Annotated in this window: 49 protein-coding genes and 1 pseudogene (1 of these 50 only partly in view); 24 read left to right on the forward strand and 26 right to left on the reverse strand. The window is 72.7% G+C overall.

Translation table 11 applies throughout. From position 1 onward, the window contains the following. Positions 1-81, reverse strand: partial view of a coiled-coil domain-containing protein gene (locus tag ABT297_RS15415; protein ID WP_350549223.1) — the 5' end (the start) only. 951 nt of this gene lie to the left of the window's left edge; the window shows 81 of its 1,032 coding nt (coding positions 1-81); its start codon is at positions 79-81; its stop codon lies beyond the left edge, outside the window. Between the two features lie 78 nt (positions 82-159). After that, positions 160-1,572 carry a condensation domain-containing protein gene (locus tag ABT297_RS15420; RefSeq protein WP_350549225.1) on the reverse strand — a complete coding sequence of 471 codons (1,413 nt, stop codon included), beginning with the start codon at positions 1,570-1,572 and terminating at the stop codon, positions 160-162. 462 nt (positions 1,573-2,034) lie between these two features. Here ABT297_RS15420 and ABT297_RS15425 point away from each other — a divergent pair, with 462 nt between their 5' ends. After that, positions 2,035-2,250 (forward strand): ferredoxin, encoded by a 216-nt coding sequence (locus tag ABT297_RS15425; RefSeq protein WP_350549227.1) that lies wholly within the window; start codon positions 2,035-2,037, stop codon positions 2,248-2,250. Positions 2,251-2,278: 28 nt separating this feature from the next. On the opposite strand, the gene meaB is transcribed toward ABT297_RS15425, so the two are convergent. From meaB to dnaE, 5 genes are all read right to left on the reverse strand, one after another. Next, entirely contained in the window at positions 2,279-3,229 is a 951-nt protein-coding gene (gene meaB / locus ABT297_RS15430; protein ID WP_350549229.1) for a methylmalonyl Co-A mutase-associated GTPase MeaB, read from the reverse strand. Between the two features lie 17 nt (positions 3,230-3,246). Beyond that, positions 3,247-5,505, reverse strand: a complete 2,259-nt coding sequence (scpA, locus tag ABT297_RS15435) for a methylmalonyl-CoA mutase (protein WP_502885572.1) — start codon at positions 5,503-5,505, stop codon at positions 3,247-3,249. Continuing rightward, the gene (locus ABT297_RS15440) at positions 5,391-7,103 is read right to left on the reverse strand and encodes a methylmalonyl-CoA mutase subunit beta (protein WP_350549234.1); all 1,713 of its coding nucleotides are present in this window, start codon (positions 7,101-7,103) and stop codon (positions 5,391-5,393) included. Before ABT297_RS15440 ends, scpA begins: the two co-directional genes overlap by 115 nt. Before the next feature lie 135 nt (positions 7,104-7,238). Further along, positions 7,239-8,606 carry a hypothetical protein gene (locus ABT297_RS15445; protein ID WP_350549236.1) on the reverse strand — a complete coding sequence of 456 codons (1,368 nt, stop codon included), beginning with the start codon at positions 8,604-8,606 and terminating at the stop codon, positions 7,239-7,241. Between the two features lie 35 nt (positions 8,607-8,641). Then, complete coding sequence (gene dnaE, locus ABT297_RS15450) at positions 8,642-12,178, reverse strand: DNA polymerase III subunit alpha (RefSeq protein ID WP_350549237.1); 3,537 nt, start codon at positions 12,176-12,178, stop codon at positions 8,642-8,644. Positions 12,179-12,563: 385 nt separating this feature from the next. On the opposite strand from dnaE, the gene ABT297_RS15455 reads away from it, so the two are divergent. The 7 genes from ABT297_RS15455 (at position 12,564) to ABT297_RS15485 (ending at position 20,256) form a co-directional block, all read left to right on the forward strand. Beyond that, complete coding sequence (locus tag ABT297_RS15455; RefSeq protein WP_350549238.1) at positions 12,564-12,929, forward strand: MmcQ/YjbR family DNA-binding protein; 366 nt, start codon at positions 12,564-12,566, stop codon at positions 12,927-12,929. A 712-nt stretch (positions 12,930-13,641) separates the two neighbouring features. Next, a complete protein-coding gene (locus ABT297_RS15460) occupies positions 13,642-15,354 on the forward strand; it encodes an AfsR/SARP family transcriptional regulator (RefSeq protein WP_350549240.1) in 1,713 nt (570 codons plus the stop codon). Between the two features lie 463 nt (positions 15,355-15,817). Further along, a complete protein-coding gene (locus tag ABT297_RS15465) occupies positions 15,818-16,570 on the forward strand; it encodes an NUDIX hydrolase (RefSeq protein WP_350549242.1) in 753 nt (250 codons plus the stop codon). Then, positions 16,567-17,520, forward strand: coding sequence for a serine/threonine protein kinase (locus ABT297_RS15470; RefSeq protein ID WP_350549244.1), 954 nt, complete (start codon positions 16,567-16,569; stop codon positions 17,518-17,520). The genes ABT297_RS15465 and ABT297_RS15470 overlap by 4 nt, the downstream gene beginning before the upstream one ends. 14 nt (positions 17,521-17,534) lie before the next feature. After that, the gene (locus ABT297_RS15475) at positions 17,535-18,509 is read left to right on the forward strand and encodes a hypothetical protein (protein ID WP_350549246.1); all 975 of its coding nucleotides are present in this window, start codon (positions 17,535-17,537) and stop codon (positions 18,507-18,509) included. A gap of 75 nt (positions 18,510-18,584) precedes the next feature. Continuing rightward, on the forward strand, positions 18,585-19,766 hold the full coding sequence (locus ABT297_RS15480) for an adenylosuccinate synthetase (protein WP_350549248.1): 1,182 nt from the start codon (positions 18,585-18,587) through the stop codon (positions 19,764-19,766). A gap of 58 nt (positions 19,767-19,824) precedes the next feature. Continuing rightward, a complete protein-coding gene (locus tag ABT297_RS15485) occupies positions 19,825-20,256 on the forward strand; it encodes a hypothetical protein (protein ID WP_350549250.1) in 432 nt (143 codons plus the stop codon). A 30-nt stretch (positions 20,257-20,286) separates the two neighbouring features. Here ABT297_RS15485 and ABT297_RS15490 read toward each other — a convergent pair whose 3' ends face one another. After that, positions 20,287-22,044 carry a DEAD/DEAH box helicase gene (locus ABT297_RS15490; protein WP_502885573.1) on the reverse strand — a complete coding sequence of 586 codons (1,758 nt, stop codon included), beginning with the start codon at positions 22,042-22,044 and terminating at the stop codon, positions 20,287-20,289. A gap of 70 nt (positions 22,045-22,114) precedes the next feature. Here ABT297_RS15490 and ABT297_RS15495 point away from each other — a divergent pair, with 70 nt between their 5' ends. Further along, the gene (locus tag ABT297_RS15495; protein ID WP_350549254.1) at positions 22,115-22,573 is read left to right on the forward strand and encodes a hypothetical protein; all 459 of its coding nucleotides are present in this window, start codon (positions 22,115-22,117) and stop codon (positions 22,571-22,573) included. Here ABT297_RS15495 and ABT297_RS15500 read toward each other — a convergent pair. Further along, a complete protein-coding gene (locus ABT297_RS15500; RefSeq protein ID WP_350549256.1) occupies positions 22,557-23,099 on the reverse strand; it encodes an RNA 2'-phosphotransferase in 543 nt (180 codons plus the stop codon). The two genes, ABT297_RS15495 and ABT297_RS15500, sit on opposite strands and share 17 nt — an antisense overlap. 36 nt (positions 23,100-23,135) lie before the next feature. Continuing rightward, on the reverse strand, positions 23,136-24,578 hold the full coding sequence (locus ABT297_RS15505) for a bifunctional 3-(3-hydroxy-phenyl)propionate/3-hydroxycinnamic acid hydroxylase (RefSeq protein WP_350549258.1): 1,443 nt from the start codon (positions 24,576-24,578) through the stop codon (positions 23,136-23,138). 157 nt (positions 24,579-24,735) lie between these two features. On the opposite strand from ABT297_RS15505, the gene ABT297_RS15510 reads away from it, so the two are divergent. Beyond that, complete coding sequence (locus ABT297_RS15510; RefSeq protein ID WP_350549260.1) at positions 24,736-25,230, forward strand: YciE/YciF ferroxidase family protein; 495 nt, start codon at positions 24,736-24,738, stop codon at positions 25,228-25,230. 58 nt (positions 25,231-25,288) lie between these two features. On the opposite strand, the gene ABT297_RS15515 is transcribed toward ABT297_RS15510, so the two are convergent. From ABT297_RS15515 to ABT297_RS15535, 5 genes are all read right to left on the reverse strand, one after another. Further along, entirely contained in the window at positions 25,289-26,062 is a 774-nt protein-coding gene (locus ABT297_RS15515) for a putative protein N(5)-glutamine methyltransferase (RefSeq protein WP_350549262.1), read from the reverse strand. Continuing rightward, positions 26,059-26,700, reverse strand: a complete 642-nt coding sequence (locus ABT297_RS15520; protein ID WP_350549264.1) for a LuxR C-terminal-related transcriptional regulator — start codon at positions 26,698-26,700, stop codon at positions 26,059-26,061. The genes ABT297_RS15515 and ABT297_RS15520 overlap by 4 nt, the downstream gene beginning before the upstream one ends. Then, positions 26,652-27,941 (reverse strand): sensor histidine kinase, encoded by a 1,290-nt coding sequence (locus ABT297_RS15525; protein ID WP_350549266.1) that lies wholly within the window; start codon positions 27,939-27,941, stop codon positions 26,652-26,654. The genes ABT297_RS15520 and ABT297_RS15525 overlap by 49 nt, the downstream gene beginning before the upstream one ends. 87 nt (positions 27,942-28,028) lie before the next feature. Beyond that, a complete protein-coding gene (locus ABT297_RS15530) occupies positions 28,029-28,643 on the reverse strand; it encodes a pyridoxamine 5'-phosphate oxidase family protein (RefSeq protein WP_350549268.1) in 615 nt (204 codons plus the stop codon). A gap of 29 nt (positions 28,644-28,672) precedes the next feature. Then, positions 28,673-29,467, reverse strand: coding sequence for a hypothetical protein (locus ABT297_RS15535; RefSeq protein WP_350549270.1), 795 nt, complete (start codon positions 29,465-29,467; stop codon positions 28,673-28,675). 221 nt (positions 29,468-29,688) lie between these two features. Between ABT297_RS15535 and ABT297_RS15540 the strand changes: the two genes are divergently transcribed. Then, positions 29,689-30,315: an isochorismatase family protein gene (locus ABT297_RS15540; protein ID WP_350549272.1), complete on the forward strand. Its 627-nt coding sequence runs from the start codon at positions 29,689-29,691 to the stop codon at positions 30,313-30,315. Between the two features lie 18 nt (positions 30,316-30,333). Here ABT297_RS15540 and ABT297_RS15545 read toward each other — a convergent pair whose 3' ends face one another. From ABT297_RS15545 to ABT297_RS15560, 4 genes are read right to left on the reverse strand one after another with little or no spacing between them, the layout of a single operon-like run. Then, the gene (locus tag ABT297_RS15545; RefSeq protein WP_350549274.1) at positions 30,334-31,341 is read right to left on the reverse strand and encodes a TIGR03842 family LLM class F420-dependent oxidoreductase; all 1,008 of its coding nucleotides are present in this window, start codon (positions 31,339-31,341) and stop codon (positions 30,334-30,336) included. A 4-nt stretch (positions 31,342-31,345) separates the two neighbouring features. Beyond that, entirely contained in the window at positions 31,346-32,830 is a 1,485-nt protein-coding gene (locus ABT297_RS15550; RefSeq protein WP_350549276.1) for a CoA-acylating methylmalonate-semialdehyde dehydrogenase, read from the reverse strand. Between the two features lie 18 nt (positions 32,831-32,848). Continuing rightward, entirely contained in the window at positions 32,849-34,252 is a 1,404-nt protein-coding gene (gene hydA / locus ABT297_RS15555) for a dihydropyrimidinase (RefSeq protein WP_350549321.1), read from the reverse strand. Positions 34,253-34,254: 2 nt separating this feature from the next. After that, a complete protein-coding gene (locus ABT297_RS15560; protein WP_350549278.1) occupies positions 34,255-35,091 on the reverse strand; it encodes a nitrilase-related carbon-nitrogen hydrolase in 837 nt (278 codons plus the stop codon). Positions 35,092-35,354: 263 nt separating this feature from the next. Here ABT297_RS15560 and ABT297_RS15565 point away from each other — a divergent pair, with 263 nt between their 5' ends. The 3 genes from ABT297_RS15565 to ABT297_RS15575 all read left to right on the forward strand — a co-directional run bounded on the left by ABT297_RS15565 (position 35,355) and on the right by ABT297_RS15575 (position 36,935). Then, positions 35,355-35,702: a hypothetical protein gene (locus ABT297_RS15565; protein WP_350549280.1), complete on the forward strand. Its 348-nt coding sequence runs from the start codon at positions 35,355-35,357 to the stop codon at positions 35,700-35,702. Between the two features lie 145 nt (positions 35,703-35,847). Continuing rightward, positions 35,848-36,597 (forward strand): SGNH/GDSL hydrolase family protein, encoded by a 750-nt coding sequence (locus tag ABT297_RS15570; RefSeq protein WP_350549282.1) that lies wholly within the window; start codon positions 35,848-35,850, stop codon positions 36,595-36,597. A gap of 74 nt (positions 36,598-36,671) precedes the next feature. Further along, a complete protein-coding gene (locus tag ABT297_RS15575) occupies positions 36,672-36,935 on the forward strand; it encodes a hypothetical protein (RefSeq protein WP_350549284.1) in 264 nt (87 codons plus the stop codon). A gap of 505 nt (positions 36,936-37,440) precedes the next feature. On the opposite strand, the gene ABT297_RS15580 is transcribed toward ABT297_RS15575, so the two are convergent. Next, positions 37,441-38,547: an acetate/propionate family kinase gene (locus ABT297_RS15580; protein WP_350549286.1), complete on the reverse strand. Its 1,107-nt coding sequence runs from the start codon at positions 38,545-38,547 to the stop codon at positions 37,441-37,443. Positions 38,548-38,565: 18 nt separating this feature from the next. On the opposite strand from ABT297_RS15580, the gene pta reads away from it, so the two are divergent. Continuing rightward, positions 38,566-40,605, forward strand: coding sequence for a phosphate acetyltransferase (gene pta, locus ABT297_RS15585; protein WP_350549288.1), 2,040 nt, complete (start codon positions 38,566-38,568; stop codon positions 40,603-40,605). 36 nt (positions 40,606-40,641) lie between these two features. Further along, the gene (locus ABT297_RS15590; protein WP_350549290.1) at positions 40,642-40,995 is read left to right on the forward strand and encodes a VOC family protein; all 354 of its coding nucleotides are present in this window, start codon (positions 40,642-40,644) and stop codon (positions 40,993-40,995) included. Positions 40,996-41,081: 86 nt separating this feature from the next. Here ABT297_RS15590 and ABT297_RS15595 read toward each other — a convergent pair whose 3' ends face one another. Further along, complete coding sequence (locus ABT297_RS15595) at positions 41,082-41,813, reverse strand: M23 family metallopeptidase (RefSeq protein WP_350549292.1); 732 nt, start codon at positions 41,811-41,813, stop codon at positions 41,082-41,084. 238 nt (positions 41,814-42,051) lie between these two features. Further along, entirely contained in the window at positions 42,052-43,356 is a 1,305-nt protein-coding gene (locus ABT297_RS15600) for a DUF6597 domain-containing transcriptional factor (protein WP_350549294.1), read from the reverse strand. A gap of 63 nt (positions 43,357-43,419) precedes the next feature. Between ABT297_RS15600 and ABT297_RS15605 the strand changes: the two genes are divergently transcribed. Beyond that, on the forward strand, positions 43,420-43,986 hold the full coding sequence (locus ABT297_RS15605) for a TIGR03086 family metal-binding protein (protein WP_350549296.1): 567 nt from the start codon (positions 43,420-43,422) through the stop codon (positions 43,984-43,986). 6 nt (positions 43,987-43,992) lie between these two features. Here the strand turns inward: ABT297_RS15605 and ABT297_RS15610 are convergent, their stop codons facing one another. Then, entirely contained in the window at positions 43,993-44,535 is a 543-nt protein-coding gene (locus tag ABT297_RS15610) for a MarR family winged helix-turn-helix transcriptional regulator (RefSeq protein WP_350549298.1), read from the reverse strand. Between the two features lie 96 nt (positions 44,536-44,631). Between ABT297_RS15610 and ABT297_RS15615 the strand changes: the two genes are divergently transcribed. After that, positions 44,632-45,273, forward strand: a complete 642-nt coding sequence (locus ABT297_RS15615; RefSeq protein WP_350549300.1) for an FMN-dependent NADH-azoreductase — start codon at positions 44,632-44,634, stop codon at positions 45,271-45,273. Positions 45,274-45,905: 632 nt separating this feature from the next. Here the strand turns inward: ABT297_RS15615 and ABT297_RS15620 are convergent. Next, positions 45,906-46,307, reverse strand: a complete 402-nt coding sequence (locus tag ABT297_RS15620) for a MerR family transcriptional regulator (protein ID WP_350549302.1) — start codon at positions 46,305-46,307, stop codon at positions 45,906-45,908. Between the two features lie 38 nt (positions 46,308-46,345). On the opposite strand from ABT297_RS15620, the gene ABT297_RS15625 reads away from it, so the two are divergent. Both ABT297_RS15625 and ABT297_RS15630 read left to right on the forward strand, forming a co-directional pair. Continuing rightward, positions 46,346-47,014, forward strand: coding sequence for a sporulation protein (locus ABT297_RS15625; RefSeq protein ID WP_350549304.1), 669 nt, complete (start codon positions 46,346-46,348; stop codon positions 47,012-47,014). 100 nt (positions 47,015-47,114) lie between these two features. Then, positions 47,115-47,816: a bifunctional nuclease domain-containing protein gene (locus ABT297_RS15630; RefSeq protein ID WP_350549306.1), complete on the forward strand. Its 702-nt coding sequence runs from the start codon at positions 47,115-47,117 to the stop codon at positions 47,814-47,816. 22 nt (positions 47,817-47,838) lie between these two features. Here the strand turns inward: ABT297_RS15630 and ABT297_RS15635 are convergent, their stop codons facing one another. Next, entirely contained in the window at positions 47,839-49,329 is a 1,491-nt protein-coding gene (locus ABT297_RS15635) for an SDR family NAD(P)-dependent oxidoreductase (protein ID WP_350549308.1), read from the reverse strand. A 487-nt stretch (positions 49,330-49,816) separates the two neighbouring features. Further along, positions 49,817-50,971: an MFS transporter gene (locus tag ABT297_RS15640; RefSeq protein ID WP_350549310.1), complete on the reverse strand. Its 1,155-nt coding sequence runs from the start codon at positions 50,969-50,971 to the stop codon at positions 49,817-49,819. Positions 50,972-51,051: 80 nt separating this feature from the next. Between ABT297_RS15640 and ABT297_RS15645 the strand changes: the two genes are divergently transcribed. The 4 genes and pseudogenes from ABT297_RS15645 to ABT297_RS15660 form a co-directional block, all read left to right on the forward strand. Then, complete coding sequence (locus ABT297_RS15645) at positions 51,052-51,204, forward strand: hypothetical protein (RefSeq protein ID WP_350549313.1); 153 nt, start codon at positions 51,052-51,054, stop codon at positions 51,202-51,204. Positions 51,205-51,307: 103 nt separating this feature from the next. After that, positions 51,308-51,553: a hypothetical protein gene (locus tag ABT297_RS15650; protein WP_350549315.1), complete on the forward strand. Its 246-nt coding sequence runs from the start codon at positions 51,308-51,310 to the stop codon at positions 51,551-51,553. A gap of 87 nt (positions 51,554-51,640) precedes the next feature. Continuing rightward, positions 51,641-52,336: an alpha/beta fold hydrolase gene (locus ABT297_RS15655; protein ID WP_350549317.1), complete on the forward strand. Its 696-nt coding sequence runs from the start codon at positions 51,641-51,643 to the stop codon at positions 52,334-52,336. A gap of 134 nt (positions 52,337-52,470) precedes the next feature. Next, positions 52,471-52,664: pseudogene (locus ABT297_RS15660) on the forward strand (hypothetical protein); the annotation flags it as partial.

Below are 52,664 nucleotides of genomic sequence, written 5' to 3' on the forward strand. Positions count from 1 at the left end.
GGGCGCGGCGATGGCCGCGGCGGGGGTCAGCAGGATCGCCAGGGCGCAGATGACGGCCAGGATCCACGGTGTTCTCCACATACTGCCCGGCCCATCGGCCGCCGCCCGGGCGAGTTGACGAATTCGGGGCGGGGAGCGCCGTCAGCCGCGAGCGGCGGGTCAGCGGACCGAGGCGTGGAGCGCGGCCGTCGTCGCCGTCTCGTCGACCGCGGAGCGCACGATCAGGCGCTCCAGGTCCGACAGGAAGCCCAGCGGCCCACGCCGGCCGAAGAAGCCGTGCTCCACGCACAGCATCAGCTCGGCCGTCTCGCCCAGGTCCATCAGGAACATGAAGAAGTTCGCGTGCTTGGGCAGGCGGTCGATGACCGGGGAGCGCAGCTTCGTGGCCGGGAGCAGGTCGGCCACCCGTTCGGCGAGCTCATCCTGCGGCACCTGGGCCGGCGGCTCGGCGTCCAGCAGGGCATACCGCGTGTCGTTGAAGTAGCAGTAGCCGTCCGGCACGATGCCCCGCCGCTCGGCGACATCGGCGATCAGCGCGTCGAGGGCGCGCGGGTCGTATTCGCAGTGGGCGTACGCCGAGAGCGCCGCGTCGGCCGAGCGCCGCAGGAAACCGTCGACCGTCTCGGTGTCCAGCCGCGCCCGGGCGCAGTCGAGGCGGAAGAGGGCGTTGGAGTTGAAGGCGCCGACCAGGCCGCGGCTGGCCGCTCGGAAGCGGGTCGACACGATCATGCGCAGGGCGGCCTCGTCCTCGCCGGTATACGCGGCCAGCTGCAGGGTCGTGGCGCCCAGCAGCACCGTCGCGGATGGCACGCCGTGGCGGGCGGCCAGGGAGTTGGCGGCCAGGGCGAGCGCCGGGGACTGGATGAGGCCCCAGTCGAGGTTGGGCGTGCCGTCGCCGACCCGCACGATCATGCTCGCCGGCAGGCTCTCCAGGTGGCGGGCCCAGAACGCGAGGGCCTTCGCCTCGCGGCGCCCGCCGATCGCGGAGCGCTCGTACTCGACCCGCTCGAGCGGCTGCTGGCCGGGCTCGACCGTGACGGGCGGGTCGGCGAGCAGGTTCGCCAGGTCGCCGCGGACGATGTTGAAGCTCCAGCCGTCGACGGCCATGTGGCTCGCGGCGAGCAGCACCAGCAGGGGCTCGCCGGAGCGCACCAGCACCGCGGCGCGCAGCGGCAGGTCGGCGCCGATGTCGAACCACGGGCGGCGTAAGGCCTCGCCGAGGTCGGCCGCGGCCTCCTCCAGGCCGACGTCGCCGAGGTCGTCGAGCTCGTGGACCCGCAGCGCGATCTCGCCGGCGGCGGCGACGCGCTGGATCGGGCCGTCGGGCGTGTCGAGATACAGCGTGTGCAGCGAGTCGTGCCGCTCCACCAGAAGCCGCAGGGCGTCGAGCACCGCGGGCAGGTCGCGGCCGGGCGGGACCGGGCAGCTCACGAGCAGGTTGAGCGTGGTGTCCTCCGGCGGCAGCCAGCGGAACACGTCCCAGATCGCCAGCTGCGCCCAGATCAGCGGCCCCTCGCTGGCGCGGCCGGTGCGGTCGGTGCGGAACGCGATCGTGTTCGGGTGTCTGTCCACGACACTCACCGACCCTCTGGATCATCACCTGACGTGGAAGGACCCTCAGGTTACGACCGCGATACGAAACTTTCAATGATCTATTCGAGAACCACTCACGATCAGTACGAATCTTGCTGCAATCAGGCTCATCGCCCAAAAATATGCAATATCGTGGATAAGAGTGACCGTCAATTGGCGCTTGGCATCGCGAGAAGCCGAGTTCGGGCGGCGCAGGTCCGTGCCTGCGATCCGCGTCGCCCGACCATCATGTTCGCCGTGATTACGGAGTAAAAATGCACAAAAAGCAGCACGTTCGCTCCGTGATCACGGAGAACCCCGTGCACTGTGGGCGTCGGACGCATGACCACTGAGACTTTGCTCGGCGGACTGCCGCTGCCAGCCAAGTGACGGTCGCTCTAAGTCGCGGCGCGGAACGCCCGACTTATCTGGGGTGCGACAGAGTTCGATAAGTTGTACGGCATGTGGCGGATCACCGTAAACCACACGTGCATCGGCTCGGGGAGCTGCGTCGGCGTCGCGCCCGGACGGTTCGAGCTCGACGAGGCCGAGGGGCGATCACACCCCGTCACGCCGGACGTCGAGCCCGACGAGGCCGTGCTCGACGCGGTCGCATCGTGTCCGATGGAGGCGATCTCGGTGGTCGACCTGGAGACCGGCGAGACGGTCGAAGCCTAGGGTCTGGACCGGTCCGGGACGGGTCGACCTAGAACCCGCCGCGATAGGCGACCAGCAGGGCCTCCGCGGCCTGCACCGGGGTCAGCGTGCCGTCGAGCACCTGCCGCTCGACGCGCGGCGCCAGGTCGCGGACCGCGGGGCTGGTGCGCAGGCCGTCGAGCAGCGCGTCGCGGGTCATCGACCAGACCCAGCCGAGCTGCTGGCGCTCGCGCCTGGTCCGCAGGGCACCTGAGGCCTCGAGGGTGTCGTGGTGGCGGGTCAGCTGCGCCCACAGGTCGGGCAGGCCGGCGCCGGTGAGGCCGCTGCACGTGACGACCGGGGGCTGCCAGGTCTCGCGGCCCGTGCGCAGCAGGCGCAGCGCCCCGGCAAGCTCGCGGGCGGCGGAGCGGGCGTCGGCCTCGTGCGGGCCGTCGGCCTTGTTGACCGCGATGACGTCGGCGAGCTCCAGCACGCCCTTCTTGATGCCCTGCAGCTGGTCGCCGGTGCGCGCCAGGGCCAGCAGCAGGAACGTGTCCACCATGTCGGCGACCGCGGTCTCGGACTGGCCCACGCCGACGGTCTCCACGAGCACCACGTCGTAGCCGGCCGCCTCGACCACGACCATCGCCTCGCGGGTCGCCCGGGCGACGCCGCCCAGCGTGCCGGACGTCGGCGACGGGCGCACGAACGCGGCCGGGTCGGCGGCCAGGCGGGTCATGCGCGTCTTGTCGCCGAGGATGCTGCCCCCGGTCCGGGTCGAGGACGGGTCGACGGCGAGCACGGCGACGCGGTGCCCCTCGCCGGTGAGCAGGGTGCCGAGGGCGTCGATGAACGTGGACTTGCCGACGCCCGGCACGCCGGTGACGCCCACGCGCCGGGCCCGGCCGGCGTGCGGGGCGAGCGCGCCGAGGAGCTCCTGGGCGCGCTCGCGGTGGTCGGCGCGGGTGGACTCGACGAGCGTGATCGCGCGGGCGATCCAGGCGCGTGAACCGCCCAGCACGCCCTCGACGAGGTCGCTCAGTGCTGCAACCGGGATCGCAGCACCTCCAGCAGGTCCAGGGCGGCGGCGGCGATGACGGTGCCGGGGCCGAAGATCGCGGCGGCGCCGGCCGCGCGCAGCTCGTCGTGGTCCTGCGGCGGGATGACGCCGCCGACCACGACGAGGATGTCGTCGCGGCCGAGCTCCGCCAGCTCCGCCCGCAGCGCCGGCACCAGGGTCAGGTGCCCGGCGGCGAGCGAGTTGACCCCGACGATGTGCACGTCGGCCTCGACCGCCTGGCGGGCCACCTCGCCCGGCGTGGAGAACAGCGGGCCCACGTCGACGTCGAAGCCGAGGTCGGCGAAGGCGGTCGCGATCACCTTCTGGCCGCGGTCGTGGCCGTCCTGGCCCATCTTCGCCACCAGGATCCGCGGGCGGCGCCCCTCGGCCTCGGCGAACGCGTCGGTCGCGGCACGCACCCCTTCGACAAGCTCGTTGCCGGCAGCCTCGTCGCGGTACACGCCCGAGATGGTACGGATCTGCGCGGTGTGCCGCCCGAAGACCTTCTCCAGCGCGTCGGAGATCTCCCCGACGGAGGCCTGCGCGCGGGCCGCGGCCACCGACAGCGCAAGCAGGTTGCCGTCGCCGGCCGCGCCCGCGGTGAGCGCTTCGAGCGCCGCGTCGCAGGCGGCCTGGTCGCGCTCGGCCCGCAGCCGCTGGAGCCGGGCGATCTGCGAGGCGCGGACGGCGGAGTTGTCGACCTTGAGGACCTCGATCGGCTCGTCGGCGTCGGCGCGGTACTTGTTGACGCCGATGACCGGCTGGCGGCCCGAGTCGATGCGGGCCTGGGTGCGCGCCGCCGCCTCCTCGATGCGCAGCTTCGGGATGCCCTCGCCGATCGCGCGGGCCATGCCGCCGGCCCGCTCGACCTCCTCGATGTGCGCCCACGCCCGCTGGGCGAGGTCGTGGGTGAGCCGCTCGACGTACGCGCTGCCGCCCCACGGGTCGATCACCCGCGTGGTGCCGGACTCCTGCTGCAGCAGCAGCTGGGTGTTGCGCGCGATGCGGGCCGAGAAGTCGGTCGGCAGGGCGAGGGCCTCGTCCAGCGCGTTGGTGTGCAGCGACTGGGTGTGCCCCTGCGTCGCCGCCATCGCCTCGACGCAGGTGCGCACCACGTTGTTGAACACGTCCTGGGCGGTCAGCGACCAGCCGGAGGTCTGGCAGTGCGTGCGCAGGCTCAGCGACTTCGGGTTCTTCGCCCCGAACTCGCGGACCAGCCGCGACCACAGCAGCCGGCCGGCGCGCAGCTTCGCGACCTCCATGAAGAAGTTCATGCCGATGGCCCAGAAGAACGACAGGCGCGGCGCGAACGTGTCCACGTCGAGGCCGGCGGCGCGCCCGGCGCGCAGGTACTCCACGCCGTCGGCGAGCGTGTACGCCAGCTCCAGATCGGCGGTCGCCCCGGCCTCCTGGATGTGGTAGCCGGAGATCGAGATGGAGTTGAACTTCGGCATGTGGCTCGAGGTGTACCCGAAGATGTCGCCGATGATCCGCATCGAGGGCTCGGGCGGGTAGATGTAGGTGTTGCGGACCATGAACTCCTTGAGGATGTCGTTCTGGATGGTCCCGGAGAGCTGCTCCGGCGCCACCCCCTGCTCCTCGGCGGCCACGATGTACAGCGCCAGCACCGGCAGGACGGCGCCGTTCATCGTCATCGACACGCTCATGCGGTCCAGCGGGATGCCCTCGAACAGCCGGCGCATGTCCAGGATCGAGTCGATCGCGACGCCGGCCATGCCCACGTCGCCGGCCACGCGCGGGTGGTCGGAGTCGTAGCCGCGGTGGGTGGCCAGGTCGAAGGCGACCGACAGGCCCTTCTGCCCGCCGGCCAGGTTGCGGCGGTAGAACGCGTTGGACTCCTCGGCGGTGGAGAAGCCGGCGTACTGCCGGACCGTCCACGGCTGCGTGGTGTACATCGTCGGGTAGGGGCCGCGGACGTACGGCGGGATCCCCGGAAGCCCGTGCAGGAAGTCCACGCCGGCGAGGTCGTCGGCGCCGTAGAAGCCCTTGACGTCGATGCCCTCGGGCGTGTGCCAGACCTCGGCGGCGCCGTCCGGCCCGCCGATCGGGACGCCGGTCTCCACCCGCGGGGTGCCGAGGGCCACCTCGGAGAAGTCGGGGATCACGGCGCCACTCCCAGGTCTCGGTGCGTCTGCTGGAGCACGGCGAGCGCGTCGCAGCCGGTGTAGAGGTACGCGTCGACGCCGTCGAACCCGGCGGGCTTCCCGGCCAGCCACACCTTCCGCACGCCCTCGTCCTTCAGCCGCCGCGCGGTTTCGGCGGCCTCCTCAGCGTACGAGCGGTCGGAGCCGCAGATGCAGGCCACCGACGACGGGGCGTCGGTCAGGCGCACGCCGCCGGCCGCGAACAGGTTGCCGGCGAAGGACACGCGGGCGGAGTGCGCGGCCGGCGAGCCGAGCGCCACCAGGCGCACCGACGGGGGGGCCGCCGCGGCGTCGGCGGCGTCGCGCAGCCGTTCGAAGCCCTCGGAGTGCCAGATCCTGGGTAGACCTCCGGAGGGTGGCGGCGGTGCCGGGGCGCGGACCGGGCGGCGCTCGGCGAGATCCGGAAACTCCGACACTCCGGTGATCGGCTGCCGCCGGTGCGCGATGTCCTCCGCGCGCCGCTGCCGGGTCGCCTCGATCCGGTCGGCGACCATCCCGCCGCGCAGCGCCGCGGCCATCCCACCGGCCCGCTCGACCTCGGTGAACACGTCCCACGCGGCGTGCGCGAGGGCGTCGGTGAGCGACTCCACGTACCAGGACCCGCCGGCCGGGTCGAGCACCCGGGCCACCGCGGACTCCTCGATGAGCAGCGACTGGGTGTTGCGCGCGATCCGCCGGGAGAACCCGTCGGGCAGGCCGAGCCGCGCGTCGAAGGGCTGCACGGTGACCGCGTCGGCGCCGCCCACCCCGGCGGCGAAGCACGCGACGGTGGTGCGCAGGAGATTCCCCCACGGGTCGCGGGCCGTCATCATCGGGTCGCCGGTCACCGCGTGCTGGCGCTGGGCGCCCAGGTGCGGCACGTCGCAGACCTGCGCGACCCGGGACCAGACGCGCCGGGCGGCGCGCAGCTTCGCGATGGTGGCGAACTGGTCGGCGGTCGCCGCGAAGCGGAACTCCAACTGCTTGAGCGCCATGCCGGCGCTGAGCCCGGCGGCGACCAGTTCGCGCAGGTACGCCACGCCGGTCGCGGTGGCGTAGCCGAGCTCCTCGGCGTCGCTGCCGCCGGCGTCGTGATACACCGTGGCATCGACGGTGGCCACCGCGACGGGCGAGATCTTCGACAGGACCGCGAGCACGGACATTTCGGCGGTCGCGCCGGTCCGCGCCGACCAGCCCAGCGGGTCGGCGCCCAGGTTGCCCGACTTGTCCTCGCCGGGCAGCGCCAGGAACGCGCGCGCCGACTCCACCGTGTCCGCGCCGTTGTCCAGCACCACCGCGGCCAGGTCCAGATACACCCCGTCGAGCGCCTCGGCCAGGTCGCCGGGCGCGATCCCGGCCAGCCACAGCGAGGTCGCCCCGTTCTCGAGGTCGTCGAGGACCGCCGCTCGGGTCGCCTTCGGGTCCGGGTTGGCGTGGCGCTGCCGCACATCCCACGGCCGGGCCGCGTCGCCACCGCCGCGCACGTAGGGCACCTGCCCCGGCTGCCCGGGCGGCGGGGCCTGGTCCTCGGCGGTGTACAGCGGGGCGATGCGCAGCCCGTCGTAGGTCTCGGTCGACAGCAGATCGCCGACCGCCTCCGGCGGGGTGTCCTCGCCGGCCAGCCCGGACTTGCGCAGCACGCCCAGCGCGAGCCGCCGCCACTGCTCTAGATCTTGCACGAGGGCGCCCATGCACGGATGTTATTGGTGTGTGTCGGGTGAGCGACCACGCTTGTGACAACCTCCACCAGTCGAATATCCCACCGGTCACCCCCGGATCGGGAGCCGGAATCCGGTGATGTGGGGTCAGAGACCGACCATGTGGGGTCAGAGGGAGTACCAGGGCGTGCGGATGCGGTAGAAGACGAACTCGTGGGTCGTCGCGCAGGCCAGGTAGGTGTGGCTCCACGTGCAGGCGTCCGGGCGCGCGTCGATCGTGCCGAGCTCACGGGCCGTGCCGCGGGACGCGTCGACGCCGGCCCAGGGGTACTCCCCGGACGGTGGCACGGCCGGCAGGAGCAGATAGCTGCCCTCGTCCAGGCGGGCGGCGCGCTTGCCCGGCCAGCTGCGCACGGTCCGGCCGTCGGCGGCGAGCAGGCTCTCGGTGACCCCGATCGCCTGGGTCGCGGTGCGCAGCATGACGCGGTCGCCGACCGGCACGGCCATCGACGGTCGCTCGGCCACAATGCGGAACGCCACCTCGCCGGTCTCGGTGTTGAGCTCCGTCAGGTGGTGCTCCTCGCCGACGCAGACCCGCCGCTCGCCGCAGGCGCTCACGAACAACGGCCGGGCCTGCGCGTCGGGTGATGTCCAGGTCCACTGTGGCCGGCTCAGGCGCGTGCGGTCGTAGGCACGCACCTGGAAGCCGGCGGCGTGGCCCGCGACGAAGATCTGGTCCTCGTAGGCGTACACCAGGTCGCCGGGCTCGGTCAGGCCGGAGCCGGACCCGATGGCGCGGCCGTTGGCCAGGCCGACGACCTCGAGGCCGCGGCCGGGGGTGGCCCGCACGATGCGCGGGTCGACGGTCAGCGCCTCGTTGATCGGCTCGCCGCCGATCGAGGTCGGCACCTGCTGGCCGCTCCAGTTGTCGGTCGGCCACCAGCTGCCGGCGCCGTCCGGCTGGTCGAACGCCACCGTCCGGCGCCCGGTGCCGACATCGGTCACGACCAGGCGGTGGTCGGTCGCGGAGTACCGGACGAAGTACTTGCCGATGAGCATCCATCGGTCGCCGGCGCTCACGTCGAAGGTCGTGAACGGGAGGCCGTTGTTGGCGTTGAGCAGGGTCACCCGCCGGTTGCCACCCGCGTCGGGCAGGCCGGTGACCTGCACCATGCCGCGGGCGGCGCGGAAGGTGTCGACGCTGGTGAGCTTGCTGTTGCGCCACACGACGGTGGAGGGTTTGCCGGCATCGACGGCGCGCAGCTCGTACTGGCCCCCGCCGGTGGGATGGCCGAGGAAGGCGCGGCCGCCGTCGAGGAAGGCGCGCGCCCCCTCGGTGCCGGCGGGCAGCCCGACGCCGCCGATCCGCTCGAAGCGCTCGAAGCCGTAGGGGCGCTGGCTCACGCGGTACACCACGGAGAAGACCACGAGCACGGCGGTCAGCGCGGCGACCGCGGCGGCCGACCACCGCGCACGTCGCGATAGCCAGAGCGATCGACGCGGGCGCAGGCCGGCGGCGAGGGCGTGCGTATGCACCCGCCGACACTACCTCGTGATCGTCCCGGCCGCCGTCACGAGAAGCTGTTCGGGCCCAGCAGCGCCTTCAGGTCGCCCTTCAGCGCGGTGGTCGGGTTGACGTGGTAGGGGCCCAGGCGCAGCAGCGTGATCCGCGAGCCGTGGCTGAGCTTCACGTGTACCTCGGCCTTGCCCGGGTGGTTGATCAGGATCTCCTTGAGTCGGTCGACCAGCGGCGGCGTGCAGCGGGTGGCCGGTAGCGACAGCACGACCGGGCGGTTCTCCTCGGCGGCGGACACGTCCGGCATCGACAGGTCCATCGCCATGAGCCGCGGCGTCTCGTCGCGCCGGTCGACGCGGCCCTTCACCACCACGATCGCGTCCTCGGCGATGTACTGCCCGACGAGCTCGTAGGTGTTGGGGAAGAACAGCGCCTCGACCGCGCCGCCGAGGTCCTCCAGGGTCGCCGACGCCCAGGGCTTGCCCTGCTTGGTGATGCGCCGCTGGACGCCGGTGAGCATGCCGGCGAGGGTGACAACGGCGCCGTCGGCCACCGCCCCCTCCTCCGACAGGCTGCTGATGGCGGTGTCGGCGGCCTTGGCCAGCACCGGCTCGAGGCCGAACAGCGGGTGGTCGGACACATACAGGCCCAGCATCTCCCGCTCGAACGCGAGCAGCTCGCGCTTGTCCCACTCGATCTGCGGGATCGCGACGGTCATCGTCGCGCCGCCGGAGCCGGACTCGTCCGCGCCGAACGCGTCGCCGAACAGGTCGAACTGCCCGATGGCCTCGTTCTTCTTGATGTCGGCGTAGTTGTCGATCGCGTCGGCGTGGATGGCCAGCAGACCGCGGCGCGGGTGGCCCAGCGAGTCGAACGCGCCGGCCTTGATCAGCGACTCCATCGTCTTCTTGTTGCAGGCGACGGCGTCGACCTTGGACAGGAAGTCGTCGAAGTCCTTGTACGGCCCGGCCTGCGTCTGCCGGCACCGCACGATCGCGTCGACGACGTTGTGGCCGACGTTGCGCACGGCGGCGAGGCCGAAGCGGATGTCGGTGCCGACCGGCGTGAACGGGCCGGCGGACTCGTTGACGTCGGGCGGCAGCACGTCGATGCCCATGCGGCGGCACTCCGCCAGATACATGGCCATCTTGTCCTTGTCGTCGCCGACGCTGGTCAGCAGGGCCGCCATGTACTCGGCCGGGAAGTTGGCCTTGAGATACGCCGTCCAGTACGACACCAGCCCATAGCCGGCCGTGTGCGCCTTGTTGAAGGCGTAGTCGGCGAACGGCACGAGCACGTCCCACAGCTTCTGGATCGCCTCGTCGCTGTAGCCGTTCTCGCGCATGCCGTCGCGGAACGGCACGAACTCCTTCTCCAGGACCTCTTTCTTCTTCTTGCCCATGGCGCGGCGCAGCAGGTCGGCCTGGCCGAGCGTGTATCCGGCCAGCTTCTGCGCGGCGCGCTGGACCTGCTCCTGGTAGACGATCAGGCCATACGTCGGGCCGAGGATCTCCTTGAGCGGCTCCTCCAGCTCCGGGTGGATCGGGGTCATCTCCTGCTGCCCGTTCTTGCGCAGCGCGTAGTTGGTGTGCGAGTTCGCACCCATCGGGCCGGGCCGGTACAGCGCCAGCACGGCGGAGATGTCCTCGAAATTGTCGGGCTTCATGAGCCGCAGCAGCGAGCGCATCGGCCCGCCGTCGAGCTGGAACACGCCGAGCGTGTCGCCGCGGGCCAACAGCTCATACGCCGCCTTGTCGTCCAGCTCCAGCGAGAGCAGGTCGAGATCGATCCCCCGGCGCTTGATGTTCTTGACGGCGTCGTCGATGATCGTCAGGTTTCGCAGGCCGAGGAAGTCCATCTTCAGCAGGCCGAGCGTCTCGCAGGTCGGGTAGTCGAACTGCGTGATGATCGCCCCGTCGGCGTCGCGGCGCATCAGCGGCACGTGCTCGATCAGCGGCTCCGCGGACATGATCACGCCGGCGGCGTGCACGCCCGTCTGGCGGATCAGCCCCTCCAGGCCCTTCGCGGTGTCGACGACCTTCTTGACGTCGGGGTCGCTGTCATACAGCGCCCGGAACTCGACCGCCTCGGAGTAGCGCGGGTGGTTGGCGTCGAAGATCCCCGACAGCGGGATGTCCTTGCCCATCACCGCCGGCGGCATCGCCTTGGTGATCTTGTCGCCGACCGCGAACGGATAGCCCAGCACCCGCGCCGAGTCCTTGATCGCGGCCTTGGCCTTGATCGTGCCGAAGGTGGCGATCTGCGCGACCCTGTCCTCGCCCCACTTCTCGGTGACGTAGCGGATGACGTCGCCGCGCCGGCGCTCGTCGAAGTCGATGTCGATGTCGGGCATCGAGACGCGGTCGGGGTTGAGGAACCGCTCGAAGATCAGGCCGTGCGGCAGCGGGTCGAGGTCGGTGATGCCCATCGCGTAGGCGACCAGGCTGCCGGCGGCCGAGCCACGACCGGGCCCGACGGCGATGCCCTCGTTCTTGGCCCACAGGATGAAGTCCGAGACCACCAGGAAGTATGCCGGGAAGCCCATCTTCACGATCATGTCGGCCTCGTAGTCGGCCTGGCGCTGGTGCTCCTCGTCGACGCCGTTCGGGAAGCGCCGGGCCATGCCGCGGGCGACCTCCGCGCGGAAGAACGACTCCTCCGTCTCGCCCTCCGGCACCGGGAAGCGCGGCATCAGGTTGCGGAACTCGAACATCCCGTCGACGTCGACCTTCTCCGCCACCAGCAGCGTGTTGCGGCAGCCCTCCTGCCAGATGTCGGACGAGTCCACGGCGCGCATCTCGTCGGCCGACTTGAGGTAGTAGCCCGACCCGCCGAACCGGAACCGGTTGGGGTCGTTGATGTTGGCCGCGGTCTGCACGCACAGCAGCACGTCGTGCGCCTCGGCCTGGGCCTGGTGCGTGTAGTGCGAGTCGTTGGTGACCACCGGCGGGATGCCGAGCCGCTTGGAGATCTCGGTGAGCCCCTCGCGGACCCGCCGCTCGATGTCCAGGCCGTGGTCCATGACCTCGAGGAAGTAGTTGTCCTTGCCGAAGATCTCCTGGTATTTCGCGGCGGCCTTCAGCGCCTCGTCGAACTGGTCCAGCCGCAGCCGGGTCTGCACCTCGCCCGACGGGCAGCCGGTCGTGGCCATCAGCCCCTCGGCGTGCTCGGCGATGATCTCGGCGTCCATCCGGGGCCACTTCACGAAGTGCCCCTCGATCGACGCCCGCGAGTTCAGCCGGAACAGGTTGTGCAGCCCGGTCCTGTTGCGCGCCCAGATCGTCTTGTGCGTGTAGCCACCCGAACCGGAGACGTCGTCGTTCTTCTGGTCCGGCCGCCCCCAGCGGATGCGCTGCTTGGTCAGCCGCGACTCGGGCGCCACATATGCCTCGACGCCGAGGATCGGGGTGACGCCCGCCGCCTTGGCCTGCTTGTAGAAGTCATACGCACCGTGCATGTTGCCGTGGTCGGTGATCGCCACGGCGGGCATGCCGAGCCGGTTGGCCTCGGCGAACATCTCCTTGAGGCGGGCCGCCCCGTCGAGCATGGAGTACTCGGTGTGCACGTGGAGATGCACGAACGAGTCGGCCATGCTCAACCCCCTGGGGCTCGGTCTGACGGGTCCGGCGGATCAGCCTAGTCACGGATCGGGCGCGACACACCGACCGACACCGTCGTGTGCGCCGGATCCCTCACGCGTCCACCGTACAAACGACATTTCGGACACCACGGCCTTGCGCAGCGCACCGCAACGGTGACCGCGCGTCGCCCGTTCGCCACGCGGCGGGTGTGACGAACTCGCCCCCGCGGGGGTGTACCGACGGGCGACACCATAACGACGCTCACCGCCAATTTTCGGCATCGGCCGCTCCGACCTGCGGCGATGCCGATCGGGGCCGGGGATGATCAGAAAAGTTGTCAAAAGGGGAAAATCGGATCCCAGGAAAAGTGTCGTACCGTCCTGTTACACCAGAGTCATGGGATTGCGGACCGCACGCGGGGTGAGCGTCGACGAGGCGCTCCGGATGGTTCTCATGCTGCCCGAGGTCGACCAGCGCCAGCACGGCAACCACATCGGCTTCCGGGTGCGGGACAAGGGGTTCGCCTACCTGTGCGCACACGACTGGACCATGCTCGTCAAGGCGACCCGGGAGGACCAGGCCGCGCTGGTCGAGGACGACCCGAGGGCGTACAAGAAGGCACACACCTCCGGGCGCATCGGATGGGTGCAGGTGCGGCTGCGCAAGGCGCACGAGGACGAGCTCGCCGATCTGATCCTGGAGGCGTGGCGGATGACGGCGCCGAGGCTGATCGTGGCGAGGGCCGAGCTGCCCTTGTGCTGACCCCGGCCGACCGGGCCGGGCGGAGCGAGCCAGGCCAGACAGGGCGGGGCGAGCCAGGCCGGGCGGAGCGAGCCAGGCCGGGCGGAGCGATCAGCGCGTCGCGGAGAGGATGGTGGTGACGAGGCCGGCGGCGAGGGCGGCCACCAGCACCACGGCCAGGGCGAGGCGCCAGGCGAGGCGGGCGGCGTGGGCCGTGGTCGTCTTCATCAGCGCAGCCTCGCACGGCCGCCTGACGCCGGGCTGTGGCCCACCTGAAGCGGGGGACGGCCGCCGCCGGACATTGCCCGACCGCCGTCCAGCTGAGACGCATCACAGGGACGGCCGGCCGGCTGACGCTGCCAGGATGGCCGCCTGACACGGACCTCAGAGGACGGCCACCCGACCGACACTGCCCTACTGCCGTCCAGCAGAGACGCACCGCAGGAACAGCCGGCCGGCTGACGCTTCCAGGGTGGCCGACTGACGCGGACCTCGGGGGCCGTCGCGCTCCAGGCGGTCCACGACCCAGGTCGCGCAGCTGGTGGACAGTCCGGTCTGCTCGGGCCGACCGAATCGATCACCGGCACCGCGCCGGCCTGGCCGACGTCCCGGACAGAGCGCGGCCACGGGAAGCCGGCCCCGGTAGGCGGCCGACGGTGCTGGGCTGCGGGCCGGCTGAAGTACACGGCGAGGACGGCTCAGGAAACCGAGGCGGCTGCCGATCGCGGCGGGCGTGGACGTTCGGGTGCTCGGGCGCATCGAGATCATCGATCCCGCGGACGCGGGCGGGCGGCGGCTGACCGGGGACGACCTGCCGCGGCGGGCCCGCCAGGTGCTCGGCGTGCTCGCGGCGCACCACGACCGGGTGCGGTCCAAGGATGCCCTGGCCGACGCGGTGTGGGGCGAGGACCTCCCCGGCAACCACGCCGCGGCGCTGGAGCACTACGTGTCGATGCTGCGCCGCACGCTGCAGCCGGGCGTGCCGACGGGGCGCTCGTTCATCGTGACGCGCTCCGGCGGGTACGTGTTCGCCACCGACCGCGCCCGCCTCGACCTCGCCGACCTGCGCGCCGCGGCCCGCATCGCCGACGCCGACCCGGGCCGGGCCGACGTGCGCGAGCAGATCGTGCGGCTGGTGCGCGACCTGCCGTTCGCCGAGGACGAGTACGCCGACTGGGCCGCCCCCGCTCGGGCTGAGGTCAAGGCGGTGCTGGTCGGGGCGCTGCTGGACCTGGCCGCGCGGGCCGGCGGCGAGGACCCGGCCCGCGCGCGGCGGCTCGCCCGTGAGGCGATCGACCTCGAGCCGTACACCGAACGCGGCTACCGCGCCGCCATGCGCGCCGCGGCGGCGCAGGGCCGGGCCGAGGAGGTCATCCGCTGGTACGACGGGTGCCGCCGCGCCCTCGCCGACGGGCTCGGCGTCGGGCCGGCCGCGGAGACGACCGCGCTGCGGGACCGGCTGCTGTCGGGACTGGAGAGCGGACCGCCGGCGTTCGAGCGCCGCAAGGCCGTGCGCCCGGAGCCCGCCGGGGACGCCGTGGCCGAAGACCTCCCGGCGCCGGAAGCGGGCGGGTTCGCCGGGCGGCGGGCCGAGCTGGGTGCGCTCGCCGACGGCCCCGGTGTCGTACACGTGGTCGGTCCGGCCGGCGCCGGCAAGTCCGCGCTGCTCGGGCGCCTGCGCGAGCTGCGACCCGACCGCGTAGGCCTCGGCCGCGGCCCCGGCCCGGGCGGGGCGCTGCGGCTGGGCTGGCTACGCACGGCGCTGCACCAGCTCGGCGCCCCCGCCGACGCGACGCTGGACGCCGCCATGGCCGAGCGCAGGCACCTGCTGCCCGCGGAGCTGGACGGGATCGTGGAGGGTCTGCGGTACCACGGGAGCGAACACCCGACCGTCGTCATCGACGACGCCGAGCACCTCGACGCCGACTCCGTCGCCGAGCTGCGCTGGCTGCGGGAGCGGGGGCCGCGCGTCATCGTGTCGTACCGGTACCCGTCCGCGATCGCCGGACGCCCGCTCGGCGCCCTCGACGCGGACCTCGTGCTGCGGCTGGCCCCGCTGACCGGCGCGGATCTCGACCCGGCGCTGCTGGAGGCGAGCGGCGGCATCCCGGCGCTGGTCGCGGCGGCCCGTGACCTGGGCCCCGGCCTCGCCGTGGAGGTGGCGATGCACCTGGCCCGGCAGCGTACGCGCTGGATGCCGCCCGCCGCCTGGGAGGTCCTGCGGCTGACGGCGGCGCTGGGCTCGCTGCGGGTGGAACAGCTGGCCGTGGCCGGCGGCCTGGAGCTGGACGACGTGCTCGGCGCCGTCGACCGGCTGGTGCACGCGCACCTGCTGGCGGAGGGGCCGGGCGGCCACGTGCGGCACCGCAGCGACCTGGTTCGCGCCGCGGTGGCGGCCCAGGTCTCGGCGGCGCGCGGCCACCACCTGCGCACCCGCCTCGCCTGAGCTTTCAGCAACCCCGCCCCGCTGCCCGACCTCGCAAAGGCCGACCGGCACAACGTTGCCGCCGATCGTGCGGCGGCCGCCGGCCGAACACTCGGTTCGCGATGATCACGGAGTGTTCTCGTACAGGCGTGTACGAAAACACTCCGTGATCATGAGCGTCCCCACCGGCTGTCGCGCGCAAGCCCGCCACGGCCTATACGGTCCAGCATGATCACGGACAGAAAGCGTAGCGATCCGCTACCAGAACTCTCCGTAATCACGCAGAACCCCGCCCCCGCGGCCGCCGAGCGCATGACGATCGCACCAAATCGGATTTATGACCTGACAGGGTATAAATCCGATATGTCTGGCGCGCCAGCGCCGGACATATCGGAGAGACCGAAAGAGTGTTGCGCCGCGGTCGGGCAGGCCTTATGTTGTTCTCAGATCGAGAAGTACTCAAACTGAGAAGGACTTCCGGGCCATGACCAACGACGACGCCGACTTCCTCGCTGGCTACGATCCCCGCGCCTACCCGCCGGTCGCCGTCACCGTCGACGTCGTCGCGTTCACGATTCGCGACGGGGTGCTGCACGTGCTGCTCGTCCGCCGCGCCTGCCCGCCCATGAAGGACATGTGGGCGCTGCCCGGTGGGTTCGTCGGCGAGTGGGAGGACCTGCCCACCGCCGCGGCCCGCGAGCTGGCCGAGGAGACGGGCGTCGCCACCGCCAACCGCCGGCTGCACCTGGAGCAGCTGGGGACGTATGGTGCGCCGGACCGGGACCCGCGCATGCGCGTGTTCTCGGTCGCGTACCTGGCCTTCGCGCCGCACCTGCCCGACCCGGTGTCGGGCAGCGACGCTCGCGAGGCCGCCTGGGTGCCGATGGCCGACCGGCCGGCCGCGCTGGCCTTCGACCACGCCACGGTCCTGACCGACGGGCTCGAGCGGGCCCGCTCGAAGCTGGAGTACTCACCGCTGGCCACGAAGTTCGTCGGCGAGGAGTTCACGATCGCCGAGCTGCGGGCCGTGTACGAGACGGTCTGGGGCGAACCGCTGCACGCCGGCAACTTCCACCGCAAGGTCCTGTCCGTGCCGGGGTTCGTGGAGAGCACCGGGGCCACGACCGAACGGGGCGGCGCGCGGGGCGGGCCGCGGGCCAAGCTCTACCGCGCCGGCGACGCCCAGCTGCTGCACCCCGCGCTGCTCATGCCGAGCCGGGAGGAGACCTTGCGATGAACACCGACGAGGCCATCGCCCTGGTCGAGACGGCCACCGCGGAGGAGCTCTTCGGCGGCGCCGACGCCCACCGGCGCTACCGCGGCCTGGCCCGCCTGGTCCACCCGGACGCCGCCGGGCCGCGGGGCACCAAGGCGTTCGCGCGCCTGGCCGAGCTGTGGCGCAACCGCGGTACGATCCGCAGCGAGCGCGGCGTGTACTCCACGGCGACCCTCGAGCACCGCGGCGACCTGGCCAACCTCTACCGCGTGCCGGAGGGCCACCTCAAGCTGGTCCGCGATCCGGCGTGCAACGACCTGATGGCGCGGGAGGCCACCGCGCTGCGCCGCCTGGCGGAGCACGGCGACCCGAGGTATCTGCCGTACGTGCCGCGGCTGATCGAGTCCTTCCGCCACAAGTCCGAGACGTCCGACCGGCCGCGGCGGGGCAACGTCATCGGGGTGTCCGCGAGCCGGCTGCACAGCCTCGCCGAGGTGGCCGAGCGGCGGCCGCACGGCCTCGACCCGCGGGACGCGGCGTGGATGTGGCGCCGGCTGCTCGTCGCGCTCGGCCTCGCGCACCGCGCGGGCGTCGTGCACGGCGCGGTACTGCCGGAGCACGTCCTCATCGAGCCCGACGACCACGGCGTGGTGCTCGTCGACTGGTGCTACAGCGCGAGCGCCCCGGGCGAGCGCATCTCCGCCATCGTCCCCCGCTACCGCGACCACTACCCCGCCGAGGTCCTCAACCGCGGCGCCCCCGGCCCGTACACCGACCTGGCCATGGCCGCCCGGCTGATGGCCGACCTGATGGGCGAGCGCGCACCGAAGACGCTGCGCCACTTCGCCGACGGCTGCCGGCTCGCCTCGCCGCGGCAGCGGCCCGACGACGCGTGGCGGCTGCTCGCCGAGCTCGACGAGCTGCTGCACCGGCTGTACGGCCCCCGCAAGTTCCGACCGTTCGCACTCTGACGAGGGAGAATCCCATGGGCAGTGGACACTGGTCGACCGACGTCTACGACGCCGCCGACCGCTACCGTCGCGCCACCGGCACGAGCGCTTTCGCCTACAGCGACTCCGGCGCCCGCCGCGTGCACAAGGCCCTCGACCCGAAGGGCGTCGCCACCCGGGAGAGCCGCGACTCCGCCGAGCACCCGGACTCCGTGGCCATCGCCGTGCTCTTCGACGTGACCGGCTCGATGCGCTCGGTGCCACGCGTGCTGCAGCAGAAACTGCCGCAGCTGCTCGGCCTGCTGCTGCGCAAGGGATACGTGAAGGACCCGCAGATCCTGTTCGGCGCGATCGGCGACGCCACGTGCGACCGCGTGCCGCTGCAGATCGGCCAGTTCGAGTCGGACAACCGGCTCGACGAGGACCTGGGCCGGTTCGTGCTCGAGGGCGGCGGTGGCGGGCAGTTGACCGAGTCCTACGAGCTCGCGATGTACTTCATGGCCCGGCACACCAGCATCGACTGCTACGAGAAGCGGGGCCGGCGCGGGTACCTGTTCATCATCGGCGACGAGCAGGCGTACCCGCGGGTCAAGCCAGCCGAGGTCGAGAAGGTCGTCGGCGACCGGCTGAGCGAGCCGATCGCCCTGCGCGCGATCGTCGACGAGGTGCGCCGCACCTACGACACGTACTACATCCTGCCGGCCGGCTCGTCGTACGCGGGCAACACGGCGATCCTCGACTTCTGGCGCGACCTGCTCGGCCAGAACGTCATCGCGCTCGACGACCTCGACGCGGTGTGCGAGACGATCGCCCTGACCGTCGGGCTCGGCGAGGACAGCATCGACCTCGACGAGGGCCTCGCGGACCTGCGCGAGGTCGGCTCGGGCGCGGCGGACTCGGTCGGCAAGGCCCTGGCCCGCGTGGGCCGCGCCGGCGGCGGCCGCGCACCGGTCGCGACCGGCTCCACCCCGGCGGACCTGACCGGCCCAGTAACGCTGGAACGCCTGTAATCCCCCCATCATCGTGGGTGCCGCCGAGGGGGCGGCACCCACAGCGTCGCCACCCATCACCAGGAGCGTGCGGGCATGCACATCATCGTCGTCGATCTCGGGTTCGGCGACTGCGGCAAGGGGACCGTGGTCGACCACCTGTGCGCGACCCGCGAGGTACACACCGTCGTGCGGTTCAACGGCGGCGCCCAGGCGGCACACACCGTCGTGCTCGCCGACGGCCGCAAGCACACGTTCGCGCAGTTCGGCGCGGGCTCGCTGCGGCCCGGCGTGCGCACCCACCTGTCGCGGTTCATGGTCGTCGACCCGCTCGCGCTGGTCACCGAGGCGGAACACCTCGTCGCGCTGGGTGCGCGCGACGTCTGGCGGCGGCTGAGCGTCGACCGCGCGGCGCTCATCTCCACGCCGTACCACCGCGCGGCCAACCGGGCCAAGGAGCTCGCGCGCGGCGCGGACCGGCACGGCTCGTGCGGCATGGGCGTCGGCGAGACGATGGCGTACGCGCTCGCGCACCCCGGCGACGCGCCGCGCGCCGGGGACTGCGCCGAGCCCGCGGTCCTGCGCCGCAAGCTCGCCCTGCTGCGTGAGCGGCTGGGGGGCGGCGGGCCGCCGGTGGAGGCGTGCCTGCCCGCCTACGAGGGGTTCGCGGCGACGGCGCCGCTGGTGGACGGCTTCCGCGCCGAGGGGCCCTGCGTGTTCGAGGGGGCACAGGGTGTACTGCTGGACGAGTGGCACGGCTTCCACCCGTACACGACGTGGAGCACCACCACCTTCGCCAACGCCGAGGCGCTGCTGGACGGCGCGCCCGCGTTCCGGCTCGGCGTGCTGCGGACCGTGACCACCCGCCACGGCGCCGGCCCGCTGCCGACCGAGGACCCGGGGCTGGGGATCAGCGATCCGAACAACCCGGCCAACGACTGGCAGGGCCCGTTCCGGGTCGGGCACTTCGACGCGCCGCTGCACCGGTACGCGCTGGAGGTCTGCGGCGGCGTCGACGGCCTGGCGCTGACCCACCTGGACCTGCCGGTCCGGCGGATCTGCCGCTCCTACCGCCGCGACCCGCTGCGCGCCGGCGAGCCCGGCGACCTCGCCCGGCAGGAGGCGATGACCCGCGCCCTGGCCGGCGTCGAGCCTCGGTACGCGCTGGTGACCGACTGGGTACGCACCGTCGAGGACGAACTCGGCGCCGGCGTCGTGCTCGAGTCGTGGGGCCCGACGTCGGAGGACAAGAAGCCGTCCGGCCCGCTGACGGCCTGAGGTCGCACCTCAGTCGCACCACACCGCGACCTCAGGCCGCCGTGCGACGCTGCGGCGCATGGGGCTGGCTCGCGAGATCATCCGGGCGATCACAGTGGCGGCGGCGGCCGGGGTCGCGGCCGGCGGGGCGCTCGGCCTCCTCGCGCCCTCGTTCGCCACGGCCGGCCCGGCGGCACGCCCGGCACCGCCGCCGGCCCAGGCGCCCCGTCCGGTCGTCGTCACCGGCCTCGACCTGCTCGCCGGCGACCGGCTCGAGGTCACGCTGCGCTTCACCAACACCGGCCCGGCCGTGCGGCACCTCGATCCGGCCGCGATCACCGTCACCGCCGACGGCGCCGCGCTGCCGGCCCTGCCGTCCGCTCGCGCCGCCGTCGTCGACCTGCGCCCGGGCGCGACGGCGGAGGAGACCGTCGCGTTCGCCGCCCCGCCCGCCGGCGCGAGCCTGACGCTCACCCTCCCGGGCGGCGAGCGCCTGCCGCTGGAGACCTGAGACCCGGGCCGGACTCGGGCTCAGACCGGCTCAGACCGGGCGCTGGCGCTCGCGGCGGACCACCGGGCGGCGGCCCTTCAGCGTGGTGCGCCGCAGCGTGTCGATGACCTCGTCGACGGCGCCGTCGGGGACCTCGACCAGCGAGAAGCGGTCGGTGATCTCGATCGCGCCGATGTCCCGGCCGCTCAGGCTCGACTCGCCGGTGATCGCGCCGACCAGGTCCTGGGGCCGGATGCCGGCGCTGCGGCCGGCGCCCACGAACAGCCTGGTCATGCCGCCCGTGGGGGCGCGTCGGCCGCCGGCGTCGCGGCCGCGGCCCCGCCCGTCCGTGTCGCGCACGCTCACCCGTCGGCCGGGGCGGTCCTCACGGTCGCGGGGCTGCCGGACCGGTACCTCCGGAATCTCCTCCTGATCGCCCTCGCCGATGCCCGCCGACTCGTGCGCCAGCTTGATGGCGGCGAGCGCGATCTCGATCGGGTCGAACTCCTCGGAGAGGGAGTCCACGACCACCCGGAACCGCTCGAGGTCGATGTCGGCGATGAGGCTCTCCTGCAGCGCGGCGCGGGTCAGCTCGAGGCGCCGGACGCGCAGGTCGGCGACCGACGGCACCTTCTCGATCCCGATGCGCTGCTTGGTGACCCGCTCGATGGTCTTGAGCATCCGGTGCTCGCGCGGCTCGGCGAGGGTGATCGCCACGCCCTCCCGGCCGGCGCGGCCGACGCGACCGATGCGGTGCACGTACGACTCGGGCGCCGACGGGACGTCGTAGTTCACCACGTGCGTCAGGTGCTCGACGTCGAGCCCGCGGGCCGCGACGTCGGTGGCGATGAGCAGGTCGGCGGTGCCGTTGCGCAGCCGCGCCATCACCCGGTCGCGCTGCTCCTGGCCCATGCCGCCGTGCAGGGCCTCCGCGCGGTAGCCGCGCCCGTTGAGCGTCTCGGTCAGCGAGTCGACCTCGTCGCGGGTGCGGCAGAACACGATCGCGGCGCCGGGCGACTCGACGTCGAGCACGCGGCCGAGCGCGGCCGGCTTGTGCGCCCGCTGTACCACGTAGGCGACCTGGCGCACCAGCGGCGCCTCGCCCGCGGGCGTCGGCTCGCGCCCGATCTGGATGCGCACCGGGTCGCTGAGGTGGCTGCGTGCGAGCCCGTCGATGCGCGGCGGCATCGTCGCCGAGAACAGCACCGTCTGGCGCTCCTTCGGCGTCTCCTGCAGGATCGCCTCAATGTCCTCGGCGAAGCCCATGTCGAGCATCTCGTCGGCCTCGTCGAGCACGACGACGCGCAGGTCGTTCAGGCGCAGCGTGCCGCGGCCGAGGTGGTCCAGCGCCCGGCCCGGCGTGGCGACCACGACGTCGACGCCGAACTCGAGCGAGCGCAGCTGCCGCCCGATGGGCTGGCCGCCGTAGATGGGCAGGACGCGGACGCCCAGGTCCCGGCCGTATCGGTGAATGGCCTCCGAGACCTGCACCGCGAGCTCGCGGGTCGGCACCAGGACCAGCGCCGACGGGTTCTCGGCGCCGGGGCCCGGCAGGCGCTGCAGCAGCGGCAACGCGAAGGCGGCCGTCTTGCCGGTGCCAGTCGCGGCCTGCCCGAGCAGGTCGCGGCCGGCGAGCATCGGCGGGATGGCCTCGCGCTGGATCGGGGTGGGCTCCTCGTATCCGAGGCCGGTCAGCGCCTTCAGCAGCTCGTCCCGCAGCCCGAGCTCGGCGAAGCCGGTGACGTCGTATTCGTTGGTGCTCTCGGTCACGGGTGGCTCCCTAACTCGGCATGGCGGCCCTTCTAGCATCCCAAACGCTCGGACCCGGCCTGGTGGCGCGGTCGCCGTCTGTGATGTCTGACCGGATAGTGTCTGAACGGTGGCGGACAATTCGCGGCCCGAAGCCTCGGGCGAGCAGTGGCGCGAGCGGCGGGCCCGCGCGGTCGCGCACCACGGCGCGGAGCTCGAACGCCGCCGCGAGGCCGAGGCCGCCCAGGCCATGAGCCTCATAGCCGATTTCGTGTCCGCCGCACGCGAGTCCGGCCCGCCAGCGGCGCCGCTGCGCGCCCGTTCCTACACCGGCCGCACCTACCGGACGTCACTGCGCGGCTGGTACCTCGATTCCGCCCGCACGATCGCGATCTCCGAGGCCGGGGAGTACTACTCGCTGCTCGTCCCGCCGTCCGCCCGCTCGTGGCTGACCGGCGCGGCCCCGGCCCCGCAGCGGCCGCGCCTGATCGTCGGCGAAGGCGCCCGCGACGGCGAGTCGATGCCGCTCGCCACGCTGCTGCAGCGCCTCCTGAGCGCCTCGACCGTCCGGGTCAGGCGGTCCGGATGAACTCGGGCGGGACGGCGTCGGTGAGCCAGACGCCGTTGTCGGAGCGGTAGAACGCGTGCCCGGCGCGGGCCATCTGCCCGGCGAGCACGGTGAGGATGACGATCGCGCCGCCGCGCCGGGCCCCCACTCGCCGAGCCGTGTCCGTGTCGGGCGACAGGTGTACGTGGTGACGCCCGCCCTTGTTCAGCCCCGTGGCCTGAATCGAGGCGAGGGCTCCGGCGCCGGTGCCGTGAAACAGCAGCTCCGGCGGCTCGGCCTCGGCGAGCCCGAGCTCGACGGGCACCGAGTGCCCCTGGTTCGCGCGAATCCGCTCCACCCCGTCGTCGCCGACGACAATGGCGAAGCGCTGCTTGTCATTGCCCGCGACGACGGCATCGAGCGTCTCGCGGTCGACGCCCAGGGCCGCGAGAAACGTCGGCACCGCCACCCACCCGGCGTCGTCGAGCACGATCCCGGCGCGCGCCGGATCGTGGCGGAGCGCCTTGGACATCCGCTTACTGATCTTGACTAACTGGCCATATTCCATATCGGTCTCGATTGTGCGCCAACGACGCCACCCGGCTCACCGCATTTTCCACGGCGCGTACCGCCGGTGAACCACCCGGTCCGGGCGCAGGACCACGGCGCGGCCGCGCATCCAGCGGCGGAGTTCGCCGGTCGGGTCGAGGGCCGGGGTGACGGCGACCAGGCGGCGGCCGTCATCGCCGGGCCGGGGCGCCCGCCGCCACCGCGACCGCGTCGGCCCGGGCTCGCCCGGGTGCAGCACCGCCCAGCCGGGGCCGAGCACCTCGTCCAGCCGAACGGTACGGCCCTCCCACGTCACCGAGGGCTGCGGTGCCAGGGTGCCCGCCCGGCGGCCACGGCCGACGCCGCGCAGCGGGGGGCTGGTCGAGCGCAGCGCCAGAGACTTGAGGCCGGGCAGGCGCCAGATCGCGCCGAGCACGAGCCGGCGCACGGCGGCGGCGCGGTCCTGGCCGCCGGTCATCGCCCAGCCGGCCACGATCGCCAGGCGGATCTGGGCACGCACATGCGGGGCACGCTCACGCTCATAGGAGTCGAGCAGGTCCCCGGCACCGCCCGGGGTGGTCAGGTCGGCGGCCAGCTTCCACGCCAGGTTGTACGCGTCGCGCAGGCCCGCGCCCAGGCCCTGGCCGATGAAGGGCGGGGTCTGGTGCGCGGCGTCACCCAGGAGAAACACCCGCCCGGACCGCCAGCGGTCGGCGACCTCGGCGCGGAAGGTGTACTCCGCCCGGCGCACGATCCGCACGCCGGCCCCGGCCAGCCACGGCGCCAGCAGCGCGTCGACGTCCACCTCGGGCTCGCCGGCGAAGAGGCGGAACTCCCAGCGGTACCGCCGCGGGCCTAGCTGCATGAAGGTCGCGGCGCGGCGCGGGTCGCACACCTGGTGCACGCCGCCCCAGGCGTCCAGGTCGGCCTCGCACACACCGTCGACGACGAGCCAGCGCTCCGCGAAGCGCAGGTCGACCCGGCGCGCGCCGATGAGGTCACGGACGGTGCTGTTCGCGCCGTCGCACCCGAGCACGGCCGAGGCCGGCGCGGCGTGTTCGGTGCCGTCGGAGATCATGCGGTACCGAACGATCGAGGAGGATACGGCGAAGACCTCGGCGCCGCCGACGAACTCGACCAGGTCGAGCCGCGCCATCCGGGCCCGCAGCAGACGCTCGAGATCCGGCTGGTCGAACATGTTGGCCTGCGGGTAGCCGTGCGGGCCGCGCGCGGCGTCCCGGCGGAACTCGGCCATCACCCGGTGCCGCCCGTCGAGCAGCCGCAGCCCCAGCCCGGGCCGGCTGACGCGCAGGAAGTCCTCGGCCACGCCGATCTCCTGCAGGATGCGCATCACCTCGTCGTCGGCGTGGACGGCGCGGGGCAGCGGGTAGGGCTCGGCGTAGCGGTCCAGGACCAGGCACGGGATGCCGCGCTGCGCGAGCAGGATCGCGGCCGCGACGCCCACGGGGCCCGCACCGACGACCACGACGCGATCCACCCGCACGAATCTACGCCACGACCAGCACCCGGCTCGCGCACCGAAGCGAACCACCCTCCGGGCGAGGCACGACCTGCGCCGGGCGCGTGAGAGTTCCGGCAGGGCGGGTAGAGCGCGTGCGGCACCACCAAGACCCCAACGCAGGCAGGAGAAGCAGATGGCACTCGACAACCCGGCCGACCTGTTCCTCTACGAGCTGTCGGGCATGTACGACGCCGAGCGCAAGAGCAACCAGATGGTGGGCGAGATCCTCGGGCGGACCGAGCAGAGCCCCCTCGCCCAGATCCTGCGGGCCCAGCAGCAGCAGGGCCAGCAGAAGATCCAGAACATCGAGGCGTGCTTCGCGATGATGGAGACCGAGCCCGCCGAGGTGCCGTGCATGACGCTCGACGGGATGCGCGCGGAGTTCCAGGCGTTCACCGAGCAGCGGCCCTCCATGGAGGCGATGGAGATCTACACCGTCGACGCCGAGACCAGGCTGGCGCACTTCGGCATCGCCGGGTACCAGAACCTCATCGACAAGGCGCTGCTCATGGGTGAAATGCAGTGCGCCCAGATCCTGCGTACCAACCTGGTGCAGAAGCAGGAGAACGCGGGCACGTTCGAGCGGATCAGCCATGAGCTCGGCCAGCGGGTGGTGATGAACGTCTGACCGCCGCCGGGCCGGCCGTCGCGGATCGCACCGCGGCGGCCGGCCCCTCACATGTGCGTCACCGTAGCCGGCCGACCACGACGTTGGTCTCGGTCTCCTCATCCGTCACCGTCTCCGGGTGCAGGCCGGCCGCCCGGAGCAGCGCGTGCGCGGCGTCCAGCTGGGCAGTGCCGGCCTCGGTGAGCAGGGCGCCGCCCGGGGCCAGCCACCCGGTGGCCCGCGCGGCCACGCGGCGCAGCACGTCCAGGCCGTCCGCGCCGCCGTCCAGCGCGGCACGGGCCTCGTGGACGCGGAACTCCTCGGGCAGGAACGCGATCTCGGCGGTCGGCACGTACGGGACGTTGGCGAGCAGCACGTCGACGCGGCCGCGCAGGCCGGGCGGGAGCGGGGCGAACAGGTCGCCCTCGAAGACCTCCGCGGTGACGCCGGCCAGGTTGCGCCGGGCGCAGGCCACGGCGGCGGGGTCGATGTCGGAGGCGACGAGGCGGACGCCCGCGAAGCCGCGCGCGACGACCAGGCCGAGGGCGCCGGTGCCGCAGCACAGGTCGAGGACCGTCGCCCCGTCGCGGACCAGCGTGCGGGCGGTCGCGGTCAGCAGCTCCGTGCGGTGGCGGGGTACGAAAACGCCATCGGCGATCACCAGGCGTACACCCGCGAAAGCCGCATGACCGAGCACGTGCTCCAGCGGAACGCCGGCGATCCGGCGGAGCACCATCGACTCCAGCGCGGCGGCGTCGGTGGCGGCGGCGAGCAGGTGGCCGGCCTCCTCCTCGGCGAAGACGCACCCGGCGAGGCGCAGCCGGGCGACGAGCGCGGCGTGCGTGGGCGTCACGCGTTGAGGTACGCGAGGACGGCGAGGACGCGGCGGTTGTCGTCCTCGGACGGGGGCAGGTCCAGCTTGGCGAAGATGTTGTTGATGTGCTTGCCGATGGCCTTCTCGGTGACGAAGAGCCGGCCGGCGATCGCCGCGTTGGAGCGGCCCTCCGCCATCAGGCCGAGGACCTCGCGCTCGCGCGGCGTCAGGGCCCGCGTCGGGGCGCCGGCGTTGCGGGCCAGCAGTTGCGACACCACCTCGGGGTCCATGGCGGTGCCGCCGGCCGCGACGCGGCGTACGGCATCCACGAACTCCCCGACCGTGGACACCCGGTCCTTGAGCAGGTAGCCGACGCCGCCGCGGCGGTCGGAGAGCAACTCCCGGGCGTACAGCTGCTCCACGTGCTGCGACAGCACCAGCACCGGCAGGCCGGGCACCTCGGCGCGGGCGGCGATCGCGGCGCGCAGCCCCTCGTCGGTGAAGGTCGGCGGCAGCCGCACGTCGACGACGGCGACCTCGGGCCGGTGCGCCAGCAGCGCCGCGCGCAGGTCCGTGCCGTTGTCGACGGCCGCGACGACCCGAAACCCGTACGCGCTGAGCAGCCGGATCAGCCCGTCGCGGAGGAGGGCGAGATCTTCGGCGATGACAACGCGCACGGCAGCTCCATGGTCAGCACAGTTGGGCCCCCGGCGGGGCTGTCGACGAGCAGGCTGCCGTCGAACGCCGCCAGCCGCCGCTCGACGCCGGCCAGCCCCGATCCGGGCCCGGGCGCGGCACCGCCCGCGCCGTCGTCGCCGACGGTCAGATACAGAGCGCCCCCGAGGTACGACAACGATACCCAGGCCTGCGTGGCGCCGCTGTGCTTGACGACGTTGGCGAGGGCCTCGGCCGCGGCGAAGTACGCGGCGGACTCGACCGGCGCCGGCGGCCGGCCGGGCAGCTCGCCCTCGACCGTGACGGGCAACGGCAGGGTCAGCGCGAGCGCGCGCAGCCCGCCGGTCAGCCCGCGCTCGGCGAGCACCGGCGGGTGGATGCCGCGCACCAGCAGCCGCAGCTCCGCCAGGGCCTTGCCGCTGGCCTCGCGCGCCTCGGCGATGAGCGCCTGCGCCGCTTCGGGGTCGCGGGTGACGAGGTCCTCGGCCATGCCGAGGCTCATCCCGAGCGCGACGATCCGGGCCTGCGCCCCGTCGTGCAGGTCGCGCTCGATGCGGCGCAGCTCCGCGGCCTGCGCGTCGACCACCTGGGTGCGCGTCTCGGTGAGCCGGTCGACCCGCAGCGCGAGCGTCGTGCTGCGGGTCGGCCCGAGCAGGCTGAAGTCGTACCGCGCGAGCGCCCACAACAGCCAGGGCGCGGCGTACAGCGCCCCCACCGTGATCAGCACTCCCTGCGGCGGCACGAGCATGAAGTCCGCCGCGTCGTCGAGCGGCCAGACGACGCCGTAGCCGTACCAGCCGGTCGCCGCGTCGATGATGACCGGGACCAGGATGATGCCCTGCACGCCGTACAGCAGCGCAGCCACCGCGATGCCCCCGAGGGCTGCCCCGACCGGCGCCCCGCCCAGCAGCCACAGCAGGTCGCGCCACGTCGCCGGGTCGCGCACGAGCCACATCCACCGCCTCGGCCTCCCGATCCACGCCCCGTCCGGCCGCGGCCGGTACGGCTCCGGGATCTCGACCCCGCACCATTCCCGCGCGAGCCGCCGCCGCAGGTTGGCGTACGCGCGCACCAGCAGCTGCACGAGCGGCGCCAGCACCAGCCCGACGCCGGCCAGGGTGGTCACGAACGACGCCACCGTGAGCGCGACGAGCACGAGGTGGACCGGGACAGCCACGATCCCGAGCAGCGCCACCCGGCCTAGGCCGATCAGGCCCCGTCGAGTGAACAGCCACGCCTTCATGCCGCAATTCTGTCCGGCGGCGCGTCCCGGGACAGTAGGCCTATCCCCCCGTTTCGACCCCTACGGGGCCGCTCCCGCCGCAGCGGATCAGGTGTACAGGCCGCGGCTGTAGTTGGCCTCGGTGTAGTACTCCTCCAGCTCCTCCAGCGTCTCCGGGGTGTTCAGGACGCTCTTGACCAGCGATGCATGCGACGGCAGCGCGTCCGGCGTCCACGTCTCGGGCTTCCACAGCTTCGAGCGCATGAACGCCTTCTGGCAGTGGAAGAAGATCGTGTCGATGTCGACCACGACGGCCAGGACCGGGCGGTGGCCCTCGACGACGAGCTCGTCGAACCACGGCGCGTCGGTGAGCAGCCGGGCGCGGCCGTTGATCCGCAGGGTCTCGCGGCGGCCCGGGACCAGGAAGATCAGCCCGACGTGCGGGTTGGCCAGGATGTTGCGGAAGCCGTCGGCGCGCTTGTTCCCGGGGCGCTCCGGGACGGCGATCGTACGGTCGTCGATGACGTAGGTGAATCCCGGCGGGTCGCCCTTGGGCGAGACGTCGCAGTTGCCCTCCCCGTCGGACGTGCCGACGAGAACGAAGGGCGACAGGGCCAACCAGTCGCGGTCGGTCCGGCAGAGGCGGTCGCGTTCCTTGGCTGCGGCCCGGGGCTTCGGCGACCCGAGCAACTCCTCCAGTTCTGTCACCGAGGTGATCCTCATGGCATCAGAATACGCCCGGCAACCGGTCCCTACGCGTGGTCAGTGGTGGTCGTGGGCGGCGTGGTGGGCTCGGGCGGCGCGGCGGGTGGTGGATCGCTCACCGGCGGCGCGGCGTCGGGTGCGAAGTGGACCGAGGGATCGGGGCAGATCATGTACGGCACCGGCAGCGGGTATCCGCCGCCGGGATGGATGGTCGCCGGCCAGACCGGCGCCGGCGGCGTCGCGGCGCGCGGGACGAAGTAGCGGTGCGCGGGAGGCAGGGCCACCAGCAGCACCACCGCCCCCGTCAACACGAGCGCCGCCAGCGCGCCGGCGGCACCCACCAGAAAGGACAGCTCGGAGAAACTGTCCGAACCCGAGTACAGGGTTTCGAGGAACTTCGACTCCTGCGGCGGCATCTCGTCGGGCCCGGTGACGTCCGCATCGCCGAGCGCCAGGAACAACGGCACGAGCAGGAACCCGCCGCAGCCCGGCAGCAGGCAGAGCAGCAGCTGTGCGCCCCCGGCGACGAAGACGAGGATCCGCGCGACGTTGCTGCCCCGCAGGAGCGGCACCGCCGTCGCGGCGAGCCAGACCGCCAGCAGCAGCGTCGGCACGCCGAGGAACAGCGCCATGAAGACGATCCCGGACCGCTCCGAGCTCACCTCGGCCGGGTCCGCGTCGGGCACCAGCGCGGCGGCTCGGGAGATCTCACCGTCGAAGTGCAGCGCATCCGCGATGACCAACCCGACAATGCCGAGCAGCAGGGCAACGGCGGCGAACTGGAGCCAGAACGCGACCGTCACCTGCGCGGGCCGGGGCGGACGCGCGACATCGGCGAACATGACTGACGACAGTACGGGTGCCGCGCCGCACCGGACATGCCCGTTCGGCCAGAAATCGGCGGTCGAACCGAACGGGCGGATGCCGGACGAAGGCGAGGGATAGGCTGCCGCCGTGTCTCTCCCGCTCGCCTAAACTGGTAGGTGCCGGCGTTTTGCCCTCATTGCGACGCCGAGCGGTGGGCACCGGCTTGCCGGCTCCGGGTGCCCCTGGGAGGACCCCGATGTCCGCGAACCAGTTCACCGAGCGGTTGACGCGCGGCAACGCCGCCGTGGTGATCGTCGACCATCAGGTCGGCCTGTACAGCGGCGTGCGCGACATCGCCGTCGGGGAGTTGAAGCACAACGTGGTGGCCCTCGCCAAGGCCGCCCGGGTGCTGAGCCTGCCGCTGGTGGTGACCACCACCGCGGCGGACAGCATGTGGGGGCCGGTCATCCCCGAGCTCGCCGCGGTGCTGCCCGACGATCTCGCCATCATCGACCGCTCGACCGTGAACGCCTGGGACGACCCACGCGTGCGTGCCACGATCCGTGCGACCGGCCGAGACAAGCTGATCATCGCGGGAATCTCCACCGAGGTGTGTCTCACGTTCCCCGCCATCAGCGCGACGGCGGAGGGCCTCACCGCATACGCTGTAGTCGATGCATCCGGCACCTTCTGGCAGGCCAAGCGCGAAGCCGGGCTGCTGCGCATGCAGCAGGCCGGCGTGGTGCCGATCGACTACTCCACCGCGATGGTCGAGATCCTCGCCGACAACGCCGACCCCCTCGCGAGCGACGTCTACGCCGCGCTCGACATGCCGTTCGCCGTGCTCGTCGGCCAGATCGCCGCGGGGTTCACGAAGCGCTGACCGGCGGGAGGACCCGTCTCAGGCGACGGCCGGGATGATCTGCTCGCCGTAGGCGGCGAGCGTGGACTCCTTCGCGTCGTGCTGCAGGTACAGCGCGAACTGGTCCACGCCGAGCTCCTTGAGCTCAGCGAGGCGCTTGAGGTGGTGCTCGATCGGGCCGAGGACGCAGAAGCGGTCCACGATCGCGTCGGGGACGAAGCCGGCGTGGATGTTGCCGGCCCGGCCGTGCTGAGCGTAGTCGTAGCCTTGGCGGCCCTTGATGTAGTCGGTCAGCACCGTCGGCACGGCGCCGTCGGCGCCGTAACGGGCCACGATGTCGGCGACATGGTTGCCGACCATGCCGCCGAACCAGCGGGTCTGGTCGCGCTGGTGGGCCATCGACTCCTGGGAGCCGTCGCCGACGTAGGCGGGGGCGGCGACGCAGAACCTGATCGCCGCCGGGTCGCGGCCCGCCCTCTCGGCCGCCTCCCGCACCGCCCTGATCATCCAGGCGGCGATGTCCGGGTCGGCCAGCTGCAGGATGTACCCGTCGCCGACCTCGCCGGCCAGCGCGAGCGCCTTGGGCCCGTAGGCGGCCACCCACACCTCGAGCCGGCTGTCGGGGGCCCACGCGAACCGCAGGTCGCGGTCGCGCAGGCGCACCGACCGGCCGTTGCCCAGCTCGCGGATCACCCGCACACACTCGCGCAGCTCGGCGAGCGTGGTCGGGCGGGAGCCCAGCACGCGCAGCGCCGAGTCGCCGCGCCCGATGCCGCAGACGGTGCGGTTGCCGTACATCTCGTTGAGGGTGGCGAACAGCGACGCGGTGACCGTCCAGTCGCGGGTCCCGGGGTTGGTCACCATCGGCCCGACGACGACCCGATCGGTCTCGGCGAGGATCTTGCTGTAGATGACGAACGGCTCCTGCCACAGCACGTGGGAGTCGAACGTCCACACGTGGCTGAAGCCGGCCGCCTCGGCCCGCTTGGCCAGCTCGACCACGCCCATCGCGGGCGGGTCGCACTGCAGCACCACCCCTACGTCCATGACGTCACCGCACCTTCGGAAAGCCCAGGTCGATCTCGGAGGTGGCCGGGTCGGGCCAGCGGGAGGTGACGACCTTGCCGCGCGTGTAGAACTGGATGCCCTCGGGGCCGTACATGTGCAGGTCGCCGAAGAGCGAGGACTTCCAGCCGCCGAAGCTGTAGTAGGCGACCGGAACGGGCACGGGCACGTTGACGCCGACCATGCCGCAGATCACGTCGTACTGGAACCGCCGGGCGGCTCCGCCGTCGCGGGTGAAGATCGCGGTGCCGTTGCCGTACTCGTTGTCGTTGACGAGCTTGACCGCCTCGTCGTAGGTCTCCGCCCGCACGACCGACAGCACCGGCCCGAAGATCTCGTCACGGTACAGCGGGGAGTCGGTGCCGACCTTGTCCACGAGCGACGCGCCGAGGAAGAACCCGGGGCCGCTGCTGACCGGTGCCTCGCGCCCGTCGACGACGACCTCGGCAGTGCCGGGGTCGGCGAGATAGCCGGCCACCCGGTCGCGGTGCTCGCGGGTGATGAGCGGGCCCATCTCCGAGGCCGGGTCGGTGGCCGGGCCGACCGCGATCCGGCCGATCCGCTCGCTGATCGCGGCGACGAGCGGGTCGGCGACCGAGCCCACCGCGACCACGACGGAGACGGCCATGCACCGCTCCCCCGCCGAGCCGTAGCCGGCCGAGACGGCGGCGTCGGCGGCCGCGTCGACGTCGGCGTCCGGGAGTACGACCATATGGTTCTTGGCGCCGCCGAGCGCCTGGACCCGCTTGCCGGCGCGGGTGCCGGCCTCGTAGACGGCCCGGGCGATCGGCGTGGACCCGACGAAGCTCAGCGCCCGCACCTCGGGGTGGGCGATGAGCCGCTCGACGGCCTCCCGGTCGCCCTGCACGACGTTGAACGCGCCGTCGGGCAGCCCGGCCTGGCGCAGCAGGTCGGCCAGCAGCAGCGAGACGGACGGGTCCTTCTCGCTGGGCTTGAGCACGAACGTGTTGCCGCACACGAGCGCGTTGCTGAACATCCACATGGGCACCATCGCCGGGAAGTTGAACGGCGTGATGCCGGCGACGACGCCCAGCGGCTGGCGGATGGAGTACACGTCGACGCCGGTGGCGGCCTGCTCGCTGTAGCCGCCCTTGAGCAGGTGCGGCGCGCCGGTGGCGAACTCGATGTTCTCCAGCCCGCGGGCCAGCTCGCCGGCGGCGTCGGCGACGGTCTTGCCGTGCTCGGAGCTGACCAGCGACGCGATCTCCTTGCGGTTGGCGTCGACGAGCTCGCGGAAGCGGAACATCACCTCGGCGCGGCGGGACAGCGACGCCGACCGCCAGGCCGGGAAGGCGGCGAGCGCGCTCGCGACCGCCACGTCGGTCTCCGCGGTGGTGGCCGCGACGACGTACGCCTGCTGCTCGCCGGTGGCCGGGTCCCACACCGGCAGCCGCCTGCCGCTGGTGCCGGACACGGCCCGCCCGTCGAGCCAGTGCTTGATCTCACGCATGTGGTGACCCCAGGTTCTCTACAGCAGGTAGTCCGACAGTCCCCGGCGGAGGAACTGCCCGTGGCCCTTGCGGCCGTGGTATGTGCCGCCGGAGACGATCACGGTGCCGCGGGAGATGACCGTGTCGACCTTGCCGGCGATCTCGTAGCCCTCCCAGGCCGAGTGGTCCATGTTCATGTGGTGCGTCTCGGCGCTGATGCGGGTGCGGGCCGAGGGGTCGTACAGCACGATGTCGGCGTCGGAGCCGGGCGCGATGATGCCCTTGCGCGGGAAGAGGCCGAACATCCGGGCCGGCGTGGTCGCGATCGTCTCCACCCAGCGGGCCAGCGAGAGCTTGCCGTCGACGACGCCCTGGTAGAGCAGGTCGACGCGGTGCTCGACGCCGCCGATGCCGTTGGGAATCTTGGAGAAGTCGCCGACGCCCAGCTCCTTCTGGTCCTTGAAGCAGAACGGGCAGTGGTCGGTGGAGACGACTGACAGATCGTTGCCGCGCAGGCCCTTCCACAGGTCGGCGCGGTGGCTCTCGTGCTTGCTGCGCAGCGGGGTCGAGCACACCCACTTGGCGCCCTCGAACCCGGGCGCGCCGAGCTGGTCCTCGAGCGTGAGGTACAGGTATTGCGGGCAGGTCTCGGCGAACACGTTACGGCCGAGGTCGCGGGCGGCCGCGACCTGCTCGAGTGCCCTGGCGGCGGACAGGTGCACGATGTACAGCGGGCAGTCGGCGGCGACGCTCGCCAGCCAGATCGCGCGGCTGGTCGCCTCGGCCTCCAGCGCCTCGGGGCGGGTGAGGCCGTGGTGGATCGGGTCGGTCTCGCCGCGCTCCAGGGCCTGCTTGACGAGCACGTCGATGGCCGGGCCGTTCTCCGCGTGCATCATGATCATGGCACCGTTGTCCCGGGCCTTCTGCATCGCGCGCAGGATCTGGCCGTCGTCGCTGTAGAAGACGCCGGGGTACGCCATGAACAGCTTGAAGCTGGTCACGCCCTCGTCGGCGACGAGCCGGTCCATCGCCGCGAGCGACTCGTCGTCGACGCCGCCGAGGATCTGGTGGAACGCGTAGTCGACGTGGCACTCGCCGGCCGCCTTGGCGTGCCAGGCGGCGAGGCCGTCGTGGACCACCTCGCCGGTGCGCTGGACGGCGAAGTCGATGATGGTGGTGGTGCCGCCGAACGCGGCGGCCTTCGTGCCGGTGTCGAAGGTGTCGCTGGCGAAGGCGCCGCCGAACGGCAGCTCCATGTGCGTGTGCGCGTCGACGCCGCCCGGGATGACGTACTTCCCGGCCGCGTCGACGACCTCGAAGTCGCCCTGGGCCGGCCCGTCGCCCGGCATGAAGATCGCGGAGATCTTCTCGCCGACGATCAGCACATCGGCCGGGATCGCGCCCTGCGGGCCGACGACGGTTCCGCCCTTGATCAGCTTCATGGTCACGGCCTCACCAGTTCGCCGTAGGCGTCGGGGCGGCGGTCGCGGTAGAACTGCCAGCGGTCGCGGACCGCGGCCAGCAGGTCCATGTCCAGGTCGCGGACGATCAGCTCGGGGTTGTGCGCGTCGCCGACCTCGCCGACGAACCTGCCCTCCGGGTCGACGAAGTAACTCGTGCCGTAGAAGTCGTTGTCCCCCAGCGGCTCGATGCCGGTGCGGTTGATCGCGCCGATGAAGTACTCGTTGGCCACGGCGCTGGCCGGCTGCTCCAGCTGCCAGAGGTACGCCGACAGGCCCCGGCTGGTCGCCGACGGGTTGAACACGATCTGCGCGCCACCCAGACCGAGCGCGCGCCAGCCCTCGGGGAAGTGCCGGTCGTAGCAGATGTAGACGCCGACCTTGCCCACGGCGGTGTCGAAGACGGGGTAGCCGAGGTTGCCGGGGCGGAAGTAGAACTTCTCCCAGAAGCCCTTCACCTGGGGGATGTGGTTCTTGCGGTACTTGCCGAGGTATTTGCCGTCCGCGTCGACGACGGCGGCGGTGTTGTAGAGCACGCCGGGCTGCTCCTGCTCGTACATCGGCAGGATCATGACCAGGCCCAGCTCGACTGCGAGGGCCTGGAAGCGCTCGGTGGTGGGGCCGGGGATCGACTCGGCGTACTCGTAGTAGGCGGAGTCCTGCACCTGGCAGAAGTACGGGCCGTAGAACAGTTCCTGGAAGCAGATCACCCGGGCGCCCTGGGCGGCGGCCTGCCGGGCGTAGTCCTCGTGCGCCTTGATCATCGACTCCTTGTCGCCCGTCCAGTGCGTCTGGACGATGGCGGCCCGGATGACTGTCATAGCTGCCCCTCTCTGGTCAGTCCACTGTGGCCGGTTGCGGCCGGCGGGTAGTGATCTGGTGGCCGCGCCCCCTGATCTTGTCTCGGGTCGGATGCCGTAAGACACTGACGACACAAATCTAGGCGGACAATCGGCCGAGCGTTACCGAATGTTTCGGAGATGTGATTTGCCCGCGCTCAACCCCGCGGCGCTGGGCCTGCCCACCGTCCGCGACGCGGCCCGCGCGCTGGGCATCTGCCCGACGACGGTGAGCGCGGCGCGGCGTGGTGCGGCGCGGCGTGGTGCGGCGCGGCGTGGTGCGGCGCGGCGTGGTGCGGCGTGGTGCGGCGCGGCGCGGTGTGGTGTGGCGCGGCGTGGTGTGGCGCGGCGCGGCGCGGCCATCCAGACCCACGGCCGCTCGGGCACGGTATCGCGGTGGCCCCCGGGCCCCTTCGAGGGCGAGCCGCCTGGACACCGACCACGTCCGCATCACCGCGGGCCTGGTCCGCGACGACTTCGACGCGCTGGCCGGCATCCTCGCCGAGGCCGCCGGCGGCGGCCTGCGCGGCCGCGAACCGCCGACCACCGACCACCCCGCGGCTGGCACTGACGTGACCGGCTCGGACGCGTGACCGGCCGAGCAGCCATCCGGAGCCGCCGCGCCGGCTGGTGCGTGACGGCCGCGACAACCGGGCGCGGGCCCCTGGCCGCCCGGGCGGCGACGCGGGAGTCTGACAGTGCACGGCCGGCAGCGACGACGGGACGAGAGGACAGCGCATGCGATACGTGGCGATCGGCGACAGTTTCACCGAGGGGATGGGTGACGAGCGCCCGGACGGCTCACCACGCGGCTGGGCCGACCTGGTGGCGGCGGGCCTGGCCGCGGCGAACGGCGGTGCCGTACGGTACGCGAACCTCGGCATCCGCGGCCGGCTGCTGGAGCCGATCGTCACGGAGCAGCTCGACGCCGCCCTGGCCATGTCGCCGGTTCCGACCCTGCTCTCGCTCAACGGCGGCGGCAACGACATGATGCGCCGCGGCGCCGACCTGAACCGCCTGCTGGAGCTGACCGAGCGGGCGGTGCTGCGCTGCTCCGCCGCGGGCGTGCGGCTGATGGTCCTCAGCGGCGCGGACCCCTCCGACCACCTGCCGTTCGGCCGGGTCCTGCGCCGCCGCGGCGACCTGCTCACCGAGGCGGTCAAGGACCTGACGGCGCGCCACGACGTCCTGTTCGTCAACGTCTTCGGCGACGCCGAGATCCGCCGCGCCGAGTACTGGTCCGCCGACCGCCTGCACCTCAACGCCACCGGCCACCGACGGGTGGCCGGGCTCGTGCTGGGCGCCCTGGGCCTGCCCGCCACCGACCACCGCGCCGACGCCGCGGCGGCGCCGGCCCGCCGCCTGCTGGCCGAGGCACGCTACTACCGCGAGCACGTCTTGCCGTGGGTCAGCCGCCGCCTCCGTGGCCGCTCGTCGGGCGACGGAAGGGCGGCCAAGCATCCGGACTGGACCGCCGCCCCCGCGTAGGTCCTTGTTCGCGGCGACGCGGTCAGGATGAACCTGCGTGCGCCGCATCGCGCTCGTGCGCCAGGCGGTCGAGGATGGCGGCGCTCGGCTCCCTGGCCGTCGACGTCCCGCCATCGCAGGTCGGCGTCGCGTCCGGGGTCAACAACACCGCGCTGCAGGTCGGGTTCGCCCTCGGAATCGCCGTCTACGGCGCCCTGCTCGGCACCTTCCCACCCACCACCGCCGGCTTCGCCGACGGACTCAACCACCTGATCGCGATCGGCGCCGGCACCGCACTCGCCGCCGCGGCCATCACCGCCGCGCTGCTGTCACCCGGCCGCCAACGCATGTCAGCCTGATCCCGCAACACCTTCGCTGCGCGACCGCCCGAGACGGCGACCGGTTTGGCGGCCCGGCGCGCCCATTCGATGACCCCGGGCTGTCCGCCACGGCTGGTCGTCGGTCCGGCCAGAGCAGCGCCACACGAGCACCGCCAGCCAGGCCCGAGGCGATTCTCCGTGATCACGGAGCGAACGCGCTGCTTCCTTGTGCATTTTTACTCCGTGATCACGAAGAACATGATTATCGGGCGACGCAGATCGCAGGCACGGCCCGCGCCGCCCGAACTCGGCTTCTCTCGATGCCGAGTTCGAGCTCATCGCCGGCGGGCAGGCGGTGGCGATCGCCCCGGCCGGGCCGCGGGTCAACGGCCTGCGCCCGGACCTGACCACGATCCCGCTGGAAGGCGTGCCGCCGAGCCCCGTCGTTGCTGGCCACCCGGGCCGGGGACCACAGCGAGCTGGTGGCCGCGTTCCGCCGGGCCGCGCGCGCCCGCCTCATCGGCCCCGTCTGAGCCGCGCGCCCTCAGCCGCGGATCAGGGCGGCGGTCTGCTCGGCGATCGAGTACTCCTCGTCGGTGGGCACCACGCAGACCGCGACCCGCGCCCCGTCCGGGCTGACGATGCGCTCGCCGGCGGCGTTACGGGCCTCGTCGACCTCGATGCCCCACGCCTGCAGGCCGGCCAGCGACGCCGCCCGGACCGCGGGCGCGTGCTCACCGACGCCGGCGGTGAACACGATCGCGTCGAGGTGGCCCAGGACGGCGTGGTAGGCCCCGACGTACTTGCGGATGCGGTGGCAGTACACGTCGAACGCCAGCGCCGCGTCCTCGTCGCCGGCGGCGCGGCGCTCCAGCACGGTGCGCATGTCGTTGACCCCGGCCAGGCCGAGCAGGCCGGCGTGGCGCAGCAGCACGTCGTCGACGGCGGCGAAGTCCATCCCGGCGACCCGGTTGAGGTAGGAGCCGACGGCCGGGTCGAGGTCGCCCGAGCGGGTGCCCATGACCAGGCCCTCCAGCGGCGTGAGGCCCATCGACGTGTCGACGCTGCGCCCGCCCCGCACGGCGGTGGCGCTGGCGCCGTTGCCCAGGTGCAGCACGATGAGGTTCAGCTCCTCCAGCGGCCGCCCCAGCAGGGTCGCGGTGCGGCCGGCGACATAGGCGCACGAGGTGCCGTGAAAACCGAACCTGCGGATGTCGTACCGCCGGGCGAGGTCGCGGTCGATCGCGTACGTGGCGGCGGCCTGCGGCAGGGTCGCGTGGAACGCGGTGTCGAACACGGCCACGTGCGGCACCGCCGGCAGCATCTCCCGGGCCGCCTCGATGCCGATGATGCCGCCCGGGTTGTGCAGCGGGGCGAGGGGGATGAGCTCGCGCAGCGCGGCGAGCACGGCGTCGTCGACGAGGGCGGGGCGCTCGAAGCGCGACCCGCCGTGCACGATGCGGTGCCCGACCGCCTCGATCGGGATGGCGCCGAGCCCGTCGAGCACCTGCTCCATCGCGGCGGCGTGGTCCGGCACGCCGCCCGGCTCGCCGATCTTCTCGACCAGGCCGCGCTCGCCCGCGGTGGGGTCGTCGAGGTCCACGACGCGGAACTTCACCGAGGAGGAGCCGCTGTTGAGCACCAGGATCATGCCAGGCAGACTACTGCGGTGGCCCGCATCGTGTACCTCGTCGAGCACGGACCGGACTCCGGCAAGTCGGCCGTGGCCCTCGGACTCGCCGAGTTGTTGTCCCGCAAGGTTCCCCGCATCGGCGTGTTCCGGCCGGTCGCCCCGGCGGCGGAGGACGTTCTGCTGGATCTGCTGCGCCTGCGGTACGACATCGGGGATGATCGTCTGACCGGCGTGACCTTCGCGGAGGCGTCGGCGATGCTCGCCTCCGGGCGGTCCGAGGAACTCGTGGGGCAGATCGTCGAGCGCTTCCGGCCCGTGGCGCAGCAGCACGACGCCGTCGTCGTCATCGGCACCGACATCGACGACAACCTGGCGTTCAACGTCCGGCTCGCCAACGAGTTCGGCGCCGTGGTCGTGTCGGTCGTCAACGGCTCCGGCGCCGACGAGGCCACGCTGGACTCCGAGGCCCGGCAGGCCTATCACGCGCTGGCCGACCTGGACGCGACGGTCGCGGCCGTGATCCTCAACAAGACCCCGGCGGTCGTACCCCCGCCGAAGCTGCCGGTCGCCTGCTACGTGATCCCCGACGTGCCCACCATCGGCGCGCCCACGGTCGGCGAGGTCGCCGCCCAGCTCGGGGCGAGCGTGGTCACCGCCGGCCGCGGCGACAGAGACGCGGCGCTGGGCCGCGACGTGCTCGACTACGTCGTCGGCGCCGCCCAGGTGCCCGCGCTGCTGACGCACCTGACCCCGGACTGCCTGCTCATCACTCCCGGCGACCGCGCCGACCTGCTGGTCGCGGCGGGCGCCGCGCACGCCTCGGGTCTGGTGCCGCTGGCCGGGATCGTGCTGACGCTGGGCATCGCGCCCGACCCGGCGGCGCTGGAGCTCTTCGAGCGGCTCAACCCGGGCCTCGCGGTGCTGTCGGTGCCGAAGGCCAGCTACGACACGATCGCCGCCTCGACGCGGGTGGAGCACCGGCTCAGCGCGGCCAACCCGCGCAAGGTCGAGGCCGCCCTCGGCGCGTTCGAGTCGAATGTGGACACCGCGGGCCTGGCCGACGTGCTCGAGTTGACCGGCTCGGCGCGCGTGACGCCGCTGATGTTCGAGTACGACCTCATCGACCGCGCCCGGGCGGACAAGCGGCATCTGGTGCTGCCCGAGGGTACCGAGGAGAGAATCCTGCGCGCCGCGGACATCCTGCTGCGCCGGGGCGTGGCGGGCCTGACCCTGCTCGGCGATCCGGCCGCGATCCGGGCCCGGGCCCGCGACCTGGGCCTGGACGTCGACGCCGCGCGGCTGATCGACCCGGTGACCAGCCCGCTGCGCGAGGAGTTCGCCGAGGTCTACCGCGACGTGCGCGCCCACAAGGGCGTCACGCTCGACCTGGCCCGCGACGTGGTGCGCGACGTGTCGTACTTCGGCACGCTCATGGTGCAGCTGGGCCACGCCGACGGCATGGTCTCCGGCGCCACCCACACCACGGCCGCCACCATCCGCCCCGCCTTCGAGATCATCAAGACCGTCCCGGGCCTCAGCGTCGCCTCCAGCGTCTTCTTCATGCTGCTGCCCGACCGGGTCCTCGTCTACGGCGACTGCGCCGTCAACCCCGACCCCGACGCCGAGCAGCTGGCCGACATCGCGCTGTCCTCGGCCGACACCGCCGCCCGCTTCGGCGTCACGGCGCGGGTGGCGATGCTGTCGTACTCCACCGGCACCTCCGGCTCCGGCGCCGACGTCACCAAGGTCGCCGAGGCCACCGCGATCGTGCGCGAGCGCCGCCCCGACCTGCCAGTCGAGGGCCCGATCCAGTACGACGCGGCGATCGACCCGGCCGTGGCCGCCACCAAGCTGCCCGGCAGCCCGGTCGCGGGCCAGGCGACGGTCTTCGTGTTCCCGGACCTGAACACGGGCAACAACACGTACAAGGCGGTGCAGCGCTCGGCGGGCACGGTCGCGGTCGGCCCGGTCATGCAGGGCCTGCGCAAGCCGGTGAACGACCTGTCGCGCGGCGCGACGGTGAAGGACATCGTGAACACCGTCGCCATCACCGCGATCCAGGCTCAGGGCGCCTAGCGTTTCTTGTCGTACCCCAGGGGCACGATGGAGGGCATGACTGCGAAACTCTCCACCGTCGTGCTGGACACGCCCGACCCGCACACCCTGGCGCGCTTCTACGCGGAGCTGCTCGGCCTGCAGATCACGAAGGTCGAGAGCGACTGGATCGACGTCGGCGACGAGTCCGGCCGGGTCCTCAGCTTCCAGCTGGCGCCCAACCACATTCCGCCGCAGTGGCCGGACCCGAACTATCCGCAGCAGCTGCACCTGGACATCCGGGTCGACGACATCGACGCGGCCGAGTCGAAGGCCCTGCGGATGGGCGCGCAGCTGCTGTCGACGACCGAGACCGGCTACCGCGTGTACAGCGACCCCGCCGGCCACCCCTTCTGCCTCGAGCACGACTGACCCGGCCGCCCCGGCCTCCGCCGCACGCGCCTTGCCCCTGGCCTGGGGCTGGCCCGGGGCCGTCGGCTGGTGGCCGGGGTGCCCGGTTATCGGTCGACCGTGGCCTTCGCGGGGCAGCCGTGCTGCTTCTGCCAGGCGTCGATCTCGGCGACCGGGGACTTCTCCTGGCCGGCCTTCCAGGCATCCAGGTAGGACCACGACCAGATGACCCCGCGCCGCGTCCACCAGTCGCCCGTCTTCTGGCACGCCGGGGAGAGCCCGAAGTGGATGTGGCAGGCGCTCGCGTCGCCGGTGCGGCCGACCTTGGCGACCGGCTGCCCGGCAGCCACCGTCGCGCCCGCCTCGATGCCGTCGTTGATCGACGAGAAGTGCGACATGTAGTACCGCACGCCGTCGGCACCGAGGATCGACACCGACAGCCCGCCGCGGGTGGCCCCGTCGTTGACCTTCGCGGTCCATTTGTCGACCCGCGCCACCTCGAGCACCGTGCCGTCGACCGGCGACAGCGCGTTGAGGCCGCAGTTGGCGATGATGTCGGAGGCCGGGTAGTCGTGGTGGTCGCGCGAGTAGGAGCCCTTGCCCTGCAGCGGGAAGGCATGCTTCGTCGTGCCGCCGCCGGGCGCGGCACTGGTGGCGTTCGCACTGGCTCCGTTGCCGACGTTCCCGGAGGCCGATGGGTCACCGCCGCCGACCTGCCGTCCCTGCGACTCCTGGGCGACGGGCGCCGGATCACCGGCGGGGGCGGGGCCGCCGCAGCCGCCCGCGCCGAACACGGCCAGCAACGCGACCGCGGCAAGACTCATACGCGGCGAAGACATCGCCCGCCACCCTACGCGCCGCGCCGCCGCGCCCCAAGCCGCGCGATCCCGCGCCATCCCGCCGCCCCGAGTTCCCGACCGATCGACGCCCGCACTCTTGTGAGCGACCGTCACTTGGCTGGCAGCGGCAGTCCGCGAGCAAAGTCTCCGTGGTCATGCGCCCCGGCGCCCACAGTGCACGGGGTTCTCCTTGATCACGGAGCGAACGTGCTGCTTTCTGTGCATTTTTACTCCGTGATCACGGCGAACATGATGGTCGGGCAACGCAGATCGCAGGCACGTCCTGCGCCGCCCGAACTCGGCTTCTCGCGATGCCAAGCGCCCAATTGACGGTCACTCTTTGTTCCGCGTTTCGCGTTCGAGCCCCGGCTCCCCGCCCCGTCCGCGCCAGGAGCAGGTGGCGTAGCCGGCCGGGCGGATCGCCGGACACGTTCGTGATGCGCTCTCCTGTCGCCGGGTCCTCGCCGCCGGCCACGTCAGTAGCGGGCCGCATAGCTGGTCGGCGGCTCGCCGAACATGTTCGCGAAGTCGCGGACGAGGTGGGCCTGGTCGGCGTACCCGAGGTCGGCGGCCAGCCCGGCCCAGTCGATCGTCTCGCCGGGCGCGCGAGCCCCATGCGTTCGGTGATCTCATGCAGGCGGAAGCGGCGAATCACCCATTTCGGGCTCACGCCGACGTGCTCGGCGAACAGGCGCTGCAACCGCCGCGCGCCGGTGCCGTAGCGCTCCGCGAGCTGGTCGACCCGCCGCAGGGCCGGCGTCGCAGCGATGTCCGCGACCCAGCCGGCGACCTCATCGCCGACCGGGTCACCGGGCGGCATCCGGGCTCGCAAGAAGCGCTCGAACTCCGCGGCCAGGACCGCCACGGCCCACGCTGCCGTGTCGCCGTTGCCGGCCGCCGGCGCCTTGGCCCGGGCCGTCCACATCACCGCCTGAGCCCCGGCCGTCCGGGTCAACGCCTCAACATCGGCCGTCCGCATCACCGCCTGAGCCCCGGCCGTCCCGATCGACGCCTCAACATCGGCCGTCCGCATCACCGCCTGAGCCCCGGCCGTCCGGGTCAACGCCTCGACCTCGGCCGTCCGCGTCACCGCCTGGGCCCCGGCGGTCCGAGTCGACGCCTCGGCCCCAGCCGTGCGGATCAGGGGCCCCGGTTTTAGGGATGGGAGGTCCGGGCCGAAGACCGCCGCTGCCGGCAGGGCGCGGTCAGTGAGCGCGTCCACGGGCGTGTCAAGGAAGCGGCGGAACACGGCGGGGCGGAACGTCACGCCGAACACGGCGCCGAGGCCCGACAGGGTGCGTTGGATGCGGCCGCGCGATACGCCGCGGACCATCGGCGGGCCGTCGGCCGGGAACGTGAGCTGCACGCTGGGCTGCGGCACGATCAACTGTCGATAGTCGGGCTCGCCGCGCAAGTCCCAGCGGGCCCACCAGTAGCGCGCGACAAGCCTGGCCAGATCGTCGGCGGCGGGTGCGAAGCCGTGGCCCTGGAAGCGGGACCACGCTCCGGCCAGTTCGCGGCTGTCGCGCATCCGGCCAATCATGCCAGCCGGGGGCGTCGCGTTTGTTCAAGACTCGGGCGGTACCCATGCGGGATCTTCCCCTGCATGGAGAAGCACATGTTGTTACGGGAGGCGGCGCTCGGGATCCTCGGCGTCGTGGACCGGATCGGGGAAGCGGATCTCGGGACGGTCACGCCCTGTTCGGGGTGGGACGTGCGGGCGCTGAGCGGGCACCTGCTGGAGTGGGGGCCGCCGCTGGAGGGCGCGGCGCGCAAGGAGTCGGTGCCGCCGGGAGCCGCATACGGGTCAGTGCGGGAGCAACTGGAACGGCTCGCCGAGGCGTGGGGCGCGCCGGAGGCGTGGGGCGCGCCGGAGGCGTGGGCGGGCGAGACGCGGATGGCCACGGCCGCGCTGCCGGCGGACCGGGTCGGCGGGATGGTGCTCGGCGAATTCGTCCTGCACGGCTGGGATCTGGCCCGCGCGCTCGGGGTGCCGGTCGGGTGGAGCGACGACGTGCTGCGCCTGCTGTACGCCGAGATCGCCCGCTCCGCCGACCAGGGCCGCTCGATGGGCGTGTACGGCCCGGATGTCCCCGTCCCGCCGGACGCCCCGCTGCTGGAGCGAGCGCTCGGCCTCAGCGGCCGCGATCCGCGCTGGACGCCGACCGCATAACCCCGATCAGCCGCTCTTACGGCGGCGGGTGCGAGTGGCGGGCTCGACGCCCACGGCCTCGATGACGCTGCACGCGTCGTCGAGGGGGTCGCGCTCGTCGAGGCTGACCGCAACCCGGCGCAGCAAGGCGCGGAACTGGGCGCGCTCGTCCTCGGGCAGGGCGCCCAGCACCAGGTCCTCCACGTGGCGGAGCTTGCGCTGCAGCGCACAGAGGGTCGCGCGGCCCGCCTCGGTGGCGATGATGCGGCGGGCGCGGCGGTCGGCGGGGTCGGGCCGGCGCTCGATGACGCCGGCCTGCTCGAGGTCGTCGAGGAGGTACGTCATGACGGTGCGGTCGATGCCCAGCTTGTTGGCCAGGGCGAGCTGGGTGCAGGCCGTGCCGTCGACGGCGGAGGTGAGCACCTGATAGCCGCGAGGGCCGCCGGGGACGTCGGCGATGACCGACTGGGCGCCCTTCGCGTAGCCACGCAGCAGCACGCCGAGCGCCCAACCGAGGTCGGACTGGAGGTCGACATGGGTGTCAGCCGGGCTCTCCGGCGCCTGCGTCATGGAGCAATGATAAGCAGCTCACTCACGCTTGCCACCAGATGTTCTGTGTCGCAGACTTTCTGCATTGCCACTGGACACCGCGGAGGTACCGGCACCATGCATCTCTTCCGACTCGACGCGAGCATCCGCACGACCGGATCGGTGAGCCGCGCGCTCGCCGACACCGCCGAGCAGGCCTGGCTCGCCGAGCACCACGACGCGGTCGTAACCCGGCGCGACCTGGGCCTCGAACCGCTGCCCGCCGACCTGTGGGCGAAGGCGGCCCGGCACGCGGTGGACCCGTCCGCGCCGCCGGCGCCGCAGACCGCGGCGCTGGTCGAGCGGCTCGGCGCCGAGTTGCTCGACGCCGACGCGTACGTGTTCGCGGTACCGCTGTACAACTGGGGCCTCCCCGCGCACGTCAAGGCCTGGATCGACCTGCTGTTGCTGAACCAGCGCTTCGGCGCCAACGGCGACCGGCCGATCGCCGGCCGACCGGCGGTGCTGGCGCTCAGCCGCGGCGGCGGCTATGGTCCCGGCGCGCCGAAGGAGGGCTGGGACCACGCGAGCCCGTACCTGCGCCGGATCCTCGGCGACACCTTCGGCCTCGACCTGCACGTCGCCGAGGCCGAGCTCACACTGGCGGACGTGACACCGGCGATGGCGCCGCTACGCGGCCTCGCCGCCGACCTGCTCAAGGCCGGGCACGAGAACGCCGCCGCGCACGGTCGCCGAGTCGCGGATCTGGTCCGCGCCTGACAGAGCGCGCGTCGACCGCGCCTCACCGTGACCACAACCATGACCGGCCGCGTCGGTAACCGCGCCTCACCGTGAGTGGCTACCGGCGACAACCGCGACTGGGCCGCGACCGGCCGCGACTGCTGACCGCGAACAGCCATTTCCAGCCCGGGCAGGCCACCTCCGGCCGCACCCCCACATCCGCGCCCGACCGCTTCCAGCCGGGCGAGCCGCTTCTGGCCGCGGGCGTCCCACAACCGCGAACGGTCGCGTCTGTGCGGCCGGGTGGGAAGCGGGCGGTCGGGCCGGCGACGCGCTCACCACCGACCGGCGCGGTGCTCGACCGGGACCGCGGCCGCCACACGGGCACACCGCCTCTGGCCGCAGGCGTCCGACGACCACGAACGGCCGCCACTTCCATCTAGGCGAGCCGCCTCCAACCGCGGGCGTCCCACAACCGCGCGAGCAGCCGTACGGCCACCACTTCCATCCGGGCGAGCCGTCTCCGCGTCGCGGGCGTCCCACAACCGCGAGCAACCGCACGGCCACCACTTCCACTGCACAAATCCGCGTTTCGGACAAACCCGAAACGTCGAAATAAAACAATGCCGCCGCGAGGTGTCGAGACTGATCCGGCCCGGGCTCCGGGCGGGTCAGCCGCCCAGCGGGGGCAGGTTGTTGGTCAGCTCGATCGCGGTGTGGACGAGCGACTGCAGCCGCGCCGTCAGCGCGAGCAGCAACTGGTGGGCGGCCGGCCCGGCGTGGTCGGCCGCCTGCCGCAATGTCTCGAGGTCGCCCTGCACCTGGCTGAGCTGGCCGGTCAGGTCCCCGGCGCCGCGCTCGAGGGCGCCGGCCATGTCGGCCAGGCTCACGCCGTTGGCCTCGAGCACCTTGATCGCGGCGATGCGCTCGATGCACGTGGCGTCGTAAAGCCGGAAGTTGCCGGCCGTGCGCTCGGTCGACTCGATGAGGCCGAGCCCGGTGTAGAAGTCGACGGTGCGCGTCGACACGCCGGCAAGATTGGCGAGCTCCCCGATCCGCAGCAGTCTTGACACAACCCAACCCTACAGTGCCGCGTGCTAGTGTGCCCGCCATGGTCTTCAAGAGCCTGCGCCGCGCCATGGGCGTGGGCGGGCCGACCGTCGATACGGTACTAGAAAATCCCGTGACACGCCCCGGGGAGGTCCTCGGCGGGGCGGTGCGTCTCACCGGAGGCGAGCGCGGCGTCGAGATCGAGCGGATCGTGCTGACTCTGGTGACGAGGGCCGGCGCGCGCACGGTTGAGCTGACGCAGCAGGAGGTCGGCGGCGGGTTCCGGCTCCCGGCGGGCGTCTCGCACGAGGTACCGATGCGGCTCATGGTCCCCCTGAACACGCCCGTCACGCACGTGTACGGCGAACGCGTGCCCGGCCTGGCCGTGGGCGTGCGCACCGACCTGGAGGTCGCGTTCGCGGTCGACCCCGGCGACCTCGACCCCGTCGCGGTGCATCCCCTGCCCGCCGAGGCGGCCGCGCTCGAGGCGTTCCGGGCGCTCGGGTTCCGGCTCAAGTCCGCCGACGTCTCGCAGGTGTTCGAATTCTGGGTAGCGCCGCAGTACCAGGACGTGACCACCGAGGTCGCTGTCGGCTTCACGACCGGCGCCGACGAGGTCGAACTGGTGCTCGACGGCCGCCTGCGCACCCGCCATGAACGGCGCGAACAGGTCGACTGGGCGGCACAGGTCGACCGACTGATGCGGCAGATCGGGCACATACGGCAATAGACCTCAACCGACCGGGCCAGGGGGACGATCGGCCGACACGGTACCGTTGTGCGCACGAGGTTGGCACTGCACTCGTTGGCTACGGACTCGGGAGGCGGGCATGCGAGAGCTTGTCGTGGTAGGTGTGCGTGCGCAGACCTGGCAGAGCCGTCCCGTGGTCCTGCTCAAGGACGAAACCACGGGACGTCACCTGCAGCTGCCCGTCGAGGGCGGCGCCCGCAGCATGGACGAGCCGATCAGCGCCGAGCTGTTCCAGCGCGCGCTGACCGCGCTCCAGGCGCCGCTGCGGGCGGTCGAGGTGGTCGCCGCGCACGGGCCGTTCCAGCTGGTGCTCGGCCCCGGCATCCGCGTGCCCGCCGCGCCGCTGGAGGCGATCGCCCTGGCCCGCCACTGGGGCGTGCCGATCGTGACGACCGATGAGCTGCTCAACTCCGCGTCGGTCGCCGCGCCCGACGGGCCGACGCAGCCGCTGGACCTGACGGCGCACATGGAGAAGCTGCCGTCGGGCCGCGCGACCCTGCTGATCCGCAAGGGTGCCGAGGCCGGCGCGGAGTTCGCGCTCGACGGCGAGATCGTGCGCTGTGGCCGCGACTCGGCCAACCAGATCGTGCTCGACGACAACACCGTGTCCCGCAAGCACGTCGAGTTTCACCGCAACAGCGGCGGCTTCGGCTACTCGATGCTCGACATGGGCAGCCTCAACGGCACCTATGTCAACAGCGAGCGGGTCAAGAGCGCCACGCTCAACGACGGCGACGAGGTCCAGGTCGGCAAGTTCACGCTGCTGTACCAGCTGCGCTGACCCGGACTCCGGTCACCGGTTCTCACCAGTTCGAGGGCTCGTAGTCCTTCAGGAAACAGCCGTAGAGGTCCTCGCCGCGCTCGCCGCGAACGATCGGGTCGTAGACCCGCGCCGCCCCGTCGGCGAGGTCCAGCGGGGCGTGGAAGCCCTCGTCGTGCAGCCGCATCTTCGTCGGGTGCGGCCGCTCATCGGTGATCCAGCCGGTGTCCACCGCGGTCATCAGGATGCCGTCGGAGAGCATCTCCTCGGCGCTGGTGCGGGTGAGCATGTTCAGCGCGGCCTTGGCCATGTTGGTGTGCGGGTGCCCGGGCCCCTTGTACCGCCGGCTGAACTGGCCCTCCATCGCCGACACGTTCACCACGTACTTGCGCCGGGACTGCGATGCCGCCAGCGCCGGGCGCAGCCGGCTCACCAGGATGAACGGCGCGGTCACGTTGCACAGTTGCACCTCGAGCAGCTCCAGCGGGTCGACCTCCTCGACCGTCTGCACCCAGCTGTTGGTGTCGGCCAGATCGGGCACCAGCCCGCCGGCGTCGATCGCGGTCAGCGCGGCGATGCGCTCCGGCGTGGCGCTGCGGCTGGTGAGCGCGAGCGCGGTGAGCGCGTCCGGCGGGATCATCGCCGGCGCCGTGTCGGCGTCGAGCCCCGCCTCCAGCGTCAGCTCCGCGTGCGGGTCCGCCTTGTGGAACGTCACCACGTCCGGCATCGGCCCTTCCAGCACCAGCGGGGCGGACTCGGCCGCCACCAGGTGCGAGTACGAGCCGGGCGTCCGCTTCACCGTCTGCGCCGCGTTGTTGATCAGGATGTCCAGCGGCCCGCGCGCGGCCACGTCGTCGGCGAGCGCCACGACCTGCGCCGGGTCGCGCAGGTCGATGCCGACGATGCGTAGCCGGTGCAGCCAGTCGCCGCTGTCGGCCATCGCGGCGAAGCGCCGCACGGCGTCGTTGGGGAACCGGGTGGTAATCGTGGTGTGTGCTCCGTCACGCAGCAGCCGCAGCGCGATGTACATGCCGATCTTCGCCCGGCCGCCGGTCAGCAGCGCCCGCCGCCCGGTCAGGTCGGTGCGCTGCTCGCGCCGCTCGCGGTTGAGCTTCGCGCACGGCGGGCAAAGCTGGTGGTAGAACGCGTCGACGTCGATGTACCGCGTCTTGCACGTGTAGCACGACCGGGCCCGCAGCAGCTGGCCGGCGCTCGCCCCGATCGTCGGCGAGACCAGCGGGATCCCCTGCGTCTCGTCGTCGATGCGCCCCGGCGCGCCGGTCGCGGTCGCCTCGGTGACCAGCCGGTCGGCCTCGGTCACGGCGGCGCGCCGCTCGCTGCGCCGCTGCCGCTTGACGCTCTTGTACAGGTGCGAGGTCGCCCGCCGCACCAGCAGCACGTCGGGATGGTCCGGCGGCAGCGCCTGCAGCTCGTCGAAGACGGCCAGGCAGATCGCCAGCCGCTCGGGGGCGATGCCCGGAAGGGTCGCCGTGGGGTCACTGATGCCGGTGGTCTGAGGGTCGTGCGGAGTCACGCAGGAACTGTACGCAACGTCCCAGGCCCCGTACCAAACGGAAAACGGGTCCGGAGGGCGCCCTTTGCCGCCCCGGACCCGCCGCTCCGCGGCCACCACCGTCCCCCGTTGCACTGAACCTCGGTGGCACCGCGTCATCCTCGTACCGCCTCAGTAAACACCAGTCGAGCGACAAATCCGGCATATCTGCATAAGTCGGGGCGATGATCCACCGTCCGTGACGACGGACCTTTTTCCTGGCTCGGGCCCGCGTCACCCACGGACCGCCGCTCCCGCCAGACACCGGGCCGGGGCCTGCCTTAAGGGCGGCCCCGGCCCTGCCAGGTCCGCCGTGCCAAGACCCGTCGGGTCCGGCGGCCCTCCCCGCCAGGTTCGCGTGGGCAAGACCGACCAGGCCAGCAGGCCTCCCCGCCAGGCCCATTGCAAGACCGGTCAGACCCGCGGGCCTGACCGCCGGGCCCGCGAGCCGCGTGGAGTGTGGCGCAAATCATGATTTCGAGGCGCTGCGGGCTACCGGGCGCAGCCACGGCACGGCGAGCAGGATCACCACCGGCGGCAGAATGAAGCCCGCGCGGGTCGAGTCGGCGGCGTCCAGGATCGCGCCGTCGATCGCCGCGCCCGCCGCGGCGCCGACCGCGAACGCCGTGGCGACCCAGGCGAACGCCTCCGCGGCCGTGCCCGCCGGCGCGATCCGGTCCACCGTCAGGAAGGCGGCCGCCAGCAGGGGCGGCAGGCACAGCCCGCACAGGACCGTGAGCGGCACCATCGGTACCACCGAGGAGGGCGTCAGCAACAGCGGCACGTACCCCAGGCCGAGCAGCGTCGCCACCAGCGGCAGCCACCGGCCGCCGACCCGCAGCCGCGTGTTGACCAGGCCGCCGATGAGCGCGCCGCACGCCTGGGCGGCCAGCAGCCAGCTCGACCACGAGCGGTGACCGACCGTCTCCGCGTAGTCGAGGATCGCCACCGGCAGGCTGCCCACCCCGGCGCCGACCAGCACCACGGCGATCAGCAGCAGCCGCAGCGGGCCCGAGCGCAGCGCGCCGGCCCAGTGACGCTCCGCGTGCGCGCCGCGCCAGCCGCGCACGGCCGGCGTCGTCACGAACCAGATCGTGCCGAGCAGTTGGAGCGCGGCGGTGGTGTACACGCCGGCCACCCCGCCGCCGAGCGCGACCGCCGCCCCGGCGACGAGCGGTCCGCAGATGAAGACGAGCTCCTGCACAGCGATGTCCAGCGTGTACGCGGTCGGCACCTGCTCCTCGTCCAGCAGGTCCCGCCACAGCACCCGCAGCCCCGCCTCGAACGGCGGCGCGCCGAGGCCCGCCAGCAGCGCCGCGAGCACCGCCGCCCACAGCGACACGCCCTGCGCCAGGATCGCGAACCCGGCGGTGGACACGACGGCACCGCCGAGCATGACCGGCGGCTGGCGGAACCGGTCCGCGATGCGCGCGAGGACCGGCCCTCCGACGGCGAGGCCGGCCGTGTACACGCCCACGAGCAGGCCCGCGGCGCCGATGGAGAGGCTCTCCCGCGCGTACAGCAGCAGGGCCACCGGCGCGGCCCCGAGCGGCAGCCGCCCGACGGTGCTGGCGGCGAGAACCCGAGCGACCTGCGCGGCGCGCAGCACTGCGGAGACCGACATGGCCGCGATCATGCCATCGGCGAAAACTCCGACGAACGCCGAGATGTTCCAACGTGACGGACGGCGGGCATGTACCCGTCATGTCGTCCACTTCGGCCCAGGCCATGAGCCGCTGCCCGGTCTGCGGCGCCCGCGTCCACGTCAACGCCGGCTCCCCCACGCCACCGCACCAGCCCGACGGCGCGGCTCCCGGCGCCGACCAGTGCCCCGGCACGGGCCGGCCGAGCCGCTGAACCAACATTCGCGCAGCACAGCGCGGGTGGGCCGGGGGTGAAAACGCCGGATCACCCGTTTCACGGCGCGGGCGGGCGGGCCCGCGCGGGCACGATCGTCGGCATGTTGCACCTCGATCCCGACAGCGTGCTGGTGACCACCGCCGCTGAGCTGCAGACCCGCCACCTCGCGCGGGACCCCGACGACCCCAGCCGCTGCGGCGCCTGCGGGGCGCCGCTGCCCTGTCCCGTGGAGGCCGCGGCCGCGCTCGTGTGCAGGGCCGGGGGCCTCTGGCTCGAGGGCGACACGATCGTCGAGGCGCTGGAGCCGCCCACCCAGCTCATCGCGATCCTCCCGGCCGAGGTGTGACCGTGCGCCATCTCCAAGTCAAATGACGTAATCGGCGGGGCGGCGGCCGGGCCTAGCGTGGCGGCAGAGCTCTCGAGGAGGAATCAGATGAGTACCGGTGACCCCATCCGCAACGTCGTGCTGGTGCACGGCGGTTTCGTCGACGGCGGCGGCTGGCAGGCGGTGTACGAGCTGCTCAAGGCCGACGGCTACCACGTGAGCGTCGTGCAGAACCCGACCCTGTCGCTGGCCGGCGACGCGACCGCGACCCGGCAGATCCTCAACCTGCAGGACGGGCCCACCGTGCTGGTCGGCCACTCCTACGGCGGTGCCGTCATCAGCGAGGCCGGCACCCACGAGAAGGTCGCGGCCCTCGTCTACATCGCCGCGTTCGCGCCCGACAAGGGCGAGTCCGTCAACACCCTCATCGCCGACCCGCCGCCCGGCGCCCCGGTGCCGCCGATCCTGCCGCCGGTCGACGGCTTCCTGTTCCTCGACCGCGAGAAGTTCCACGAGTCCTTCGCCGGGGACCTCCCCGCCGGCCGCGCGGCGTTCCTCGCCGACGCGCAGGTGCCGTGGGGCCTGGACGCACTCGCCGGCGCGGTCACCGAGCCGGCCTGGCGCACCAAGCCCAGCTGGTACCTCGTCGCCACCGACGACAGGATGATCCCGCCGCCCGCCCAGCGGGCGATGTCCGAGCGCGCCAGCTCGACCGTCGTCGAGGTGCCCGGCAGCCACGCCATCTACGAGTCCCGCCCCGACGCGGTCGCCGACCTGATCAAGCGAGCCGCCACCGGCCAGTAGCCGGACATCAGCAGGCGCCCTGGCCACACCGGCCGGGGCGCCTCACCACGTCCCCTGCCGGTCTCGGTCCGACGCGCATCCCCGCCGCCGGGCTTGGTCGTGCCGGCGGGGCCGGCCGCGTGTACAACAGATGCGTGGATGCCAAGCGCGCGCAGGGAATCGGGTTCGCCGCCGCCATGGGCGCCGCCGCCGGGGCGGCCCTCGCCGCGCACCGCGGGCCGCGCGGTGCCGTCACGGGCGCGCTGCTCGGAGCCGGGGCGATGGCCGCCGTCGACGCTGCCGCCCGGGCGATGCAGCGGCCCAACGAGATCCCCGCCGTATGGGCCCG

This window comes from Dactylosporangium sp. NPDC000555 (assembly GCF_040300025.1).
GTDB lineage: Bacteria > Actinomycetota > Actinomycetes > Mycobacteriales > Micromonosporaceae > Dactylosporangium.

Coding starts and splice junctions, on each gene's coding strand:
- ABT297_RS15485 (WP_350549250.1), top strand. CDS start 19,825: ATGGGGCTGGCTCGCGAGATCATCCGGGCGATCACAGTGGCGGCGGCG.
- ABT297_RS15570 (WP_350549282.1), top strand. CDS start 35,848: ATGCGATACGTGGCGATCGGCGACAGTTTCACCGAGGGGATGGGTGAC.
- ABT297_RS15545 (WP_350549274.1), bottom strand. CDS start 31,341: ATGGACGTAGGGGTGGTGCTGCAGTGCGACCCGCCCGCGATGGGCGTG.
- ABT297_RS15480 (WP_350549248.1), top strand. CDS start 18,585: ATGCACATCATCGTCGTCGATCTCGGGTTCGGCGACTGCGGCAAGGGG.
- ABT297_RS15560 (WP_350549278.1), bottom strand. CDS start 35,091: ATGACAGTCATCCGGGCCGCCATCGTCCAGACGCACTGGACGGGCGAC.
- ABT297_RS15645 (WP_350549313.1), top strand. CDS start 51,052: ATGTCGTCCACTTCGGCCCAGGCCATGAGCCGCTGCCCGGTCTGCGGC.
- ABT297_RS15600 (WP_350549294.1), bottom strand. CDS start 43,356: ATGATTGGCCGGATGCGCGACAGCCGCGAACTGGCCGGAGCGTGGTCC.
- ABT297_RS15655 (WP_350549317.1), top strand. CDS start 51,641: ATGAGTACCGGTGACCCCATCCGCAACGTCGTGCTGGTGCACGGCGGT.
- ABT297_RS15550 (WP_350549276.1), bottom strand. CDS start 32,830: ATGCGTGAGATCAAGCACTGGCTCGACGGGCGGGCCGTGTCCGGCACC.
- ABT297_RS15605 (WP_350549296.1), top strand. CDS start 43,420: ATGGAGAAGCACATGTTGTTACGGGAGGCGGCGCTCGGGATCCTCGGC.
- ABT297_RS15440 (WP_350549234.1), bottom strand. CDS start 7,103: ATGGGCGCCCTCGTGCAAGATCTAGAGCAGTGGCGGCGGCTCGCGCTG.
- ABT297_RS15470 (WP_350549244.1), top strand. CDS start 16,567: ATGAACACCGACGAGGCCATCGCCCTGGTCGAGACGGCCACCGCGGAG.
- ABT297_RS15580 (WP_350549286.1), bottom strand. CDS start 38,547: ATGATCCTGGTGCTCAACAGCGGCTCCTCCTCGGTGAAGTTCCGCGTC.
- ABT297_RS15530 (WP_350549268.1), bottom strand. CDS start 28,643: ATGAGGATCACCTCGGTGACAGAACTGGAGGAGTTGCTCGGGTCGCCG.
- ABT297_RS15615 (WP_350549300.1), top strand. CDS start 44,632: ATGCATCTCTTCCGACTCGACGCGAGCATCCGCACGACCGGATCGGTG.
- ABT297_RS15475 (WP_350549246.1), top strand. CDS start 17,535: ATGGGCAGTGGACACTGGTCGACCGACGTCTACGACGCCGCCGACCGC.
- ABT297_RS15490 (WP_502885573.1), bottom strand. CDS start 22,044: ATGCTAGAAGGGCCGCCATGCCGAGTTAGGGAGCCACCCGTGACCGAG.
- ABT297_RS15590 (WP_350549290.1), top strand. CDS start 40,642: ATGACTGCGAAACTCTCCACCGTCGTGCTGGACACGCCCGACCCGCAC.
- dnaE (WP_350549237.1), bottom strand. CDS start 12,178: ATGGCCGACTCGTTCGTGCATCTCCACGTGCACACCGAGTACTCCATG.
- ABT297_RS15525 (WP_350549266.1), bottom strand. CDS start 27,941: ATGAAGGCGTGGCTGTTCACTCGACGGGGCCTGATCGGCCTAGGCCGG.
- ABT297_RS15425 (WP_350549227.1), top strand. CDS start 2,035: ATGTGGCGGATCACCGTAAACCACACGTGCATCGGCTCGGGGAGCTGC.
- ABT297_RS15540 (WP_350549272.1), top strand. CDS start 29,689: ATGTCCGCGAACCAGTTCACCGAGCGGTTGACGCGCGGCAACGCCGCC.
- ABT297_RS15640 (WP_350549310.1), bottom strand. CDS start 50,971: ATGTCGGTCTCCGCAGTGCTGCGCGCCGCGCAGGTCGCTCGGGTTCTC.
- ABT297_RS15535 (WP_350549270.1), bottom strand. CDS start 29,467: ATGTTCGCCGATGTCGCGCGTCCGCCCCGGCCCGCGCAGGTGACGGTC.
- ABT297_RS15650 (WP_350549315.1), top strand. CDS start 51,308: ATGTTGCACCTCGATCCCGACAGCGTGCTGGTGACCACCGCCGCTGAG.
- hydA (WP_350549321.1), bottom strand. CDS start 34,252: ATGAAGCTGATCAAGGGCGGAACCGTCGTCGGCCCGCAGGGCGCGATC.
- ABT297_RS15455 (WP_350549238.1), top strand. CDS start 12,564: ATGGGATTGCGGACCGCACGCGGGGTGAGCGTCGACGAGGCGCTCCGG.
- ABT297_RS15625 (WP_350549304.1), top strand. CDS start 46,346: ATGGTCTTCAAGAGCCTGCGCCGCGCCATGGGCGTGGGCGGGCCGACC.
- ABT297_RS15595 (WP_350549292.1), bottom strand. CDS start 41,813: ATGTCTTCGCCGCGTATGAGTCTTGCCGCGGTCGCGTTGCTGGCCGTG.
- ABT297_RS15630 (WP_350549306.1), top strand. CDS start 47,115: ATGCGAGAGCTTGTCGTGGTAGGTGTGCGTGCGCAGACCTGGCAGAGC.
- ABT297_RS15465 (WP_350549242.1), top strand. CDS start 15,818: ATGACCAACGACGACGCCGACTTCCTCGCTGGCTACGATCCCCGCGCC.
- ABT297_RS15610 (WP_350549298.1), bottom strand. CDS start 44,535: ATGACGCAGGCGCCGGAGAGCCCGGCTGACACCCATGTCGACCTCCAG.
- ABT297_RS15510 (WP_350549260.1), top strand. CDS start 24,736: ATGGCACTCGACAACCCGGCCGACCTGTTCCTCTACGAGCTGTCGGGC.
- ABT297_RS15575 (WP_350549284.1), top strand. CDS start 36,672: ATGGCGGCGCTCGGCTCCCTGGCCGTCGACGTCCCGCCATCGCAGGTC.
- ABT297_RS15500 (WP_350549256.1), bottom strand. CDS start 23,099: ATGGAATATGGCCAGTTAGTCAAGATCAGTAAGCGGATGTCCAAGGCG.